65 protein-coding genes and 1 pseudogene are annotated in these 54118 nt (G+C 61.4%); 14 read left to right on the forward strand and 52 right to left on the reverse strand.

Features of this window, described 5'->3' with window-relative positions; all coding sequences use genetic code 11:
* Nucleotides 1-72 precede the first annotated feature (72 nt).
* From L3V18_RS04205 to L3V18_RS04255, 12 genes are all read right to left on the reverse strand, one after another.
* Nucleotides 73-768 (reverse strand): DUF6988 family protein, encoded by a 696-nt coding sequence (locus L3V18_RS04205; RefSeq protein WP_237053338.1) that lies wholly within the window; start codon nucleotides 766-768, stop codon nucleotides 73-75.
* Between the two features lie 101 nt (nucleotides 769-869).
* Nucleotides 870-1355 (reverse strand): hypothetical protein, encoded by a 486-nt coding sequence (locus L3V18_RS04210; RefSeq protein WP_237053339.1) that lies wholly within the window; start codon nucleotides 1353-1355, stop codon nucleotides 870-872.
* Between the two features lie 72 nt (nucleotides 1356-1427).
* A complete protein-coding gene (locus L3V18_RS04215) occupies nucleotides 1428-2165 on the reverse strand; it encodes a hypothetical protein (RefSeq protein WP_237053340.1) in 738 nt (245 codons plus the stop codon).
* 16 nt (nucleotides 2166-2181) lie between these two features.
* The gene (locus L3V18_RS04220) at nucleotides 2182-2439 is read right to left on the reverse strand and encodes a hypothetical protein (protein ID WP_237053341.1); all 258 of its coding nucleotides are present in this window, start codon (nucleotides 2437-2439) and stop codon (nucleotides 2182-2184) included.
* A gap of 160 nt (nucleotides 2440-2599) precedes the next feature.
* Nucleotides 2600-3196, reverse strand: coding sequence for a hypothetical protein (locus tag L3V18_RS04225; protein ID WP_237053342.1), 597 nt, complete (start codon nucleotides 3194-3196; stop codon nucleotides 2600-2602).
* Nucleotides 3197-3453: 257 nt separating this feature from the next.
* Nucleotides 3454-3951 (reverse strand): ankyrin repeat domain-containing protein, encoded by a 498-nt coding sequence (locus L3V18_RS04230; protein ID WP_237053343.1) that lies wholly within the window; start codon nucleotides 3949-3951, stop codon nucleotides 3454-3456.
* Nucleotides 3938-4282, reverse strand: coding sequence for a ribbon-helix-helix domain-containing protein (locus L3V18_RS19390; protein ID WP_425493458.1), 345 nt, complete (start codon nucleotides 4280-4282; stop codon nucleotides 3938-3940). The genes L3V18_RS04230 and L3V18_RS19390 overlap by 14 nt, the downstream gene beginning before the upstream one ends.
* A 10-nt stretch (nucleotides 4283-4292) precedes the next feature.
* The gene (locus tag L3V18_RS04235) at nucleotides 4293-4496 is read right to left on the reverse strand and encodes a hypothetical protein (protein WP_237053344.1); all 204 of its coding nucleotides are present in this window, start codon (nucleotides 4494-4496) and stop codon (nucleotides 4293-4295) included.
* A 28-nt stretch (nucleotides 4497-4524) separates the two neighbouring features.
* Nucleotides 4525-4938 carry a hypothetical protein gene (locus L3V18_RS04240; RefSeq protein ID WP_237053345.1) on the reverse strand — a complete coding sequence of 138 codons (414 nt, stop codon included), beginning with the start codon at nucleotides 4936-4938 and terminating at the stop codon, nucleotides 4525-4527.
* A 266-nt stretch (nucleotides 4939-5204) separates the two neighbouring features.
* On the reverse strand, nucleotides 5205-5672 hold the full coding sequence (locus L3V18_RS04245; protein WP_237053346.1) for a hypothetical protein: 468 nt from the start codon (nucleotides 5670-5672) through the stop codon (nucleotides 5205-5207).
* A gap of 60 nt (nucleotides 5673-5732) precedes the next feature.
* A complete protein-coding gene (locus tag L3V18_RS04250) occupies nucleotides 5733-6095 on the reverse strand; it encodes a hypothetical protein (protein WP_237053347.1) in 363 nt (120 codons plus the stop codon).
* Nucleotides 6092-6952, reverse strand: coding sequence for a hypothetical protein (locus L3V18_RS04255; RefSeq protein ID WP_237053348.1), 861 nt, complete (start codon nucleotides 6950-6952; stop codon nucleotides 6092-6094). Before L3V18_RS04255 ends, L3V18_RS04250 begins: the two co-directional genes overlap by 4 nt.
* A gap of 116 nt (nucleotides 6953-7068) precedes the next feature.
* On the opposite strand from L3V18_RS04255, the gene L3V18_RS04260 reads away from it, so the two are divergent.
* Together L3V18_RS04260 and L3V18_RS04265 are read left to right on the forward strand one after the other, a co-directional pair.
* Nucleotides 7069-7410, forward strand: coding sequence for a helix-turn-helix domain-containing protein (locus L3V18_RS04260; protein ID WP_237053349.1), 342 nt, complete (start codon nucleotides 7069-7071; stop codon nucleotides 7408-7410).
* Nucleotides 7411-7436: 26 nt separating this feature from the next.
* Entirely contained in the window at nucleotides 7437-7811 is a 375-nt protein-coding gene (locus L3V18_RS04265; protein ID WP_237053350.1) for a hypothetical protein, read from the forward strand.
* A gap of 21 nt (nucleotides 7812-7832) precedes the next feature.
* Here L3V18_RS04265 and L3V18_RS04270 read toward each other — a convergent pair whose 3' ends face one another.
* Both L3V18_RS04270 and L3V18_RS04275 read right to left on the reverse strand, forming a co-directional pair.
* Nucleotides 7833-8618 (reverse strand): DUF6988 family protein, encoded by a 786-nt coding sequence (locus tag L3V18_RS04270; RefSeq protein WP_237053351.1) that lies wholly within the window; start codon nucleotides 8616-8618, stop codon nucleotides 7833-7835.
* A 694-nt stretch (nucleotides 8619-9312) separates the two neighbouring features.
* Nucleotides 9313-10728 (reverse strand): DUF6035 family protein, encoded by a 1416-nt coding sequence (locus tag L3V18_RS04275; RefSeq protein WP_237053352.1) that lies wholly within the window; start codon nucleotides 10726-10728, stop codon nucleotides 9313-9315.
* Nucleotides 10729-10962: 234 nt separating this feature from the next.
* Here L3V18_RS04275 and L3V18_RS04280 point away from each other — a divergent pair, with 234 nt between their 5' ends.
* Nucleotides 10963-12093, forward strand: a complete 1131-nt coding sequence (locus tag L3V18_RS04280) for a hypothetical protein (RefSeq protein WP_237053353.1) — start codon at nucleotides 10963-10965, stop codon at nucleotides 12091-12093.
* On the opposite strand, the gene L3V18_RS04285 is transcribed toward L3V18_RS04280, so the two are convergent.
* The 8 genes from L3V18_RS04285 to L3V18_RS04320 all read right to left on the reverse strand — a co-directional run bounded on the left by L3V18_RS04285 (nucleotide 12059) and on the right by L3V18_RS04320 (nucleotide 15402).
* Nucleotides 12059-12244, reverse strand: a complete 186-nt coding sequence (locus tag L3V18_RS04285; protein ID WP_237053354.1) for a hypothetical protein — start codon at nucleotides 12242-12244, stop codon at nucleotides 12059-12061. The two genes, L3V18_RS04280 and L3V18_RS04285, sit on opposite strands and share 35 nt — an antisense overlap.
* Nucleotides 12241-12432: a hypothetical protein gene (locus L3V18_RS04290; protein WP_133320383.1), complete on the reverse strand. Its 192-nt coding sequence runs from the start codon at nucleotides 12430-12432 to the stop codon at nucleotides 12241-12243. Before L3V18_RS04290 ends, L3V18_RS04285 begins: the two co-directional genes overlap by 4 nt.
* Nucleotides 12429-12653 (reverse strand): hypothetical protein, encoded by a 225-nt coding sequence (locus tag L3V18_RS04295; protein ID WP_237053355.1) that lies wholly within the window; start codon nucleotides 12651-12653, stop codon nucleotides 12429-12431. Before L3V18_RS04295 ends, L3V18_RS04290 begins: the two co-directional genes overlap by 4 nt.
* The gene (locus tag L3V18_RS04300) at nucleotides 12634-13008 is read right to left on the reverse strand and encodes a hypothetical protein (RefSeq protein WP_237053356.1); all 375 of its coding nucleotides are present in this window, start codon (nucleotides 13006-13008) and stop codon (nucleotides 12634-12636) included. Before L3V18_RS04300 ends, L3V18_RS04295 begins: the two co-directional genes overlap by 20 nt.
* A 188-nt stretch (nucleotides 13009-13196) precedes the next feature.
* Nucleotides 13197-13388: a hypothetical protein gene (locus tag L3V18_RS04305; protein ID WP_237053357.1), complete on the reverse strand. Its 192-nt coding sequence runs from the start codon at nucleotides 13386-13388 to the stop codon at nucleotides 13197-13199.
* A 50-nt stretch (nucleotides 13389-13438) separates the two neighbouring features.
* Nucleotides 13439-13645 carry a hypothetical protein gene (locus L3V18_RS04310; protein WP_049408821.1) on the reverse strand — a complete coding sequence of 69 codons (207 nt, stop codon included), beginning with the start codon at nucleotides 13643-13645 and terminating at the stop codon, nucleotides 13439-13441.
* A 411-nt stretch (nucleotides 13646-14056) separates the two neighbouring features.
* Nucleotides 14057-14518 carry a hypothetical protein gene (locus tag L3V18_RS04315; protein ID WP_237053358.1) on the reverse strand — a complete coding sequence of 154 codons (462 nt, stop codon included), beginning with the start codon at nucleotides 14516-14518 and terminating at the stop codon, nucleotides 14057-14059.
* Between the two features lie 2 nt (nucleotides 14519-14520).
* Nucleotides 14521-15402 (reverse strand): PDZ domain-containing protein, encoded by an 882-nt coding sequence (locus L3V18_RS04320; protein ID WP_237053359.1) that lies wholly within the window; start codon nucleotides 15400-15402, stop codon nucleotides 14521-14523.
* A gap of 204 nt (nucleotides 15403-15606) precedes the next feature.
* Between L3V18_RS04320 and L3V18_RS04325 the strand changes: the two are divergent.
* The 3 genes and pseudogenes from L3V18_RS04325 to L3V18_RS04335 form a co-directional block, all read left to right on the forward strand.
* A pseudogene (locus tag L3V18_RS04325) lies at nucleotides 15607-18357 on the forward strand (UvrD-helicase domain-containing protein); the annotation flags it as partial.
* A gap of 651 nt (nucleotides 18358-19008) precedes the next feature.
* Entirely contained in the window at nucleotides 19009-19860 is an 852-nt protein-coding gene (locus tag L3V18_RS04330) for an HNH endonuclease (RefSeq protein ID WP_237053360.1), read from the forward strand.
* Nucleotides 19857-20678 carry a GIY-YIG nuclease family protein gene (locus tag L3V18_RS04335; protein WP_237053361.1) on the forward strand — a complete coding sequence of 274 codons (822 nt, stop codon included), beginning with the start codon at nucleotides 19857-19859 and terminating at the stop codon, nucleotides 20676-20678. The genes L3V18_RS04330 and L3V18_RS04335 overlap by 4 nt, the downstream gene beginning before the upstream one ends.
* Nucleotides 20679-20829: 151 nt before the next feature.
* Here the strand turns inward: L3V18_RS04335 and L3V18_RS04340 are convergent, their stop codons facing one another.
* The 7 genes from L3V18_RS04340 to L3V18_RS04370 all read right to left on the reverse strand — a co-directional run bounded on the left by L3V18_RS04340 (nucleotide 20830) and on the right by L3V18_RS04370 (nucleotide 25268).
* Nucleotides 20830-21228, reverse strand: coding sequence for a hypothetical protein (locus L3V18_RS04340; RefSeq protein ID WP_237053362.1), 399 nt, complete (start codon nucleotides 21226-21228; stop codon nucleotides 20830-20832).
* Between the two features lie 26 nt (nucleotides 21229-21254).
* Nucleotides 21255-22094, reverse strand: a complete 840-nt coding sequence (locus tag L3V18_RS04345; RefSeq protein WP_237053363.1) for a hypothetical protein — start codon at nucleotides 22092-22094, stop codon at nucleotides 21255-21257.
* Nucleotides 22095-22114: 20 nt separating this feature from the next.
* Nucleotides 22115-22636 carry an H-NS family nucleoid-associated regulatory protein gene (locus L3V18_RS04350; RefSeq protein ID WP_237053364.1) on the reverse strand — a complete coding sequence of 174 codons (522 nt, stop codon included), beginning with the start codon at nucleotides 22634-22636 and terminating at the stop codon, nucleotides 22115-22117.
* 77 nt (nucleotides 22637-22713) lie between these two features.
* Nucleotides 22714-23256, reverse strand: coding sequence for a WYL domain-containing transcriptional regulator (locus L3V18_RS04355; protein ID WP_237053365.1), 543 nt, complete (start codon nucleotides 23254-23256; stop codon nucleotides 22714-22716).
* Nucleotides 23256-24230 (reverse strand): SOS response-associated peptidase family protein, encoded by a 975-nt coding sequence (locus tag L3V18_RS04360; RefSeq protein WP_237053366.1) that lies wholly within the window; start codon nucleotides 24228-24230, stop codon nucleotides 23256-23258. Before L3V18_RS04360 ends, L3V18_RS04355 begins: the two co-directional genes overlap by 1 nt.
* Nucleotides 24231-24242: 12 nt before the next feature.
* A complete protein-coding gene (locus tag L3V18_RS04365) occupies nucleotides 24243-25043 on the reverse strand; it encodes a competence protein CoiA (RefSeq protein ID WP_237053367.1) in 801 nt (266 codons plus the stop codon).
* Nucleotides 25044-25268: a hypothetical protein gene (locus L3V18_RS04370; protein ID WP_237053368.1), complete on the reverse strand. Its 225-nt coding sequence runs from the start codon at nucleotides 25266-25268 to the stop codon at nucleotides 25044-25046.
* 162 nt (nucleotides 25269-25430) lie between these two features.
* On the opposite strand from L3V18_RS04370, the gene L3V18_RS04375 reads away from it, so the two are divergent.
* Nucleotides 25431-25805, forward strand: coding sequence for an HNH endonuclease (locus tag L3V18_RS04375; protein ID WP_237053369.1), 375 nt, complete (start codon nucleotides 25431-25433; stop codon nucleotides 25803-25805).
* Nucleotides 25806-26081: 276 nt separating this feature from the next.
* Here L3V18_RS04375 and L3V18_RS04380 read toward each other — a convergent pair whose 3' ends face one another.
* The gene (locus tag L3V18_RS04380; RefSeq protein WP_237053370.1) at nucleotides 26082-26684 is read right to left on the reverse strand and encodes a relaxase domain-containing protein; all 603 of its coding nucleotides are present in this window, start codon (nucleotides 26682-26684) and stop codon (nucleotides 26082-26084) included.
* Nucleotides 26685-26694: 10 nt separating this feature from the next.
* Nucleotides 26695-27414 (reverse strand): ankyrin repeat domain-containing protein, encoded by a 720-nt coding sequence (locus L3V18_RS04385; protein WP_237053371.1) that lies wholly within the window; start codon nucleotides 27412-27414, stop codon nucleotides 26695-26697.
* Between the two features lie 186 nt (nucleotides 27415-27600).
* Here L3V18_RS04385 and L3V18_RS04390 point away from each other — a divergent pair, with 186 nt between their 5' ends.
* The 7 genes from L3V18_RS04390 to L3V18_RS04420 all read left to right on the forward strand — a co-directional run bounded on the left by L3V18_RS04390 (nucleotide 27601) and on the right by L3V18_RS04420 (nucleotide 31776).
* Nucleotides 27601-27792, forward strand: a complete 192-nt coding sequence (locus L3V18_RS04390) for a hypothetical protein (RefSeq protein WP_237053372.1) — start codon at nucleotides 27601-27603, stop codon at nucleotides 27790-27792.
* Nucleotides 27789-28085: a hypothetical protein gene (locus L3V18_RS04395; RefSeq protein ID WP_237053373.1), complete on the forward strand. Its 297-nt coding sequence runs from the start codon at nucleotides 27789-27791 to the stop codon at nucleotides 28083-28085. The genes L3V18_RS04390 and L3V18_RS04395 overlap by 4 nt, the downstream gene beginning before the upstream one ends.
* Nucleotides 28072-28575 (forward strand): hypothetical protein, encoded by a 504-nt coding sequence (locus L3V18_RS04400; protein ID WP_237053374.1) that lies wholly within the window; start codon nucleotides 28072-28074, stop codon nucleotides 28573-28575. The genes L3V18_RS04395 and L3V18_RS04400 overlap by 14 nt, the downstream gene beginning before the upstream one ends.
* Before the next feature lie 183 nt (nucleotides 28576-28758).
* The gene (locus L3V18_RS04405) at nucleotides 28759-29220 is read left to right on the forward strand and encodes a LexA family protein (protein WP_237053375.1); all 462 of its coding nucleotides are present in this window, start codon (nucleotides 28759-28761) and stop codon (nucleotides 29218-29220) included.
* A 3-nt stretch (nucleotides 29221-29223) separates the two neighbouring features.
* A complete protein-coding gene (locus L3V18_RS04410; RefSeq protein ID WP_237053376.1) occupies nucleotides 29224-29625 on the forward strand; it encodes a hypothetical protein in 402 nt (133 codons plus the stop codon).
* A complete protein-coding gene (locus L3V18_RS04415; protein ID WP_237053377.1) occupies nucleotides 29625-30512 on the forward strand; it encodes a hypothetical protein in 888 nt (295 codons plus the stop codon). The genes L3V18_RS04410 and L3V18_RS04415 overlap by 1 nt, the downstream gene beginning before the upstream one ends.
* A 1-nt stretch (nucleotide 30513) precedes the next feature.
* Nucleotides 30514-31776: a Y-family DNA polymerase gene (locus L3V18_RS04420; RefSeq protein ID WP_237053378.1), complete on the forward strand. Its 1263-nt coding sequence runs from the start codon at nucleotides 30514-30516 to the stop codon at nucleotides 31774-31776.
* 15 nt (nucleotides 31777-31791) lie between these two features.
* Here the strand turns inward: L3V18_RS04420 and L3V18_RS04425 are convergent, their stop codons facing one another.
* From L3V18_RS04425 to L3V18_RS04525, 21 genes are all read right to left on the reverse strand, one after another.
* On the reverse strand, nucleotides 31792-32601 hold the full coding sequence (locus L3V18_RS04425; protein WP_237053379.1) for an abortive infection family protein: 810 nt from the start codon (nucleotides 32599-32601) through the stop codon (nucleotides 31792-31794).
* A 49-nt stretch (nucleotides 32602-32650) separates the two neighbouring features.
* Nucleotides 32651-33718 (reverse strand): Shedu anti-phage system protein SduA domain-containing protein, encoded by a 1068-nt coding sequence (locus L3V18_RS04430; RefSeq protein WP_237053380.1) that lies wholly within the window; start codon nucleotides 33716-33718, stop codon nucleotides 32651-32653.
* Nucleotides 33719-33731: 13 nt separating this feature from the next.
* Nucleotides 33732-36374 (reverse strand): DEAD/DEAH box helicase, encoded by a 2643-nt coding sequence (locus L3V18_RS04435; protein ID WP_237053381.1) that lies wholly within the window; start codon nucleotides 36372-36374, stop codon nucleotides 33732-33734.
* A gap of 2 nt (nucleotides 36375-36376) precedes the next feature.
* A complete protein-coding gene (locus L3V18_RS04440; RefSeq protein WP_237053382.1) occupies nucleotides 36377-37897 on the reverse strand; it encodes a site-specific DNA-methyltransferase in 1521 nt (506 codons plus the stop codon).
* 108 nt (nucleotides 37898-38005) lie between these two features.
* Nucleotides 38006-40120, reverse strand: a complete 2115-nt coding sequence (locus tag L3V18_RS04445) for a fimbria/pilus outer membrane usher protein (protein ID WP_237053383.1) — start codon at nucleotides 40118-40120, stop codon at nucleotides 38006-38008.
* A 91-nt stretch (nucleotides 40121-40211) separates the two neighbouring features.
* On the reverse strand, nucleotides 40212-40889 hold the full coding sequence (locus L3V18_RS04450; protein ID WP_237053384.1) for a fimbrial biogenesis chaperone: 678 nt from the start codon (nucleotides 40887-40889) through the stop codon (nucleotides 40212-40214).
* A gap of 125 nt (nucleotides 40890-41014) precedes the next feature.
* Nucleotides 41015-41518: a Csu type fimbrial protein gene (locus tag L3V18_RS04455; RefSeq protein ID WP_237053385.1), complete on the reverse strand. Its 504-nt coding sequence runs from the start codon at nucleotides 41516-41518 to the stop codon at nucleotides 41015-41017.
* Between the two features lie 120 nt (nucleotides 41519-41638).
* Complete coding sequence (locus tag L3V18_RS04460) at nucleotides 41639-41935, reverse strand: hypothetical protein (RefSeq protein ID WP_237053386.1); 297 nt, start codon at nucleotides 41933-41935, stop codon at nucleotides 41639-41641.
* Between the two features lie 257 nt (nucleotides 41936-42192).
* Nucleotides 42193-42672, reverse strand: a complete 480-nt coding sequence (locus L3V18_RS04465; RefSeq protein ID WP_237053387.1) for a JAB domain-containing protein — start codon at nucleotides 42670-42672, stop codon at nucleotides 42193-42195.
* A 294-nt stretch (nucleotides 42673-42966) separates the two neighbouring features.
* Entirely contained in the window at nucleotides 42967-43419 is a 453-nt protein-coding gene (locus L3V18_RS04470) for a hypothetical protein (RefSeq protein WP_237053388.1), read from the reverse strand.
* Between the two features lie 23 nt (nucleotides 43420-43442).
* Entirely contained in the window at nucleotides 43443-43817 is a 375-nt protein-coding gene (locus tag L3V18_RS04475; RefSeq protein ID WP_237053389.1) for a hypothetical protein, read from the reverse strand.
* Nucleotides 43818-43828: 11 nt separating this feature from the next.
* Nucleotides 43829-44176 (reverse strand): hypothetical protein, encoded by a 348-nt coding sequence (locus L3V18_RS04480; protein WP_237053390.1) that lies wholly within the window; start codon nucleotides 44174-44176, stop codon nucleotides 43829-43831.
* The gene (locus tag L3V18_RS04485) at nucleotides 44173-44931 is read right to left on the reverse strand and encodes an outer membrane lipoprotein (RefSeq protein ID WP_237053391.1); all 759 of its coding nucleotides are present in this window, start codon (nucleotides 44929-44931) and stop codon (nucleotides 44173-44175) included. The genes L3V18_RS04480 and L3V18_RS04485 overlap by 4 nt, the downstream gene beginning before the upstream one ends.
* Nucleotides 44932-44996: 65 nt before the next feature.
* Nucleotides 44997-45554 carry an NYN domain-containing protein gene (locus tag L3V18_RS04490; RefSeq protein WP_237053392.1) on the reverse strand — a complete coding sequence of 186 codons (558 nt, stop codon included), beginning with the start codon at nucleotides 45552-45554 and terminating at the stop codon, nucleotides 44997-44999.
* Between the two features lie 62 nt (nucleotides 45555-45616).
* Nucleotides 45617-46639: an ArdC family protein gene (locus L3V18_RS19315; RefSeq protein ID WP_237053393.1), complete on the reverse strand. Its 1023-nt coding sequence runs from the start codon at nucleotides 46637-46639 to the stop codon at nucleotides 45617-45619.
* 60 nt (nucleotides 46640-46699) lie between these two features.
* The gene (locus tag L3V18_RS04500) at nucleotides 46700-46915 is read right to left on the reverse strand and encodes a hypothetical protein (RefSeq protein ID WP_237053394.1); all 216 of its coding nucleotides are present in this window, start codon (nucleotides 46913-46915) and stop codon (nucleotides 46700-46702) included.
* Between the two features lie 156 nt (nucleotides 46916-47071).
* Complete coding sequence (locus L3V18_RS04505) at nucleotides 47072-48763, reverse strand: SEC-C domain-containing protein (protein WP_237053395.1); 1692 nt, start codon at nucleotides 48761-48763, stop codon at nucleotides 47072-47074.
* A gap of 141 nt (nucleotides 48764-48904) precedes the next feature.
* Nucleotides 48905-50611 carry an ankyrin repeat domain-containing protein gene (locus tag L3V18_RS04510; RefSeq protein ID WP_237053396.1) on the reverse strand — a complete coding sequence of 569 codons (1707 nt, stop codon included), beginning with the start codon at nucleotides 50609-50611 and terminating at the stop codon, nucleotides 48905-48907.
* Between the two features lie 180 nt (nucleotides 50612-50791).
* Entirely contained in the window at nucleotides 50792-51799 is a 1008-nt protein-coding gene (locus tag L3V18_RS04515) for an ankyrin repeat domain-containing protein (protein WP_237053397.1), read from the reverse strand.
* A complete protein-coding gene (locus L3V18_RS04520) occupies nucleotides 51796-53478 on the reverse strand; it encodes a DNA primase family protein (protein WP_237053398.1) in 1683 nt (560 codons plus the stop codon). The genes L3V18_RS04515 and L3V18_RS04520 overlap by 4 nt, the downstream gene beginning before the upstream one ends.
* A 50-nt stretch (nucleotides 53479-53528) precedes the next feature.
* Nucleotides 53529-53711, reverse strand: a complete 183-nt coding sequence (locus L3V18_RS04525; RefSeq protein WP_161613945.1) for a hypothetical protein — start codon at nucleotides 53709-53711, stop codon at nucleotides 53529-53531.
* Between the last annotated feature and the right edge of the window lie 407 nt (nucleotides 53712-54118).

Raw genomic sequence — 54118 nt, forward strand, 5'->3', positions numbered from 1 at the left:
TGTGACTCTTCAAGATTGTTGCGGAATCAATATAGCTCCACAACATAACGCGCGAATGATGAAGCCTCGTTCTCATACCTCCTCCAAAAGGGGAGCCCTCGGTAACTCGTGAGGTTGTGAGGGAATCGGTGGTTGGTCAAACGTCAAACGAAACTCTTCTCCCAACTCGTCTCGCTTTGGGAATGCGTATGCTGTCAGGGGAGAATTCGGTGATAACACTGTCTCAAGGCAACCGGCAAGAACACAGAAGAGATCAGCTCTTATAAGACCAAGTATGACGTCATCCTTTACCCAGCCGGGACCAACCCGGCGATTGAGTTGGGGTGTTCCACCATGCGCATATTTGTGCAGCCACTTTGCGGCCCCACCCTTCTTGAATCCATCCACCATTGCCTGGATAGGCGGGAAGAACGGGACTAGAGCTTGCGCTATATCCCGCAACATCGGCACGTCGTCGACTGGATTGTCCTGACGATCTACAGCCAGACCTTGGATTGTTTTCAATGGCGCCACATAGACGAACCAGTAGCCGATTGCTGACGCTTCTAGAATGGGGCGTAGCAGCGCCGCCGCGGACCCGTATTCCTCGGCCTCAACGAGTCGAATGAAGGCGGAGTGGTGCTCCAAGGCCAGGTCGATAGCGCAACGTGCGAACTCCAATCGCAGGGCGGTTTCCCCTGTAGCTGGCAATAGGGTCCGAAGGCGATTGTTCTGTTCGCGCGACTTAACACATCGATAGAGAATGACACGCCGAGATTCTTCGTCCATGGCGACTATCCATCATCAGTTACCCATAGTCTGCCACCACCCAGCTTGTCAGTTCTCGCTTTCAGTCACCCTCAAGGAAGCGGATAGCTAGCTCATGTCCTTTATACGTGGCCGCAAACCTCCTGCACCTTATCCATCCAGGCACTCTGCCCCGCGGAAGCCTGAGCCGTGAGCGGGCCCAGCCCGCGGATGAAGCGAAGAGACGCCAGCTGGGTGTCGTCCTGGGGCCAATACGGGCCGTCGGGGGAGAAGACGAAATGATCGCCCTGGAGCGCCCCGCAGGTGGTGCAGTGGTGGGCCAGGTAGACCTGCCCCGAGGAGCGGGTGGACGCGTAGCGAAGCCAGGGTGCGTGGCCAGTTACGAAAGCGGTGGCGCTCTCATCCAGTTGCTCGATGTAGCGCAGCAAGGCGCCCCCGCCCTGGTCAGTCACGCCTTCTTCGTCGCGCTCCTCGAAGGACGGCACCCACACCGCCGCCGTGGGCGTTTGGGCGTGGCAGAAATGGCAGGAGGTCTGACCGAGCAGCAGACCGTAGGCCGGGGCGTGGAGGAAAACGTCGTCGTGGTCGGAGGCAGCGTCGATACTCATACATCCATTGTGCCCGCAGTCGCATCAGATGTTGAGGGGAGAAATCTCCCCTCTAGGCCATCTGGCACTGAGTCAATCGCTCTTGAACTTTGCTTCCATGAAAGCCATGGTTTCAACGACATCCTTCTCAGATACTGCTGTGAGGAGACGATCCTTGACAGCATCGCTTTCGCTTTCTGTCATCCCCAGCTCCGCGGCGTAAGAAACAATTGACGAACTGATCTTGGAATTGTTCCCCTTGTTGTCTCCAACAATTCTTATCAACTTATCAAGCGCTGCCTTTGAATCTCCCTGCCCCCCTAACGCGAGGTAGAGCCCAGCCACATATTCCAGATACTTCTTGGGAAAGTTGCCGATCTTGTCTGGCTTATGACCGTGCCCTGCATGCCCATGTGGGGGACGGTAAGAGTGCTCTTTCCCCATCTTGATAAAGGTGTGGGCATAGGAATCACCATAGGCATGTATCATCAGCCCAACCCGCCAGTCCGGCTCACCTCGCTGGATTGCTTCGGCAACAAGCTGCTTAAGGTCCCCACGCCTTCTCAGGACCTGCTCTTCCTTTCCACCATGAATGGAATGGAGGATTTTCATGATGTCAGCGGAATACTTTTCCCATAGCGAGTTCCATGCGGCGCTTACAGCCGTGAACCTCCTATTGGCGTCGGGCACCTGACAACCCCATGCAAGCTCCAGCGCACGGGACACGGGCAGACCAGCCAGCCTTGCGACAACAAACGTTGTATACAAATGCCCGTCGATCTCGTAAAGCATGTGCGCAGCACCTGCTGGCGACAAGATATTCTTCTGCATAGACTTTCCCCGGTTGTCAGCTCGCCCCCATGGCAATGAGCCGATGCGCATTTATATCGGAAGTTCGCTCAACTTTCTCTGCCCCTCGCTTCATCCAGCCCACGGCCCTGTATTGCTCGGGCGTCAGTAGCTTCCTGACGCCCAGCCATTGGGTCAGGTGGTAATGGCCGATAGTGTGCGGGTATCTCTGGATGCCTTCGTGCAGAAGCTTTGGCAGGTAGCACACCTCGCCGTCGGTGCGCTCGTAAGCGAAATAGTAGTGCCGCGTTGCCATGGCGGCCTCAGGACGCCCAGGTGGCGTTTTCGATGGCGTCCGAAATGCGAGCACCGAGTAAAATGCCTAGGGGAAGCACGATGGGAGCAAGCATGGCGAGGATGGAAAGGCTCATGACTGTCGGTCCTGGTGGTGGTGGCATTGTCGTGAGAGTTCCAGACTAGGCTGCGAAGAGCTCGCCTTGGGTGGCCGGCATCAGCTTTTCGATCTCAGCCAGGCGAGTCAGCAGGCGATCGCGTTCGGCTTCGAGTGCAGCGCGGTCAATACTTACAGCCTCCTTCTCGATGCTGATCCAGTCCTTGCCTTCGCCCACCAGGCGGCGTGCGGTGACGCCCGGGAAGTCGCGAATGAGGACCACCGCGTGGCCGTCCTTCACCTTAGTCGTCCAGTTCTTCATTGAACCGCCCGAAGTGAATCCACCTTCTACGATGACGATGCCGGGGGAAAGGGTGGCGCCGCTGTCGCGACCGGTGGCCCGGGCAATTGGGCGGCCCCAGATGGTGATCGGTCCTTGCCCGGCATCGTCGTCCCCGTCCAGAGTTACGCGAACGGTGCAGGTGTCGGTCGTGATGCCGTCGCAGCCGTAGATCGCCATTAACGTCTTACGAACCCGCTGCTCATTGAATACGTCGAACACCCACTCTCCACCAGTATATTTTCCGCTCAGTTTCTCGCGAGCATCTTTCACAAAGGCCTCGTTCCAGGGGGAGCGCACGTAGACACTGCCATTTTCGACGCGGACGGTAACGTTACTCATAGTATTTCCCTTGTTTTATTGATCGGCGTTATTGCCTTCCTACAACTCCAAGGTAGATCGCCATGCAATTTTGTCCAGATCGTTTATGGATCTTTTTTTGACTAAACTGAAAAACTGCGGCCTAACGAAGCAAATATTCCTAACAACAATGTCGCGCCGATGACGTTGCTTCTCCCCGGCTCTTTTCCCCATCGATGCTTTATCAGATCACCGGCTGCGAAGCAGTCGGTGTCGGCGCTGCGCTGTTGCTTCTGTTTTTACAGACGCGGCCGTGTTACCGACGGCGTTTCGTCCGCCTCCACCAGTGCGTGGTGCAGCATGTTTGCTCGCTTTTCTGCTTCGATTTCTGCAACTACGTCTGGCATTGCTTCACGAAGCGTGCCCGTGGCCCAAAACGGACTGCCACGATGCGGGTTTCCACCGAGCCGCAGCAGGATCCGAGCGGTCTGCTCCATCCGTTGGCGTTCCGCTTGGTCTTCGCTGGCCTGGTAGTCAGCAGCCAATTTCTCCAAGGGCCGTTCGCTCCAGTAGTTCCGCGCGTGCGGTTCCGCGCCTGCCTCAATCAGGGCTTCGACGATGCGCGGCCAGGTCAATGCCGAGTGGATGGCCGCGCCTTCGTTCTCGCGCCACGCGTTGGGATTCGCCCCCTCCCGGAGGGCCTGCAGCACGACAACCAGGTTTCCATCGACGCAGGCGTGGATGAGCTCAGCGCTGGGACTGCCGGGTGGCGGTGGTGTGCGATCAATGGAGGGCATGGTGCTTTTTCAGAGTTCCCCTGACGATCTGGCGCATGACTTCGCCCCGGGTTAGGCCTAAGGCCTTAGCTAGCGTGTCGATTCCCTCAACGATGTGCTGGGGTGCCTTTGTCTGGGGCAACCGATCGCCGCCCGCGTGAGCCATTCGCTTTGGTGACAACAGGAAAGGTTGGCGAAAGTAGAGCGCCAGGATTTGTCGGAGGGCCTCAGGCATGGAAATTCCCGCCTGGTCGGCGAGTTGCCGGAGCTGTTCGGCATCGCGCGCGTCCACGTGGGCCGTCGGGAGGCGGCCCGTGGGTTGGTCCAGGCGGGGGTTGCGCAAGGGCAGCATTGACAGCCCCTTAGACCGCCGCGGCTTCGCGAACGGTGGCGATGGCTTTCCACCGGTTGAAGGCGGCGCCCGCGAAATAGAGCGCGTCCACCAGTTCTTCCGCGGCACCCCTTGCGCGCAGTTCGGCGTTGCCGCGGGCAAAGCCGGCCAGGATGGCGTAGCGCTCCTGATCATTCGTGGCGTTGTTCATAGATTGGGCGATCTGGACGTTCATGAGTTGGTTCTCCGTTGTGGGTGGTGAGTTAGAGGCGCGAAGGTTGGTGATTGAAGGTGGCAACAGGCAGCTTTTCGTCGAGCACGGCATCCAAGCCCAGTCCGTGGATCAGTGCTTCAGCTTCCTCACTGTCGAAGTCCTCAATTCCGGCCTTCTTGAGCTCACGCTTGATGAGCAAGACCACCTGATGATCCGCATCCTCGAGACGCTCGCAATGGGCCAAGGAACGGCAAGCGAGGTTGTAAGAATTAGGGAACGAACGGGATGGCGAGCGGACGGCGCCCATCACCTCCTCGTCCTTTCCCTCGGGATACCAACGTCCGCCCTTGTCGAACTTACCTTCGGGGTGCTCCAGACGAGCCTGGCGACGCTGGTAACGCCGCAGAGCAGAGGTTGCCTTCAACAACTCGTGGGGTTTGATGGCGATGATCTTCTTTTTCATGACGATTACCTGGATAGTTCGGAGGGCGTGATTTCCTCTCCACAATTTCAAGGTAGATCGCCATGCACGTTTGTCCAGATCTTCTATGGATATTTTTTTGACTAAAGTGCAAAACTGCGGCCTGGCGAAGCAAATATTCCTAACAACAATGCGGCGCCGAAGGCGAAGTGCCTTCCACCGCCAGGTGGTGCTTTTCAGATGCTTTTCGCTGGGCACAAAAAAGCCCCCTTTCGGGGGCTTGAAGTAGCTCACTTGCTCTTATGCACTCAGATGCGCGTGGCCCGCACGAAGCGCGTCAGGTAGCCGGTCACGAGTGGCACGACGGTGTAAAGGACCGCAAACGGTAGCAGGGCGATGGACGCAATGGCCTTCACCGCTTCTGGTGCTGCAGGCGTGAACGCTGCGAAGAACAACACCACATGGACCACGAAGACACCCAGCAGCCCCAACAGGAGGCCCTTGAGAAAGCCCCCCTTCTGCCCGGTCTGGTCATACAGTCCCCAGCGCGAGGCGCGGAAGCGCGCCGCCCGCCAGTTCATCCAGGTCAGAACGGCCAGCACACCGAAAAGGGCAGCGCTCGCGAGCAGCGCAAGAGCCACGCCGAAGGGGTGCCCATTGTTTTGGCTGATCTCCTGCGCCCCGCCCAAAGCCAGCAGGGCAGCACCGCCCAGGATGACGTAGGCGGGCAGCAAAGCGCCCCAGTTCATGTGCTGCGACGTCGATTTCATGTTCATGTGGACCTCCGTAATGGGTTGCTTCCCCTACTCATACCGCGTTCTGGCGAACTGGCAAGGTCAGCTCTTCTTCTGCGCGCTGATCGGCACCCACGTGTTGTTCTGCTTGGCGAACGTGATGTCGAACTCCGCCGGCACCGGAACCGGCTCGGGCTTCATCTGCACGCCGCCGTGGAACCCCACCAGGTCCAGCGTGCCACCGGTCACGCAGGTGACCCGTTCGGGGCCAATGGACGTGCAATCCACCTTCAGGTCGTCCCAGCCACGGACCTCCATCCGCTGCCCCAGCTGGGCGACCAGATTCGCATTCAGGTGGGTTTCGTAGGCCTTGGCTACCTGCTCTGCCGAGGGCATGTCTGCCTTGCTCCCGCACGCTGCCAGCGACAACGTCAGTAGTGCCACTGCGATTGCTGCGTTCTTCATGCGCCTGCTCCCTGCTTCTTGGTGAGATCCACTTCGATCGTTTCGTTGCGGTAACCGACGCGCACCCGCTCCACGGTCACGTCCATCTTCGGCACGGTGTTCTCGACCCACACGCGGTTGACGGAGAAGACCACCAGGTCATCGCGGGCGTCGCGGCCTTGCCGAGCGAGGTTGGCCGCCTCGGTTGCGTCCATGCGGATCAGCAGCTCGTAACGCCCGGCGTGGGGTGGACTGGAGACACCCGTGTGGGTGACCCGATGCCAGGGCACGAAGCCTTTGCCCGTCACCGACAACCCCGAGGCGGAGATCTGCGGCATGGGGACGTAGACCTCCATGACACCTCGGTCAGCGTTGTATTCGATGCCTCCCAGCGACACGAACTGCGGGCGCACGGCGAACCGGCGCGTGGTCTTGAACTTTTCCAGTCGCGCGTCGAACGCTGGCCCATAGCGGCGTTCGATGGCGTCCGCTTGCGTCTTCTCAATCCCGTTGGGGCCGTTGATCTTCGTGTCGGCCACCCACCACTGGTAGAGGCACCACTGGCGACGCTTGGCGTCCTGGCGGTAGTCCGAGTGCGCCATCGCGAGCAGGTCCGTGTCGCACATGTCCGAACCCGCCCCACCGGTTGCTGTCTGGCCCACCCGGAGGTGCTGCGCCCCCTCCAGCGTCTCTTGGTCCAGATCCCAATACGTTCCTGCTGGATCCAGGTAGGGACTGCGAGCCTTCTCTGCAGCCACCCGGGGTGTGTTGCCCAGGGCTCGCCCTATCGTGTCTAACAAGCCTTTTCCGTCACCGGCCTGCGCATGGCATGCAAAGGCCAGCGCTGCTGCGCCAGCCACGAACGTCCACTTCTTCACTGGAACCCCCTGTCGGTCCAATTGGCCTTGTTGGCCTATTTGCCATATTGGCAAATGCGATGCACACTTGGAAAGGTCAAACTGGCGGGCCGAGTCAGCCACCGTTCTGCCAGCCTATGCCCGCCCCTTTGCCTGCCGCAACAACCCTGGGCCGCCGCCTTCGACAGGCGCGCTTGGCCAGAGGCTGGACCCAGGCGGAGCTCGGCGAGCGGCTTGGGCTGGAAGACGGCAACTCGGGCGCGCCGCGGGTTTCGCGATACGAGCGCGGAGAAAGGATGCCAGACGAACAGACGATGGAAGCCCTGGCGCAGGCCTTGGACCTGCCGGTGGCGTATTTCCATGCGGCGTCTGACCCTCTGGCGGAAGCCATCTTGCTCATGTCCAAGCTCCCGCTGGAGAAGCAGGAAGAACTGCTGGTCCGGATTCGCGCGTTCACTGCGAAGCTATCGGTGAAGTAGCCCCTCCCACGGAAAGGATTCCGACGATGTGGAAATGGATTTCCCGCCTGCTCTCTCCCAAGAACCCACCCGCCGCCCACCCACTGCCTCCGGCCGAACTGGCCGCGCTGGTGGACTTGAACATGCTCGACCTCAACCTCGCAGAGGCCCGGGCCTTGCTGCAGCAAGATGATCCACTGCCTGCGGCGATCAGGCAGCGCCTCGAAACCTTCTCGCTTGCCGCCAACGCCTTGGCCTCCCAGGTGCCATCGCCCGGAAGAAGGTCTTCCCACTGGTGCACCCTCCGCCGCTCGGCCCGCCAACTCAACGCCGAGTTCGAGTGCTTGAGGGCCGATCTTCATCGCGAGCTCAGGCGTTCTACAACTACCGCCGAAGAAGGAATGAAGACCACACCGGGTTAGCGACCCCGTGCTCGCGCGCAGCTATAGCGCCAGCTCGCCCACCCTTGCTGTTCGCTGCTCCATGTAGCGACCCATGTGGCCGGCTACCCGCGAGACCACCTCATTGATATCGTAAGCACCCACCCCAGTGGCCGTCAGCGCCGCGATGATGCAGAGGTTGGTCGTGGCCACCGTGTTGACCGTCGTCTGAAACAGGATGGCCGCGGGGACGTGCGCCCCTATCTGCCCGTTGGGGTCCTCATACATCACCCGGATGGCCTTGCCCCCGTGGACCAGTCCGCAGAGGGGATCCCAGGCGTTGGTCACCATGCGGGCCAGCTTTTGCGGCCCATCGTCTTGCCCGAGTCGAGCTACCGTGGCTTCGACTTCCGCCGCTAAGTCCTTCAGACGGATGGGCACCCACTTTCCCTTCTCGTTCTTCCGCCGGGGACCGCTGTCCTCATCGAGGAAGTCCCGCAACTGCTCGTCGTCAGCGATGAACTGGACGAATACCGCACGCAGAAACTGTTCGATCTGCGATCGATGCAAACCCAACGCAACCGCGGGCAAGTCGATGGGGTGGGTTTCCAGTAGGAACAGCAGAGCCCGGCCGTAGTCCATGGAAGCGCGAAGCAGCTGGAACGTCACGCGGTGGCGCTCACTGTTCGGTGGAATGTGAAGCTGCTCCATGCCCGCCATGTTGGCTTCCAAGGCGGCTCGGGCCTCACTGGCTTCGCGGGAGATGTCTTGATCAGTGGGTTGCCGTCGGCGATGGCGCATTGCGCCCAGCGCTGCCTGGATGCCCTGATTCAACGCGTCATTGCTCATGCCACTGACCTGCCAAGAGGACAATTCAACAGATGCGTAAGCGCAGCCGCCCTATCCTCCCAGCGGTCCACGTTCCAGGATGGGTGGTAGACCCAGGTCATCCACGCCGCCCCACCATCGTAACCAAGGGACCACACCTGCCGCATTTCCAAGTATCGGCGCCGCCGTCCTTCGGAATTCACGTGGCGGGCATGGAAGGTGGGCAGGTCTGACTGTTCTCCGTAGTCAAGCATGCGCCACGTGGTGCGCCCGAGCACTAAGACAACGTCAGGACAGAGAATGGGGAGGATGTTCTCGACCAGCACCCGCCCTCCATGCCTGAAGTCAGCGCTTAACGGGCGGTGCCCCGAAGCAGTGCCCGCGAAACGCTGCGATAGGTTGCAAAAGGCGACACGCTGCCAGGCCTCAGCGGCCTCCATTAGCGATGGTGCTCTCTTGCCCGTCAGTAAGCGATCCAATTCATCGAAGAACTTCCCACCTCCCTTCCGCTCGGGAGTCTCCATGTCGCTGAATGTCTCGCGAGTGAAAGAACGTGTTATGCCCTCATCAACCGTTGAGCCTTCCTTTCGGTAGTGGGACTCCCCCAGCAAAAGCAATCGGCGCCCAGCGAATCCCTTCAGATAGCGACGTCCCACGTAGGGCAGAAAGGAGATCTCCTCAGGCCAGTCTTTCACGCCCAGCAGTGCCGGATCGATCACGGGAGCACCCTCTCACGTTCATTGGCTGCAGTCGAAGGCCTCAAGACACTCTTCGCCAATTGCCTTGGGTCGGCAGCCCACATATCCGCCACTTCGGGGAACAGGCGCATCAATAACCCGTCCCATGTGCGATCGGGCTGAAAGCTGCTCTCGCCCTTGGCCAGGCTGGACAACACGTCCTTCATCTTGCCCTGGAGTTTTCTGGTTCGGTCCTGCTCCAACACGGTCTTCAACTGGCCGTGCGCGCGGAGCATGCAGCGGTAGAACCAGAGCGTCTTGGGCCACACCTTGTGGATGTGATGACCGAGTTCGGCCAAGGTCTCGAACCCGATCCCGATGGGGTTCCCCTGGCCATGCTTGGCCGAGTAGCCGGCCACCAACAGCCGGTCCAGCTCTCCTTGCCCCTTGGCGTATTGAGGCAGGGTGATTCCCACCTGCGCGAACGAGCGGCGCAGTTCATCCCACCGCCGATCACGCTCCTTGTAGTCCTCGATCTCCCCGCGCAGCAGTGCCACATAGAACGTCTCGAAGGCCTCCCGTCGCTTGGCCCAGACCTGATCCTCCCGCCAAGCCTCACGGGCTTGCTCGGCAAGCGCCTTCTGCGTTTCGTAGTCGAAGGCGTAGGCCCTGGGAACGCCGCGGCTGCAGGTGTCGAATGTCAGCTCGTCGAAGGCCACCTCTCGGCGCACCTCCACATCCTCCACCACCCCGTTTGTGAGGCGGGGCTCCAGCCAGGCGCCCTCCAAGTAGAAGCGCCCCTCCCGCTGGGACCGGGCCACCGTTTGCGGGGTGACACGAAAGGCATTGCGGTTGTTCGAGAAGAACAGATCGTCTTCGGCCAACCGGAACTTAGACAAGTCCAGATCCTTGAACAGCCAGAGCATGTGCCCGGTGTTCTCGCGGTAGAACTTCATGCGTTCGGCGATGACGTGCACGAAGGTGGTGGAGAGCTGGATCTCGATGGCCCACCGCTGACCGTTCCGTTGGGTCTGGATGTCGGGCTGGCGCCACTTCGCACCGTCCACGTCCCACCACCGCCGCTCCACTTCGGTGTTGAAGAACGACGGGTCGGCATCCAGGCTGTCCTTCACCCACTGCTTGAAGGCTTTGTGGAGGGCGCCTTCCTTGTGCAGCCCGAACTTGCGGGCCAAGATGGCCTTGGGGGAGTGGCCCTTGCGCCCGGTGCAAGTTTCTCGGAAGCGCGCCGTGAGGTGATCGAAATAGAACCGGATTTCCGTGCGCGCCCGAATCGCCTTGGACCTGACCCCCATCGCATCCTTGCAGTGAGGGCAGACGTAGCGCGGCATTCCGTCCAGCAATTCGAGCTCCGCAGCCAGACGACCGTCCCGGACCACTTCCCCATAGTCCCGGCCTTGCATGAAGTCGTCGAGGGTGAGGGTGTCACCGCTCACCCGGTCCCAGACAAGGTCATGGGAACGCTTCGAGGCAGGAACGTATCGGACGGGACTTTCCATTCCACAACGCTACCGTGCATCCGTCGCAAAAGATGAGACATGCTCGCGCCCACTTCGCCAGCTTGTCGAGACCCGTTCTCATCGCCTAAAAACTGCCTAAAGAAAACGGTTGCCGCCGCCCATTCCGTGGTCTAACTATAGGGCCCTTCGAAATACCAAACGGGGGCGATCATGACGACACAACACGGCTGGCAGCCATGCAGGGCGTGCCACCACCCAGGGCAGGACATTCGCATTGAAGGGGATTGGCACCTGCGGGCCAACCCCGGCTATTGGGGTGCTCAAGCCCCCCGGGTTCTCGTGCTGGGTTTCTCCAAGGGTGCCACGCAGATCGCTGCCGCCGCGGGAGGGCAGTTCGATGCGGTGGCTTTCGCGGGGATGCGCCCCCGCTTGAAGGCGGTGCTGGACGGGCTCGGCCTCGATCTCGATGGGCAGAGTATCGACGAAGCCTTGTCAGCGGGCGGGCGCGCCTTGGGCGCGGCATCGCTGATCCGTTGCGGGCTGTCGGTGATGGAGAACGGGCAGCTCAAAAGCAGTGGCACGATCATGCCCAAGGCAGCCAAGGCACCTTTTCCACTCCAGGCCATGAAGACGTGCATCGGCCGCCACTTGGCCCCTCTTCCGGAGAGCGTGGAAACGGTGGTCATGCTGGGCACCACCGATGCTTACGTGAAGGGGGTGAAAGGCCTGCTGCGCGAGCAGTTCTCTGACTACCAGGACGTCAACGACGTGGCCTTTCGAGCGCAGGGCCGCACTTGGGTGTTCGCATCGCACCCCAGCGGGGCCAACGGCACGTTCGGGGAATGGGTGGCCGGCGATGGGTCGACCGAGTCGGGCCGCAAGCGCTTGTTGGCGCTCGCCGCGCTCGGCAAACCGTCTGACGCCGTCCCATCCCGTGCGTCAGCTCCTGCGCGCGTTTCAGCGACAGAGACTCGGCCTGTCACCACTCCACCACCAGTTCGCCCCACACCTCCTAAGCCCACCTCGCCTGTATCCCAGGCATCGGCTCCCACCCGCCTGGATGCGCGCTTCGCCCAGACCTTTCATCTGGTCAGCAACGAGGGCCGGAAGGTTGTGCCGGTGCGCATGAAGAATCAGGACACCGGCCTGGTCGCCTTTCGCCTGGCGAAGATGGGCAACACCAAGGATGGCCAGCGGGAAGTCACCGACGAAGCCGAACTGCTGCGATTGTGCGAGACCGGGCAATACCAGGTCAGGGCGCAGCCGTTGGACAAGTCGGGTCCCGCGAACTTCGTTCGCCCCCTGCTCAACCACCGGATCGTGAAGTCACCGGCGGCTTGATGGGGGCTCCCCTGTCCTTCATGCCCTCCGTCAGCAGTTCGCGGACGAGTTCGCTGACGTGCTTGCCCTGCTCGGTCGCCAGAAGTTCCATCTGCGCCTTCAGCTCCCTGGGCACGCGCACGGCCATTTGAACGTAGGCCGGCCGGGTCATGGCAACGCCAAGGACAGCACCACCGCCACGGCCAGGCCCGCAATGATCGCGGCTTTCAGGAGTGAACGGCGGCGGGCAACACCCGTCTGTCGCTTCGCGCTCTTCCAGTGAATACCAGCGATGCAGAAGACGATGAAGAGGAACAGGACCACCCAGGCGGTGGTGACGATGGCACCGAAGGTGATCATGCAGCACCTGCCAGAATCATCGTGGGAAAGATAAGCCACGCGCTGATGACCGAATAACATCCGACAAGGCCAAGCGATGCGTCGCGACGCTGGGCAACGGTCGCATTCGTGTTGGCAACCATGTGACCGCAATAGGCGATCAGTGCCCACCCTTCCATAGGCAAGGAGTAACAGTCCCGCAGGGTGATGGGCTTCAAGGACTTAATCGGCGAAATGGTCATAAGGGCTCTCCTGGTTATCGATACTGCCGTAGGCTGGCGCAGAGTTCAGATGGGCGGCATCCGAATGAAGCATGTCAGCGATGCCTCTCAATACGTCCAGCAATGATTTGCTGTTGCTGGCGTTCGCTTCTGCACGAGCCAGAAATTCCTCCCCCTCGTCTGGTAGGCCTGAACGCACGTCACCGACCTTCTCGCGCATCAAGCTGGAGTCGGGCATGCTCGCGCCGGTCACACGATTCCAATCGCTGGAGAAGCGGTCCACTCCGTCCATGCCCATGAAGAACAGGCAGGCCAAGATGACAACGACGATGACGTTGACAACCCCTTCCCGCGTCACTCTGAAACCGATGAACATGTCTTTTCTCCCCTAGCGTTTCGTTTGTCGGTGTATGACGCTCGTATCCCGTTCGTCATACCTCTGGGATACATCTGCACGACAAACGCGCAAGAGGACCTTGCAGACTAAAGTTGAGAATCGCGAAGCGCCGCTCGCTTCTTTGTTAGGCAAGGACACGAAGAGGGCCCGAAGGCCCCTTGCGTGTATCAGCGCCAACCCCGGTCAACTCGGTCGAGGTCGTAGTCCTCGCCGAACTGAAGGGCCGCGGCTTTCGGCTCCAGATCCGCGTAGCGGGACAGCTCGGCGTCGGTTAGGCCAGCGTCGCCGATGGTGATGGCGAAGTGCGACTGAAGAGCGGCGTTGAAGGCGTCACGCCAGGTCGCGGTGATGGTCGTCATGGGTGTTCTCCTTGAGGAAGAGAAAGGGGCCCCGAAGGGCCCCGTGGCGGTCAGTCTTCCTTGGGTTCGGGCAGGCGCAGGACCACCACGCCGCTCACCGGCACCGCGTTGAGGACGAGGCGGTAGCCCTTGCCGTCCTGGTGCGGCCAGGCCGCGCCGATCTTCGACCAGTTGCTGCGCTTCTCGCCCTGGACTTCGTATTCCTCGACCAGGAAGGCGTCGAGGCGGTCGTTGGCGGGCTGGTTCTTCTTGGCCATGATCTTTCTCCGTTGGGTTCGAGCGGATTGCTCGCGAACCGGTGAAGGAAGCCGTCCAGGCCTTGCAGCACCCCGGCAGCAACGCAGCGGCAGCGCAGGAGCCCAGAGGGGCCGAAACGCAGAGGAGGAGTGCCACGCACTTGCGCAGGGACGAGGCGACCGATCCTGTCGCGATGAAGCAACCGCGCCCAACGGAGCCATGCAATGGCCCCTCCCACCCGCCCTCGCCTCGCTCAGCTGTCGAGGAAAGTCCTGGCGAATCAGCGTTCGAAATCGGGGTGGCTGAACCTGACAAGGGCCGCCTTGGCTTTGCGCTGCCGGCAATGGTGATTTTGGCCGTAGGCCAACCGATACCACCGGGACCAGTGAGGCCGACTTATTCTCTTAACTGGAACACGCGCCGTTCACGCGTCAACGCTGAATGCGGGCCGAGGCACCCTCGCGCGTCCACGCTTCAAAAAACGCCACGGCGGCATCGAAGCCGATTTCCTTGGCGTAGTTGTATCCAGTTATCCCGACCTTCCCATGGAAAGAGCCCGATTCGTATGGGCTCACATTATCAGTCAGCACTAAGCGCTCTACCTCAACTGAATTGCGCCGCTCCAGCGCAAATAGCAGCTCGCCTACTTTACGTAGACGTCGCTGCTGAGATTGATGCCACTTAGCTTCATGGGCTTGATTCACCCGCCCAGAAGCTGAGGCTTCAGGGGAACGCAACACCCCCATTTGTGCCAGGAGCTTGAGGACCTGAGCCAGCACGATCAGACCAACGACGATCCAGAACACGACAGTGAACCCTGTCTCACCGATGGTCTGGAGCAACCACCCCGCAACAAGCAACACGCCAATGACGCCCCAGCTCATGCCTTTCACAGTCAGTCACCCTGCTTCTGCTTCTGCCACCACCCCTGCCCTCCATCCTGCGTGGCCGGCGTCGTTTGAGACTGAGCAGATGGAGAAGCAACAGGCGTGGAAACAGGCGGTGTCACTACGGTGGTATTTTCGACCGGCGTGTTGCTTGGCGCAGGCCGCTTCCTCACGATGATCTCACCCTTGTTGAGCACCTGAAGCTTTGCCTCGCCGATCTGCAAGAAACCGAGCAACTGGATGGTCGCCGGGCTTTGCTCGGCGAGTGGGACGCCGCCAATGTGGGTGATGACGTCGCCGGGACGCAGTCCGGCTTGCTCAGCAGGCGCGCCCGGCACCAGCGCTTCGATGACAGCCCCGACCTTACGGGTCTTCCGGGTGGGCTTTTCGTAGGCCTGGATGCCTAACGCATTGTGCTCGCCGGGCACCATGCGCCCCTCGGCGAAGGCCGCCACGAGCTGCAGCCCCAAATGGTTCTCGTTGTAGACCACCGGGTTGGTGATCTCCACCGAATTACTGGCGTTGAACATGTTGGTGGCCACGGTTTCAAACTTGTTGCTCACCATCACGTCAGGGCCCATCTGGGCCATCGTGAAGGTCAGGCGCCCCTTAGGCTCCTGCCAGCCGCTGTTCCCCTGCGCCATTTGGACGCCAATGGACTGCCAGAAGGAGAGCGGGAACTCATAGACCATGACGTTCTGGTCCTGCCGGGTCGGGGTTTTCCCCGCCGGCAGCATCATCGCCACGATGGCGTTCTGGACGTCCTGGACGCTGCGCCCTTTAACTGTCACCACCGGTGCCGGCGTCGAACCCAGCTTGGCCGGATCGGCGTGGGCCTGCCCTGCAATCAACGCCATCGCCAACGCGCCGGCCCAGACAAAGTGCCTCATCCCCTTCCCCTATTTTTCGGACCTTGGGCCCGCCCCGGTCCAGTCTACGGGGGCCAGGATGCCTCCGGAAGCTCTCACGGGATGAGATGCGCCGTCGCGGCCCCCCGAGCGACATGACCTCGGCGGCTGCCCGGCTTACCATGGAGTAGCCGGAGGTTGGGGAAGTTTGCGCTGCGGCATACCAGGGGAAACATGGGACAAGGAATGGCAAAGGAATGGGACCCTTCATGGCTGGGCCAGCACCTGACCGGATCATCGGATTGGCGGTTGCGACTGGAGGGCATGGAACTCGTCCTGACGCTGGACGGCCGCACCCACCGGGTCAACGTTGAGGACGCGGCCACTTATCGCGTCCAAGCGGGAACGTTCTGGACGGACATCACCCTCCATCCCGGGCAAAGCAACGAAGCCAAAGCCGACGGATTGCCCAACACCCAAGGTGCATCTCTCGTCCATGCGCTGAAGGTGGCGTTGGCCGACAAGCGCATTCGTGAAAGCGTGGCATTGGTGAAGCGGGCCTTCCAGCAGATCACGAATTGGGAGAAGAACAACACCGAGCAGTTGAAGGCTGCCAACAGCGCACGCCGCTGGTTCACTCACGAAATGCTGGCTGCCCTGAAGGCCGCTCGTCCAGCGATCGACGTGTCTGCCATTCGAGCCTTGCTCTCCGACCCCCAAGTTAGGGCAGGACTGGGCCAGGACGCGGCGAGCCTAGAGTCATCGCTTAAGACGTGGGATAGAAGTCTCGCCGCCGCTGTCTGGTTCCACAACGAAGTCCTTACCGTCTCAGAGCTGGAGGCGTGTAGGGTTCTGTTCGACCGTGTCGAAAGTAAGCCGCTCACCCCGGAACAGGCAAGGGCCGTGGTGTGCTTCGACAACCGCGTGCAGGTGGTGGCCTCGGCCGGCTCGGGCAAGACCTCCACGATGGTGGCCAAGGCCGCTTACGCCATCCACCGCGGGTTCGTGGATCCCAAGCGGATCGTTCTGTTGGCCTTCAACAAGCAGGCCGCTGAGGAGCTCAAGGAGCGTGCCGCCAAAGCCTTCGAGCGGCTGGGCATGGCGGAAGTGACCGTGGAGGCCTCAACCTTCCATGCGTTGGGCCTGCGCCTCATCGGGAAGGCCACCAGAGAAAAACCCGATATACCCGAGTGGGCCACGGACGCAGCCGGGGGGGTGCGCAAACTCACCGAAATCGTGGACGAGTTGAAGGATCGCTCCTCCGAGTTTCGCAACCAATGGGACTTGTTCCGTTTTGTTTTCGGGAAAGACCTGCCGGCCTTTGGCACCCCGGAATCTGCCGACGTCTGGGATGCGCAGGGCAAGGGTGCGCTCGTCACCACTCGGGGTGAGCGTGTCAAAAGCCAGGAGGAAGTGATGATCGCCAACTTCCTGTTCTTGAACGGTGTCGACTACCAATACGAACCCCCCTACCAGCATCGCACAGCCGACGAATCTCACCGCCAATACAGACCCGATTTCTACTACCCCGAGCTGGACCTCTACCACGAGCATTTCGCACTCAACGCCCAAGGCCTTCCCCCACCCGACTTCGAAGGCTATCTGGAGGGCGTCCAGTGGAAGCGACAGCTGCACAAGGACATGGGAACGACGTTGTTCGAGACCACCTCCCACGGTCTTCGGTCCAAGGTTGATCTCCCTCGCCTCGAGGCCGAACTGACATCCCGTGGAGTGGTGATGGATCCCAACCCCGAGCGGGAGATTCCCCAGGGCGGGCAGAGACCCATGGATTCCGTGGAGCTTATCGGGCTCGTTCGCACGTTCATGAGCCATGCCAAAAGCAACTGCCTCACCATTCCCATGCTGCATCAGAAGCTGAGCTCACTTCCTGCAGATGCCTTCAAGCACCGCTATGAAATGTTCCTCGACATTGCCGCACCGATCATGGACGCCTGGGACAAGGCATTGGCCGCGGAGGGCGGAATCGATTTCGAGGACATGCTCAACCAGGCCGCCGAGCACCTGGAGAGCGGTTGCGTGGAATCGCCCTACGACTTGGTGATGGCCGATGAGTTTCAGGATGCATCACGGGCGCGGGCGCGATTGTGCCGCGCGTTGGTCCAGGCGCCGGGCCGGTTCTTGTTTGCCGTGGGAGACGACTGGCAGTCCATCAATCGGTTCGCCGGCGCCGACGTATCGGTGATGACGGGATTCCGGCAATGGTTTGGCCACGGCCAGGTGCTCAAGCTGGAGCAAACGTTCCGTTGCCCCCAGGCGTTGTGCGATGTGTCCAGCGCGTTTGTCTCCAAGAACCCCGCTCAGATTGCCAAACGCGTTCACTCGACGACGCCTCCCCAGGGTCCGGTTCTTCAAGCGTTTCAGGTGGACAGCAAGGAAAAGCTAGCCGATGCAATCGATCGGTTCGTGGTGAATCTGGGCGAACAGGTAAGGGACGGGACGATTCCACCTGGCCGAAACGGAAAGGTGTCGGTTTACGTGCTGGGCCGATACAACGCCGATCGGCAGTATGTGCCCACCAACCAGCACCGCTTCAACCGCTGGGTGGACGTGTCGTTCCTGACCATCCACCGCTCCAAGGGCAGCGAAGCGGACTACGTCATCTTGCCGGAGATGCTCACGGTCCTGAAGGGACGCAGCTTCCCCAACACCCGCGCTGATGATCCCGTGCTGGCCTTGGCCATGCCCGAGGGAGACACCTTCCCGCTGGGCGAAGAACGCCGGCTGTTCTACGTGGCCTTGACCCGTGCCCGGCGCAGCGTGGCAATGTTCACCGCTCGGGGCCAGTGTTCGACGTTCCTTCGGGAACTAGAGGAGGACGGGGCCGTGGTGGTCACCGACACCGAGGGCAAGGCCGTCGAAGAGGAGACTTGTCCAGCATGCAAGCAAGGCGTGCTGGTGCTCCGCACGGGGCCTTACGGAGAATTTCACTCCTGCTCCAACTTCCCCTCGTGCAGCTACAAGCCAAAGCGGCGTGGCGTGGAACCGTCTCCGCTCGCCCCACCACGCCCTGCCACGCGCAGTCGGGCCGTGCCTCGCCCCGCACCGCGTGTTGCAACCCCGCCCCGTCTGCCCCCTGTCTCCGAGGAACCTAAGAAGGGCTCGTTATCGTTCCTGGATAAGGTCAACCACGCGGTGGGAGAGATGTCGCATTCCTTCAATCGCTCCTTCGCGTTGCAGTCGGCAACGACCGAATTGTCACGTCACCTCCAAGCAGAGAGGAGAACGATAGAAACCGCGCTCAAATCTTCTCAACAAGCCTTGGACCTGGAGAACCAGCTGACGGCTAGAGGTCCGGAGTTTCGTGCGCGGTTTGAGCAATCGTATGCCGAACTCCTGAGGGTCCAAGCATCCGGACCGAAGGCGGCCGAAGCAGCGATCGAACGCCATCCCTTGCCGGATTTCAAACGCGTCGGTTCCCACGATCACCCCGAAATCCAGGAGGCGATCTCCGCCAGGGTGGACGGGCTGCGCGAGGATCGCAATGCCTTCTTGTCCACGGCCCACGCCCAACTGGCCCGCAACCCGGCACTGCTGGCGTCCTTCGCTGAAACACTGAGGCAACTGAACGGAGATCACTACTGGGCCACACTCGACCCCCACGGGACACTGAAACGAAAGGCGTAATCAATGCCGCAGACACGCACCAAGCGCGACGGGGTGAAGTATTGGCGGGCAGCCGATGCCATCGCCGAGTTGGGCAGTGCCACCTTGGCTGAGGTCGAGGCATGGGACCGCGCCCACTTCCCCCACGATCCATTGGGAAACGCCCGCGCCGACTTGGAGTTATTCACGGTGAACAGCCCCAGCCGTGCGCATTACAACTATTCGCGCACAAACTGGCGAAGCGACCAGGACCATCCCCACGATCGGTTGTTCAAGGTGGTGGATGTGGGGCCACCACGCCGCACCCGTTACGTGATGTTCAATCCAGCCGCGCATGGGCACTGGAATCTGCTCCAGGGTGACAACAAGAAGTGGCAAGCGGTGCCCTTGGCCCTGGACGACCAGGCGCGGGCAGAAGCTCAAGCGCAAGCCGAGGCTTTCGATGCGCCGCTGAACAACGACCACGACGCCCGTGTGTGGGCAATGCGCGCGGTAGCTCAGCGCCGTGGTCAACCGCTGTTCCGAGCCAAGCTACTGGATGCCTACGGAGGCCGCTGCGCGATCACCGGGTGTTCTGCGGTAGAGGTGTTAGAGGCGGCTCACGTGCTCCCTTACAGGGGCGAGCACACAAACCGTTTGGACAACGGCCTACTCTTGCGTGCTGACCTCCACACGCTCTTCGATTGCGGGCTGCTCTGGGTAACACCCGAGAATACCGTTGCTCTAGCACCATCGCTGCTCACCACCGAATACGCGACCTTGGTTGGCAAGGCCTTGGCCCTACCCTCCGAGTTAGCCTATCGGCCCAACCCAAGCCATCTTGCAGAGCACGCAGCGGCGTGCATGGCCCGTCAAGCCCAATGTTTGCTTCCATGAATCTATTCGACTTGCTCAAGGTATGGGAACCGACCTTCGAGGCTAAGAAGGCCAAGGTCCATCTGGCGCGCTACAACGGCAACGAGCGCCCACTGGACGTGTTCCTGGAGGGCCAGTTCGACGAATGGCAGCGCTGGCAGAACAAGCGAAACTTCCAACGCGAGTTCGTCGTGTCCTTGGTCAGCGCGGGCTCGCCCACGCGCTGGCTCTACGCCGGCCTTTTCCGCTCCCTCGACCACGTCGAGGAGTTCGATCCGAAGCCTCACTTCTATTACACGTTGGAACGGGTTCCCTCGTGCGAGGAATGGGTGGGGCGTCTCTACCTTCAAAGCCGATACACAGAACGCCACTCCTACCCCAAGGGCGAAACACTGGCCGATGACTTAACGGTTACAGAGCTGCTGGCCGAGCGGTTGTCCATTTCAGACTTCCCGGGCTTCAAGGCGGTGAATCTGACCAAGGCGCAATTGGACACCGTGGTGCGCCACCAAACAGCGGCCTGGCGTGCGGCTCTGTCGTCGGTGAAAGGGATCTACGTCATCACCGACACGGACACCGGCCGACTCTACGTCGGCAAGGCATCAGGCGCGGATGGCATCTGGGGCCGCTGGTGCGCCTATGCGGCCAATGGGCACGGCGGCAATGTGGCCTTGCGAAATGAGTTTGGCATCGAGGCCACGGAAGAACGCCGGCACGCTTTGCGCTTCGCCGTCCTGGAAATCGCCGACCTTTCCGCCACCGAGGAAGACCTCTGCGAGCGGGAGAGCCATTGGAAATCCGTCCTGCTGTCACGGGAGCACGGTTACAACCGAAATTAACAACAAGCCCCCTTGCGGGGGCTTCGGTCGTCGGCGCTTGAATGGGGATTCTCGCCCCCGTCCCCCATTGCCGGGTGAAGTGGCCAGGACGACGGGGCCATGGTCCAACAGCGCGTGACCACCTGCCATCAGCTGCCCAACCTAAGTGGGGTCAGACTTCTTCCCGCTCGGCTTCGGATTTTTCCGCCAGCCACTGCTCCACGGTCTTGCCCTTGAGTTCCTCCGCCATGTGACTGGCACACAACATCGGGCCCTCCGAGCGGAAGTTCGCCACCATGTGTGCCGCAAGGATGGCAGCAGTCAACACGTGACGCTTCTGCCGTCCTGCTTCGGACCAGTCGTTGGGCAACGCTTTGAGTGCCACCAGGGCTTCTTGCCCTGACAGGTATTGGATGCAGGTCAGGAACGACCACTGGAGGCCGATCGCTTCGCGAAGGCGAACACCGGCCATCTTCTCGTCGATCTTCCCTTCCACGGCATCGAGAAGCACGTTGGCCGCCACCACGGCTTTTCCCTGCGCGGAGAGCCGACTTTTCTTCTTCGGAAACATCCCCCTCACACTCATCCCCTGTCGCCTTACTCCGGCCATTGTTCCAGTGCTTCGAGGAACCGTTCAATCCCACCCTTGCTCTTCGAGTAGCACCTGGCCACCGGCATGGTGATTTCGGCGTCGGCGATTCGTTGGTGAAGCGCGTTGACCCGACGCTCCCACGCCTTATCAAGCAACACGAGGTCGCAGTAGTCGACCGCGTCCAACGCATGCATCACGTCCAAGGCTTCGTTGTTTGAGATGGGCGCGTTGGGGTCGAGCACCAACTCGCGCAGAAGATCGCCCCCAATGATTTGCTTGCGGGTCCGCATGCCATCGGGACGGGCAGCCTTGGCGTTGCTGCGAAAGACGTCTTGTTCGCGAAGGCGCATCAGGGTGGCCGCCAGCTCGGGAGCCATGTCGTCCAAGACCGCGTTCGTCTGATTCGGGTGCTCATGGACGAGCTGGAACATGCCCCGGAACGTTTCCGGCAAGGATTGCTGCTTGGCCCAGCGCCGAGAAAAGTAGTCGATGTTCCGCTCGTCAGCACGAGGCAGCGAGCGCGTGGCCAAGTCCGTCTCGCCGCGCTTGATCCGCTCTTCGTCCGACTCGGAAAGGAACAGGTAGATTTGCGGAACCACCTGGGCGAGCAATCGCTCGGCGCGCTCACCATGCCGAGCGTCCGTGAGGCGCGCGAATTCGCCCATGCACAACGCAGCAATGAGCCAAGTCCCCTTACGGTCCTTCAACACCTTGGCGAAACGCGCCGACAACTCGTCGCTGTCGGCGATCTCGCGGATGGCAAAGGTGTCCAGGTAAACGGCAGGCCGTTCAAGCCGCTGCGTCCACACCACGTCATCACCGTCGAAAGCGAAGGAGATGGCCACCCCACCTGTCCTCTATCGAGCTACTTGGCGGCCTTTGTCGCCGCCTTCTTGCCAGCCTTCTTCGCGACCTTTTTTGCAGGCTTCTTCACCGTCTTCTTCGCCGCCTTCGCGGCCTTCTTAACGGCCTTGGCCGGTGCTTTCTTCACCGCCCCACTGGCTGGCGGGAACTTCGCGCCAGGGTTGGCCTGGGCCCAGGCCTTGCCCTCGGCGGACTTCGCCCACGCGGCAAACGCCTTGGGGGTCAGCCCGCGGCCCGCCCAGGTTTCCCCGGTCGGCAGTCGATACTTCGGGGCCACCATGCCGAGCTTGCGGCCCTTGCGGGAGGCAGGAGCGGCCTTGGGCGCGCGCGCCGGCTTGTTGTCGAGCGTCTCCCCAATGATCTTAGCCACTTGGCGACGCTGGGCGGGGCTGAGGACTTTCGCGAACTTCTGAAGCACGGCCAGCGCCTTGGGCACTTCACCGTCGCGCTTTTCCACCAGCTTTCGCTGGGCTTCCAGATTCTTGATCTCGGCGTTGATCGACTGCAGGGTGGTCAGGGCCAAGGGGCACCTCCGTTCAAGGGAACCATGGGTTATAGCCCATAGGTTGGATAACGGCCAAATAGTGGCCGAAAGTTAGATTACGAGCGCATAGCCGCCACGCGGCTTATCTGCTCTATGCGGGACAGAACGAAGTGGCGCTTGGCTTGCCTCAGATGGCAGTAGGCCAATACGCACCTCGAGGCATGGCTGGCCCGATGGAGGTGGGTCAACTCCAGGGGTGTGACGGTGCGCCATTCCGGCGTCTGATCTTCTTTCGTGTAGAGGAAGCGAACATCGCTGCCCTCCTCCATTGCCTGGCGAATCACCATCGACACCGGATCGGTGAACGCGGCCATGGGGTCATGCGCTTGGCGTCGAAACGCCCCGTTGCGCCAAGCCGGCACCAGGAAAATCACCAAGCCAGCTCCGATGGGGAGCGCGCGTTTCCACCAGGGGGTGGGATCGCGTCCGGGCACCACGCCTCCGTGATGGGAACACGCGCCGGTTTCCCCGATCGAGGGCGAGTGCCAACCGTCAGCGCACCGAGATGGAAGATTGGGCTCATCGAGCAACGCGAACAGCAGACCACCCACGGCAAGTGCCAGCACCAGCGCGCCGATTTCGCGCTCGCCGAATCGCATCAAGCTGCGGCCTTGACCAGCTCGTAATACGGGTGGCGCTTGTCGTCGAAAATCGCGAACAACGCGTCCAGGTTGTTGGGATCCGGGTTCAACCAGGCATCCAAGTGTTCGGGCTTGATGTTGATGATCGTGCGGTCGTGACCGGCCGCGGCCACTTCGGGCTCGGGCTCGTCGGTGATCGCAGCGAATGACCACAAGTCGGGCTCTTCGCCCTTCGGGTCCACCCAATGGGAATAAAGGCAGGCGATATACATGGTCTCCCCGGTGCGGGGGCGGAACTGGATTTCTTTCGATCCACCCTTCCCGTCGTCCACGTTCTCGTAGAACGTTTCAGCCAGCATCAGGCCGTGGGTGTATCCGAACTGGTTCCGCCAGAAACGCTGGAGGTTGTCGCGCCTGGCGTTGTAGGTGCCCGACACGCGCCCGTCCTTGGTCCAGTCGATCGAGGGATCCATGCCGGCGGGGCGGCAGTGGTAGCGCATGGGCCGGACGACCTTGCGCCCGTTCTCCGAGATCAGGACAGGGACATACCAGTCGGGGAAGATCCGGTTGTCCTTGGCTGGCTCCAACTTGGTGCGCTTCGCGTCAGCGATCCAGCGCTCCATCTGTTTGATCTTGTTCCCGGCGATGCGCTGATCGTTGAGCGCAGCCTTGGTCTCCTTCTTCGCCAGCTTCGCCTCAGCAGCAGCCAGGCGCGCCTTCTGCGTATCCAGCTCGGCCTCGCTTTCAGCGAGCTTGCGCCCGTTCCACTCGGAAATGAGCTCCTGGATCTGCCGCTCCAGGTCGGACTTCGGGGGCAGGAAATTCAGGTCCATCCCCTTGGGAATCTTGGGGGTGAACTTCGCCGGTTTGCGAATGCGGTAGGCCTCGTCCCGCTTGAGGTAGACCTCCCAGAATTCGCGGATGTCGATGTCGGCTCCGAACTCCTTCACGTAATTATCGTAGAGGGTCCAGGCTTCAGCGGAATAACACATGGGAAACCCTCCTCAATCGGGAAACAGATCGACCGCTCGGGAGGCGGTCATCGTGGCTTGAATGAACGCGTCCCGGCGGACCATGCGCACGCAACGCAGACCCGTTTCATCGTAAGACTGCAGGCGAGCCATGAAGGGCTCGCCGAAGTCGATGTAAACCGGGCACCCGGCTTCCAGCCACGCTTCATGCGGGCGTGTCCATGCAAACTGGTGGTGGCCGGAATAGTTGGCTTGCACCTCCGCTGCGATGCTTCGCAACGAATGGATCTCACCGCCCCGCAGTGTCGTCTTTGTGTGCGGTGGATTTTCTGACAGGCGAAGGAACATGCCGTTGTTTGCCCCGTGATATCCGCGTTTGGCCTGAAACCACACCAGGTCCGCGGCCATGGGCGAGCGCGGATTTGGCAGCGCATGGCAAACGTCGAAGTTCTTCCGCCAGCTGCGGCCGTCCAGGATCCAGATCAAGTTGCCGTAGAAGGTTTCCCTGGAGCGCAGCTCGGGCTCCGGCATATGTGAATGCTGGACTTCAATGTAGATCCCGCCCGGCGCCCTGATGTCTGAACGGTGCACCTCGCCATCCGGCGCGACGTGAACCACCTCCCGACATTCCTCGGGATAGTGGGCTTTCCAGGCCCGGTGCCAGTCGGTTTCGTTCTCCCACCACGGGTCGCAGTCTTTCAGCGAACGATGGGCCCAGTGGTGAAGTTTTCGCTCACCACACTTGGCCAGCGTGGCGTTGCCGCAGGTCGCACAGGTGCCCTTGCCCTTCGGGAACGCCTCACTGCGCGCACCATCAACCAGGGCATATTGCATTCAATCCACCTCGATCCCGGCGATGTAACGCCCGTGCTGAGCAAGCATCGCGTTGATCCGCTGGTTCACAACGCCAACGTGCTCTCCGGCCTGGTCTTCGATCGCGTCGGCCTCGCCGGCAAACGCCATCCAGAAGTCGCCATCGGCGGGGTAGGCCGCGAGCAGGTCCGGAAGCTTGGCTTCCAGGGCGTCGAGCAAGGTCGTGAGCTGGTCGAGGGAGGTCATGGCGCTATCTTGACACCGGCCACCCTACGGCGCGATAAATCCCCTGCCGCGTGGGAACTTACCCCCGGTGTATTGCCTGCTTAGCTCAAGGCAACAGGTGCCCGAAGCGTTCTCGCCTAGAGACGTCGGGAGAGTTTTTCCTGTCATTTCCTGAGATTAAGCATGCCCAAACTCCAACGCCTAAGAACCGATGCATTCCACGCCCAGAAGGGCCGCTGCTGCTACTGCAGCTTGCCGATGTGGAACGCCTCACCCGATGAACTGAAACCCTTCGGCCTGCCTTCCCGCACGGCCAATCCGTTGCGCTGCACCGCCGAACACCTGGTGGCCCAACAGGACGGCGGCAAGGACGTGGCCGGCAACATCGCCGCGGCCTGCTGGCTCTGCAACTCACGCCGGCACAAACGGAAGTCCCCGCCCTCACCCGAGGCCTACCGCGCCTTCGTGCAGAAGCGCCTGGCGAAGGGGAAATGGCACCTACCGGGGGTGGCCAAGCTGCGCGTCAAACCGCGTGCATCGCCACGACCCGCCGGATGAGCTCCGCGACGCTCACGTGCTGCCTTTGTGCTTCCTGGCGGACGCGGTCGACGAGGTCTTGGGAAGCCCGGATGGGCGGCAAGCGGTCTTCTCTGGGGCCGGCGACGGGAGAGCGCAGCAGTTGGGGGCGCGCCAGGTGGGCGGTGAGCCATTGGCGCACGGCTTCGCTCTCACCCACCCCAGCGGCCCTGGCATGTGCGATCAGCGAGGCACGCAGCGTTGCTGGGAGTGGCACCTTCGGAAGGACCGCCGAGAGGGGTGGCTTTGCGGCCAGGGTCATAGCCGCAGCCTGGGTTGACCGAAGGGCACTCGGCGGAAGAAGCGCTCCAGCCTTTCGCTTTCCACCACGGCGTCCATGGCTTCGGCGTAGGCCTCTTCGCTCACCGGCTGCCGCAAGCTCTGCGTCAACCGCTCCCACGTTCCGTCTGGTGCGCAAGCCATCGCGAACAACCAGTGGTGCGTCCAGTCGTCCTCCAACCGATCGGATGCAACGAAGAGCACCCGGTGATCACGCTGGAACGGCAGGGATGACAGCGCATGGTCAACGGCGTGACGGTGGGCAGCCTGTAGCCGTGCCCTCTCCTCGCCATCGGTATCCAGCAGCGCTGCAAACCCTTCGGGCAGGCGCAGCGAGACGCGGTAGCCCGCCGCACAGGTGTGGTGGCCCTCGCCTTCCCACAACCGCTGCTGCCCATCGAAATCCTGGCCCATAGCGAGGCGCCGCATGGCCTCCTCGGTCACTGGCCCATCGGGCTTCAACTGGGTCAGCCACGCACCACCCCAGCGCAGCGCGGCCAAGGGCGAGCCCAGCAGTTCTGCGAAGGAAAACCCATCGGCGAACATGTCCTCCCGGCAGATGCAGGTGAGTTGCAGGTTCATGGGGTCCTCCTCAGAGCCGTGCCCTGCTATTCGGAACGGCTCCCGTTGCTTCCGTTGCACCATCGAGCGTTGCATCCAAACGCTTGGCCTCTTGTTCCGCTTTCCACTTGCGCAAACGATCTTGTATTTCCGGACGCTGGTATTCAATCCACGCATCGGGATGCGGCTTCGCATTGACTAAACGCAACCACGCCTCGGAACGAGGATTTGCACCAGCCTTTAGCAAAAGGTCAAGCAGATCCACGTTGCCACTCATATAGGCAAAATAGATGGGTGACGGCCTTATCGCACGATCATCGTAACAACCTCCACAGTCTGCGTTCGGATCTGCGCCAGCCTCGAGGAGCACACGACAGACGTCGAGCGCCCCCCTGCAGTTTGGATCCCATGGACGGTCCACGCGCGCCGCATAAATAAGTGGCGTCTCACCGCTGCCCTCCTGCCGAGCGTTAACATCGACACCACTCGCAATCAACTTCTCAAGCTCGCTTAGTTGAAAGCCACCTTCACACTCAAAAAGCCGAAAGATGGGTGGCTGCCTGCGATTTCGCCGCCATTCTCGAACGCGCTCACTGAGGGCAAGGCATGGGATCAATATCGGAGACAGGAGCGTGAAGACAAGGAACTCCACTCGAAGCTTCCAGATCGGCTCTTGAAATAGATTTAGTGGGTCACGCAAATCCTTTAACCATCCCTGCACACCTTTCTTGATACTTGCAACGAAATTCATGCCAGCCCCCACGGAATACGTTTGTATTCCTTCACCCCCATGCAAGCAGAGGTCAGCGACTTGTCCAGAGGGCTTTACTGACTAAAGCGAAAAACTGCTGGGGTGGGCCGACAGTTTTTCAACGTGCCTCTCGCTGTCCCTTGCGCATTTCCGCTGCCGCGGTAAATCAGTGGGAAAGGAGGACACATGACCAACACCGACTTGCTCGCTGCAATCCAGCAGTGCAACCCCGCCCTGGTGGCCGCGGCGATCGGACGCGGGGCCCAACCCAACGCGCACGACGCGCCCGTGGCTACTCGCCGTTCCACGTCGCCCTGCTCACCGCTGACGCACCGACCGTTCGGGCGTTGCTGGACAACGGAGCTGATCCGTTGGTGAGCACGAACCTGGCCCAAAGCCGGAACATGGGCGCCAAGACCCTGGTCGCATATCGCCACGGTCGGGCGCACGCGCACCCACCGGGCAGCCGAGAGCGGGACGCGGAGTTCGCCGTGTGCGAAGCACTGGACCGCCTGCTGGATGAGCGCGGCGCGCTGCCACACCTGGACGACACCCACTGGTGGATGAAAGGGGTCGAGGACGCGGCGGATATAGCTGCCCGCCAGGGGCGTCCGTGGAAGGCTGCGGGGTTGCAGGAGGCTGGGCTACGATGTGGTCATGCCCGTCTCTGACAACCTCGCCATCCCATTGTTTCGCGCATTCGCCTTGCTCGAATACCAGCTCAAGCGCCGTCATGCGTTTCTGAAAGCGGATCGGTTCGGCAATGCGATGGTGGACTGGTCCGAAGTGAAGGCGCAGGTGGACAGGTTTCCACCTGCCGACTTCGTCCTTCGGGTGGGGCCAGTTACTCGTCAGAAGATGCTTGGGGGAGCCCGTGATCGACCGAAAGTTCAGGTGGTCGTCAATGCGGGTGGCCGGCGCGAGGCAACCTTCGAGCCTCGCCCTCTTCAGCCACCCAACGAAGTTCAATCCGACGCCCGCGCCTTAGTGGAAGCGACCAAGCGCGTGCGCAACAACCTCTTCCATGGCGGCAAAGAAGATCCGGGCGAGCAACCTTTCGATGGCGACGACGACGAATGGGGTCGTGCCGCCCTCGACGTGGCGCAGACATTGCTCGACCTCCTGGACCAAAGAGCATTCGGACCACCCGATCGTCCCTGAGCGTTTGCGCGTGGAACCGACGCTGCGCACCGCACCCTCGGTTTCACGGCCTCGCCCACCCTCGCAGTGACAAGGGCTTGCGCCCGTTCAGCGAAATACTAATTGGCGGCTCCTTTGGGGCCGGTCTAGCCTGTCTCCCCGGTGCGTCTCACCGGGTGATTCTGACTTGTAGAGACTTCCGCCATGCTCGACACCACGCTCCCGCCCGGTTACCTGGGCGCCGCCCATCTCCATCCCCTGCCGCTGCACCTGCCGTTGCTGCCGGTGCGGGCCACGTGCGGCTTCCCCTCGCCTGCTGAAGACTTCTATGGCTCGCAGGACGTGCTGGACATCAACCAGCGGGTCGTTCGAAACCCGGTGGCCACGTTCTACGTCGAAGCGGACACGGGCACCTCGATGGTCGAGTTCGGCATCTTCCCGGGCGACACCCTGGTGGTCGACCGCTCCCTCACCGCCCGCCACGGGGACATCGTCATGGTGTGCTGGGAAGGCGGCTTCACGATCAAGCAATTGCGGCTGCGCGCGGGCCGCTACGAGCTCCATTCGGGCAATCCTGCCAACGCCCCCATCGTCGTGCCGGAGGACGTGGAGCTCGACGTGTGGGGCGTGGTGACTTGGTCCTTCCGAAAGCAACTGAGGCGCTGACACATGGACGACGCAAGCCGCTGGAGCAAGCTCAAACCGCTGGAAGGTCCCCGCTGGCCCATCCGGTGTGGCCATGTCTTCTCCGCCGAGGATCTGGTGCGCCTGCGCGAGGGCCTCTGGCCGCGCGACATGGACGACCGGTGGGCGGTGCATCTGGACGGGGATACGTTGCGCTGCTGGCGTTCGTGGACCGGCACGTGCATCTATGAAAGCCAGGTGACCCTGGCCGAGGACGGCACGGGCGTGGCCGTGGTGGTGGACGTGCTCGACGACGGGGACACCTACCGGCGGGCCGCCACCGACGAAGGCGAGCTGGAACGGTTCGAGGGCGTGCTGTCCCAGGTGCGGCGCCGCGACAGCGAGGGCGATGCACTGGCTGGGGTGTCGATCGTCCAGGAGGCGTAATGCGTCAGCGCATCGAGCTCTGGAAACGCGTCTTCGACACCGACGACAACGCCATTTCCAAGGCGTTGTCCAAGCTGACGTGGGATCTGGCCGCGTTCTCCTGCGTCGTGGAAATGGTCCGCCAGGCGCCCGATGCCGATGGAGGCAAGCGGCTCAATGGCATGGTGCTGGAAATGCTCGTATCGGGCTTCTGGAGCACCACCATGCAAGGCGTTCGGCGACTGGCCGAGCGAGAAACCATCCACGGCCGATATGGGGTGTGCTCCATTGGTGGCCTGCTCAAGGATGCGAGGGAGGTTCGGCACCGAATCACCCGTCAGGTGTTTGTGGAAGACATTGCGGGTCTGGAATACAACCACGCGGCCATCGAAGCACGGTATGGGCGGTTCCTGCGCGCCCAAGCGCCTGGGCAAACCCACTGGGTGCCTCGCGAGTATCCCTTCGAACCGTCCGTCCAACGGCATGCCGTGTTCGACTGGCTGAGCGGAACCACTCCCGCAACGTCAACCCCAGACGATCTGATTCGGGAAGAGGTGTTCGATACGTTGGATCGCCGTCTGGCACGCCTGGACGGTGTGGTGGAACACGTCAACGTCGAGATCGCACATGCGGCCACAGAGTTCAGCCGCACCGGCCGCGTGCTCCAGCAATGGAACCTGGACGATGCCAAGGGCGCCATCAAGGAACTCGCTCAGATTGCCCAGTTGGTGGGCGAGTGGTTCTGCTTCAGCGGCATCGGCACCGTTCTGCCCCACCCGCAGTTCGACCAGTTCGCGCACTTGGACCAGCCACTCTTCACTGGTGACAGGCGGCAACTCCAGGCGACATGGGATGGCCTGGAACGAGAAATCAGTCAGTGGCACAACGTGGATCCGAGGACCCTTTGACATGTTCGGCTTGGTGGATGGGAACAACTTCTACGCAAGTTGCGAGCGGGTTTTCAATCCCTCCCTGCGCGGCCAGCCGGTGTGCATCTTGTCCTCCAATGACGGCTGCGCGATCGCGAGGTCCGACGAGTGCAAGCGGCTGGGCGTGAAGATGGGCCAGCCCATCCACGAGGTGCCGCCCCACATCCGCCGCCAGCTGCGAATCTTCTCGGCGAACTTCGGCCTCTACGGGGACCTGTCAGGCCGCGTAGTGTCTGTGCTGCGGGAATGGTTTCCGCGCGTGGAGGTCTATTCAATCGATGAGTCGTTCGTGACGTTCGACGGGGTGCCGGCGGAGCAACGCGAGGCGATGGCCCGCCAGGCGCGTTCCCAGATCCTCCAGTGGGTGGGCATCCCGTGTTGCGTGGGCATCGGTCCCACGAAGACCTTGGCCAAGCTCGCGAACAAGCTGGCCAAGAAGACGCCGCACGGGGTGGTCACCGCCCTGCCCGGCTCGCCCGAGCTGGAAACCTATCCGGTGGAAGACGTGTGGGGCGTGGGGCGCAAGCTCACCGCCAAGCTGGGCGCCGAAGGCATCCTCACCGCGGCGGACCTGGCCAGAGCCGATCCCGACACCCTGCGCGCTCGCTACGGGGTGACCTTGGCGCGCACCCAACGGGAACTCCAGGGCGTGGTGTGCAACGACCTGGAGGAAGTGGAACCGGAGCGGCAGCAGATCGTCGTGTCGCGCTCTTTCGGCCAAGAAGTAACGTCGCTGGAGGACCTCCAGCAAGCCGTCTCCACGTTCGCCCAGCGGGCGTGCGAAAAGCTACGGTCGCGCTCGCTGCAGGCCAGTGGGGTGTGGGTGTGGCTCAACACCAACCCCTTCAAGCCCGGTGCGGCGCAGTATCACCCCAGCAAGGCGTTCAACTTCATCGGCCCCACGAGTGACACGCGCGAAGTGCTGCTGGTCGCCCAAGGGTTGGCCAAGGCCATGTGGAAGACCGGCTACCGCTACAAGAAAGCCGGCGTGGGCCTGCTGGATCTGACGCACGGCGATGTCCACCAGGGCGACCTCTTCGCGGGCATCGACCCCCGCTCGCAAGCGCTCATGAAGGTCATGGACCAGGCGAATGCGAAGTTCGGCCGGGGCACCATGGGCATGGCGTCGTCGGCTTGGCGGTCGAAGGGGCCGGCGTTGGCCAAGCCCGTGTGGGCGATGAACCAGAAGAACTTGTCGCCGGCTTACACCACCCGGTGGGATCAGCTTGTTCGGGTGCGATAGCAACCTACCAGGCGACTAAAACGGAATGTCCATGCCCTCGGCAGAAGCCTCTTCTTGCTGCCGTGCGAGCTTCCATCGCTCCTCACAGGCCTTGATGAAGCGCACCGTGCTGGCAACGTTGCTGGCGATCAGAAGTGCCTCGTCGTATGCCAGCACCGGATTGTCATGGGCCATCGTGTGGTTGTTCCGGACGTAATCGTATTGACCGAAGATCGTGGTCGCGCCTTTCAAGATGTGCTCTGCCATCTGGGAAGTCAGAAGACCTTCTTCCTTGACGCGCTTCACATAGGCGCCCATAAGGCCACCCAACGGCACCGAACGGTCTCTGGGTATGCCGTGCTCCTCGCAAAGCTTGCGAAGGAACTTGACGAGGAACGTATGTAGCCGATCCAAGCCTTGCTCTGGCTCGTTACGCTCGAAGCACTCCCGGGCGGCTTTAGCCACTTTCTGGAAGTCTTCAGTGTCGCCGTCGATGGCCTCAATGTCCTCCACAGGCTTGGCTTGCGCCAGTCGCGCTGCAATGGCTTCGCAATCCCTGAAGAGTGCCTGCCGCTCCAATGCCGAATGCCCGGTGTCCCGGCAGTGCTCTAGCAGTCCGTGGATGACCCGCCCCACCAACGAGTCATCTTCTTTGGTCCAGAAGCTGCGTAGGTGGTTGGCTTTGGACGAGCCATTGCCACTGTATGCCCCGCCATAGATGTCTCGATTGACCTCCTCTTCGAAGAACCGAGCAAACGAATTGTTCGAAAAATCGAGGACGTAACCACTGCTCATGCCGAACAGATCTTCAAGTTTCCGTTTCTCGCGAGGACTCAAGCTGGACATGGGTGGCTTCGCGAGGCTCTAGGACAGGTCCCGACGATTCGGCGAATGATCACCATGGGATATCGTCCTCCTCAACCGCCGACTCCGCATCAGCACCCGCTGCGGGGCTCATCATTTCGACAAGGCGTTCGCCTTGAGCAAGCAGATGGTCGTAGGTCATTACGGAGATCCCGTGGAGACGGCGATTGAGCCCATGAAGTGCACGCTGCTGCTCGTCGGTCCAGTCGTGGGATCGGCCGATGACAATGCTAGCCCGTGGATGGTAGGCCACCACTTCTTTATGGTCCTGAAGGCCTTCCTTCGCAGCCTGGTGGAGGATGTCCAGATACCGGTGGCATTGGCCGATGGCCCGCGAAACGTCTGCCGAAAAGTAGTAGTTCTTGTGGGCAGCGTCGTAGAGCAGCACCTCTTTGTCGGGCCGCTTCAACTCAACGATGTCCCGATAGCCCGCAATAACATTTGGCAACAACAGATCGAGGTTGTCGCCCGTGGAAATGGCCCTGACTTCGTCACGGACAACATAAGCGTTTCCGAACGCCCAACAGTGCTTCTCACACCAGGCCTGATACGTTTGTTCCCCCGCCTCACCGCTACTCAGATTCGAGTGCAATTCGGCTACTGCTGATCTCATCTCGCTTAAACGAATAGAGCCGCGCAAAGCCACACTCAATTCGTGGGTAAGTTCCGTGCTTGAAAGATGGTCCAGCAACTCCGCTTGTGAAAGCACGTTGGTCAGTGCGCCAACCAACGCTTGCGGATCGTGGCCACTCAACACGGCCTCGCCGTTGGACACTCGAATGAGGATGAACTCACCTGCCTCAGATTGCTCAGCAACAGGAAAATGACTTTGGAGATACTTAAGCAATTGAAGCGAAGAAGCGTGAGTGAGAGTGAGGGTCTTCGTCCTATCTTCGATCCAAGGCTGGTTCTTGTCCTTCTTGAATCCCTCAAGCTTGAGCGAGAGATCGGTGCTGCCGTCGTTGTGCGTGATGAACCATGCTGTCGCTTTTAGCCGACTCTTGCTTGTCTCGTTCAGCACGACCGGCGGTGCGTAGTCCAGCTTGCCACTGCTGGCTGTCTTCCTGACAACTTTCTGCACTTCCCCTGGCTTTTCCATGTCGCCTCCGCGCTTATGCTCCGATCGCTGCCTTCAACTGCTCAGTGACGCTGTTGCCCTTCTCGTCCTTCAGCTGGGCCATGAGGTAGATCCCCTTGCCCTTGCTCTTGGTCGCCCAGAGCTCGCCCACCATCCGCTTTTCCTTCTCGGTGTCGGATGAGTAACGGTCCCCGCCCTTGTATTCCACGACCAGCAAGCGCCCGTCCTTGAGACGAGCGACGAAATCCGGATAGGTGCGCTGCTTGGCCGTGGGCATCCAGAACTGGCTGCGATCCACCAGGTTGCGCACCCAGAACTCGACCTCGTCCAGCTGGTCGATGGCTTGGGCGCAGAGGAACTCCTCGCCCACCTTGCCGCCGGCGGTCTTCCACTGAAGGTCGCCCACGAAGGGGTAGTAGTGCTTGCGGAACCGGTAGGTGCCACCCTGATAGTAGGAGTGGGCCGGATACAACGTCATGTCCGCCGGGTAGGTGAACATCGCGTCGGGCTCGTCGCTGACCACGACCTCGGCGGCATCGCCGAACAGGGCCTGCTGGAAGCCGTCCTTCAGTGCCTCGACCTTGGCGAGCTGGAGCTGCTCACTCAGCTTGCGCCGGAGGACGAACTGGCCGTTGAGCAGCTGGGACAGGGAGAAGCCCCGATCCTGGGACAGACCGCTGATGGCCCGGCGCACCCACTCCCGCAATACGGGTTGCTTCACGGCCGGGTCGCGGATCTTCTGGTCCAGCCACCCCACCAGGTCTGCCTCGGTCCGGTCCTTGGCAAAGCCCGGAAGGTAGGTGTTCACGTCGTCGTCGATCTTGGTGTAGGTGACCTTTTCATCCACCAGATCGACTTCGAAGGTCTGGCTGTCGGCGTTGAACTTGAGGCTGGACAGATCCGGTGGATACGCCAGCAGATCCCACGTGAACCCGGGGGGCACCGCGCCGCTTTCGATGAACTCCAGCTCGCCCTGCTCCATGACGCAGAGCCGGGGCACACTGAAAACGGCCCCGTTTTGGCTGGGAGCCTTGACGGCCTTGGAAGCGATCTGGTGACGCTCAATGGTGGCGGCAACGTCCTCGCGTTCCTTTGCGGGTGCGGCAAGGGTGATCGCCTCCACCGTGGAATCGTCCACCTCCCCCGTGATCTCGACCGTGCCGCCCTTGCCTTCCTCGTTGGGCACGAACACCACGTTGCCCTGGTCGCGCTCGGGGACGTTGGTCAGGTCCGGTGGCTTGCTGACCGCCACGGTGGTCTTGGGCGGTGCGGGGACAGGATTCGATCCGCCTTGCAGGCCCAGGCCAGGCCCGGGCGTCGGTTCACGCTGGACGGCGCCCACGGCTTCCAACGGATTGAATCCAATGTCGATGAGCGACTTGGTGAGCTCCGCCGCCGCCAGGTTGAAGTGGGTTGTGGTGACGTGGGCATAGGCCTTGTTCATGGCCTCTTGCTTGCGGCGCGTGGCATACGGCATCCGCAGCACACGGCCCAGCAACTGCTGGATGTCCTTGTCGCTTTTGACCTGGGCCACAGAGCAGAAGACGTAGGCGAACGAACAGTCCCAGCCCTCCTTGAGGGCCTGCTTGGTGATGATGACCTCGATCGGGCAATCCTTGGCAAACAGATCGACGCCGTCGATTTCCCGTTGGTCACCGGTGGCAATGGCGATGGCCCTCTCTGGGACCTTCTCGTTGTCGATGAGGTGGCGTTTGACCTCCTCCACCGTGGCCGTGCCCTTGGCGTTCTCCGCCTGGATCAGCAGGATGGGACGGATGTAGTCCGGTTCGCCCAGCGCGGTTTTGCCCAGCTCGTTGCGACGGGCCACAGCGCTGCCCACCGCCGCCTCCCATTGCCCCACGTGCTCCTTGAGCACGACGGGGAACTTGATCATGTTTGCCACCTTTAGCTCGAAGGCGCTGACGCTGACCAGCACGTTGCTCTTGCTGGCTTCCGGCGTGGCGGTCAATTCCACCACCACCTTTGCACCTAAGCGTTGGTAGACCTCGTATGACAGCGGCGTGTTGGCGTTGTGCGCCTCGTCGGTGATGACCAGCGGCCCGTGGAGTTTGAGAAGGTTGGCGAACGAGGCGATGGCCTTGCCCGCTGCGTTCTGCTCCAGATAAGGCAGATCGGACACGCTTCCGGCGAAGTGTGCCTCCAAGTCCTCGTGGTGCTCGTAGACTTTGCGGCCGTCCTGGTTCTCCACGCGAAGCGCTGCCATCGTGGAAATCACCACGCACACCTTCGTGCCCAGATCGGCGGGGCGAATGTGAGTGAAGTCTTCGACGTCGAACACCGCCACCTTGCCACCGAAGGCCTCATCCAACTCCTGACGGTAGGGGTGGCGAGGATCCTTGAACGCTTCCAGAGTCTGGGTCTTGATCTGGGTGGTGGGCACCATCCACATGACCAGCGGATATGTGCGCTCCAGATAAGCATCGCCGGCAGCCTGGATGATGTGCGCGCCCATGACGGTCTTGCCGCCGCCCGTGGGGATGCGCAGGCACACGTAAGGAGTGGCCCCCATGCCCGGCATGGGCTTGTAGTTCGTGACCAGGCCCGGATCCACGTTCTTCTCAAATGCAGATACGGGACCTGTCAGCCGCGCGTCTTCGAGGAACTGGGCCAAGCTGGACAGGGCCCGTTGCTGATACACCTTCAAGGAGAGAGCCATGATCAACGCGCCTTGATGTCGTAGGGGGTCTGCTTGAACGTGATCTGGAGCTCTTCCAGCCGCTCCTTCGGCAAGTCGCAGGACTCACCGTAAATCACCTTGGGTCCGTCGAACGGCTCCAGTCCTCGCAACACCCTTTTGGTCAGCACGTTGCCGCCGGTCTTACTCTCGTCGCCAAGGATCCCGTTGAACAGCAAGTAGTAGCCCACACCGTGATGCTCACCCAGAAAGGGTTTCTTTGGTGCCCGTGTAGATCGCGCGGTGCCGGTCTCGGCGAACCACACGTGCGCGGCCAGGTGCTCGAAGCGAATGCCTTCCCGAATGTGACCGTCCTCGTCGAAGACGGGCACTCCCAGCTTGTAGAAGCGGAAGCCGCCGCCCCCTTTCCAGTTGAGATCCTTCGACACTCCGCCTTGTTCGCCGTCCACTACCTTCACAAGCCTCGGCTGGCAGTGAGTGCGTGCATGCTCACCCATCTCAATGCCGATCCACTGCCGGCCCATTTTGTGGGCCACCGCGGCCGTGGTGCCCGATCCCAAGAAGCTATCTAGCACCAGTTCTCCCGGTGCAGAACCAATCTCCAGGACCCGCTGCATCAGCTTCTCTGGTTTGGGGGTGCCGAAAACATCACCGCCGAACAGACTCACGATTTCCTTCTTCGCGTCCTGCGTGTGTCCCGCTTCGTCGTAGTGCCAGTAGGTCTGCGGCACCCTGCCCTGCTTCACGTCGGTGAGGAACCGCTTCAAAGAAGGGGCGCTGTTCCCGTCCTTGCCCCACCAAATGCGATTGTCGGCATCGAGCTCTTCCAGCTTGGCCTTGGAGATGGACCAGTAACGACCCGGAGGGGGGCCGGGGATCTCCCGGCCGCTAGGAGTGGTGACCGGGTAGATGCCCAAGCTGTAGGAATTGCGCGCTGAAAGATCGCTGGCCTTCCAAGGTCCACGGGGATCGCTGTCCTGGTTCTTGTAGGCCTTGTCCTGAGCCGCTGTTCGCGGCACCAGATTGGGGACCCACTTTTCAGCGTTCTTGGCGTAGACAAACAGGTGATCGTGGTCTACGGAAAAGTGGCGAGCGGAAGACTTGGGCGAGTAGTTCTTTCGCCAGATGACATTTGCAATGAAGTTCTTTCGCTGAAAAATCTCGTCGGCGATAACCTTGAAGTAATGGGCTTCGTTGTCGTCCAGCGTGATCCAAATGGAGCCATCATCGGCCAAGAGTTCCTTCAATAGCTCAAGGCGGGGATACATCATCGACAACCATTGAGAGTGTTCAATGTTGTCGTCGTAGTGCTCACTGACCGCCGACTGGGTGTTGTAGGGCGGATCGATGAAAATGCATTTGACCTGCCCACCGTAATACGGGAGCAAGGCCTTGAGCGCCTCCAGGTTGTCCCCCTCGATGAGCATGTTCGGGGAGTCCTCCTCCCCATGGGACAGCTTGGCGACTGGCTCCAACAATCGGTAAGGAGCCAGGGCGGCGCGCGTGAGATCCGCGTCGCGGTTGAACCAAGAAAGCAGTGGCATCCAGTGATCCCCTAAGACAGGCCCCCAGTATCGTTCAGCCAAAGGATGCAGGGCCAGTTTCGCAAGGCCTGAGACGGTTCAACCCTTTGTTTTCCAAGGATTGGCGGATCACTGGCAGGCCAGCGACACCACCGTTTGCGCAGAGCCAAGGTCTTTCGGCAGCTGGGCCCTGCAGACCCCCGTCACCTCGACCACCTGCCCCGGCTCCGGGTGCTGCAGGTAGAGCGCCCCATCGAAGCCCACCTGGGTGGTCTCCCGCGGGGTGGTGGCGACCGTGCCGGGCGGGATGTTGGAACCGGTCAGGGTGTAGGAGCGCGCGGTTTCGGTGAGCACCGGAAACGCCACGTGCATCCCGGCTTGGCGTCCCGCCATGGCGTTCTTCTCGGTCTCTCCCACCTGGGTGCCCAGGGGCAGTGCCTTGTCGTCGATGCGCACGGTGGTGGGAACCAGGGCGGCCACGTCGCCGGTCACCAGGCGGCCCTTGGCATCGGTCTGGCCCACCACCCGGCCGCCCACGCGCACGGGCACGTTGGGCTGGCCAGGCACGTCCACCACCGCGAAGCCTTGGGGCGCCGGGCGCAGGAACGTCACGCCCTTCCCGTCGATGTGGACCGCTCCGCTGTAGCCCCCGCTGACGTAAGGCATGCCGTGCCCGGTGCCGGCGTCGAGGCGGGCCATGCCGGTGTCGGTGTTCCAGGAGGCGGCGGCCCTCACCTGATTGCCGCGCTCGCCCCGCTCCACTTCCGCCGCCACGCTGACCGGGGTGTCGCCGAGGGTGGGCCGGCCGGAGTAGCGAAGCGCCCAGGCGTCAGCGTTGGGGGCCGCGCGTGCCCTGACGCCCATACGGTTGGCCCCGAAGGCGTAGGTATAGCCGGCTTCCACGCGGGTGTCGCCGCGCCCGATGTCGCGCAGCACGCTGGCGCCGACCTGGTGAGGCCCCTTGCGCCAGTTCACGCCCACGTCGGCAAAGGTTACGCGGGCCCGGTCGGTCGTCAGGTCGGTGTAGCCGGCGCGCAGGGACAGGTCGCGGCTGGGTCGCCAGAACAAGGACGCGCGGGTGCGCTCCAGCACGTCGGCGGCCCGTTCCGGTCGCAGGCGCCAGTAGTCCTCGTTGCGCTCGTGCTCGAGGCGCGCACCGAAGGTCGGGCCACGGTAATCGTAGGCGGCGGCCACGCGCCGGCCGCCCCCACTGGAGCGCCCGACTTCCAGATCGAGCGTGCCCAGGGTGCCCAACGTGGTGGTGGCGCCCAGGGCCAAGTTTGACTTCCCTTCCCCATCGGCTTGCGCGTTCGTGCGCAGGGTCCAGCGATCGGAGGCGCCCCAAGCCAGTGAGGCGCTGGCACCGGTCTTCTCATAGCGGTTCTCGTCCTCGCGCACTTGGCCCACGGCCACGTCCCAGGTGGTGAGGCCTGGGCGAAGCAAAGTGGGCGCGATGTAGTAGCGCTGATCGCTCACCACCGCCTCGCGGCCGAATCGGTCGCGCACCACCACTTGGGCCTGGTTTGCACCGGCCGACAGCGGACTGCCTTCGACGATGAAGGGGCCGCGCTCCACGTCCCGCTGGAGCACGCGGGCCTGGTTGGCCATGACCTCCACGGTGCCCGGATCCAACGCCAAGCCACCCAATGTGGGGATGGGATAGGTGGGCGTCATCGGGTCGAGGGCCTTGGGGTCCTTGGCGATGCGCACGCCGCCCAGGTTCACGACCGCCGACGGTGGCCCGGTGAACACGTCACCGGCTTCGTAAGTCACCAGCCGTGGCAGATCGTCCTTCTGCCACCGCGTGATGCCGCGGCGATACTCCCCGCCCCGCGTTGAATCCACGTTGAGCTGCCCGGTGGTGGAGAGCACGCCCCACCGTCCGGCGGTGCGCACCTCGTGGGACAGGGACGCGCCCTGGGCTTCCTGCGTCGCGCGCCCTGAAAGCGAATAATTGATCAGCACGCCGGGCGCCGCGGGCGAGAGTGAACCGGTGGTTTCGTGGCGCTTGACCGATTGAACCGGTGCGCGATCGGGGGGAATGGTGATGGCCACGGTGGCGTCCTCTTCCTTCACCGCCAGGACCACGCCCAACGCTTGAGCAGACAGCGGACCGCTCTCGCCTTCCATCAACACCACGCCCAAGGCAGACCAGGTGGTGGCATCGGCGAACCACTGGCCCTGCTGCTCCCAGAAGATGGTCGGTTCCTTCGCAGGTTTGCCGCCAACGGTGGGGAGCAGCACGCTGGGCTCCACGCCCTGGGGAACAGCAGCGCCGGCCGCGTGCGCAGCCAGGCAAAGCGCGAGCAGAACTCCCCAACGGCGCATGGATGGCTCAAGGGGCGACGGCGAGCGAGACCGTCTGACCGTTGACGGTCAGGGTCAACGCCGAGGCGCGGTGCTCCGGCTTGAGCGGGATGTCCTTGCTCAGCCCGGGCAGCACCCACCCCAGCGCGCCTTCGCGCCACGACTGGCCGGAGGAAGGCCCAATGGTGGTCACGCGCGCGGCGGTGGTGCCGGTGTTGGTCAGGCGGTAGCCCGAACCGTCCGGCGACAGCGCCGCGGTCAAGCGAACGTCAGGCGTCGAATCTTCAAACGCCAGCGGCAGGGAATGATTCACGAGCAGCGAGACGTTCGACCGCCCACCATTCTCGACGGGAGGGGACGGCAGCTGCTTGAAGATGACGCGGTAGTAGCCCACCGCCCCACTTCCACTGATCCTCACCACCCGAACCACCCGCCGCCCTTTCGGAGGAATGGAGATGATCGATGGCGAAGCCAGCACATCACCGGTATTCACCAGCTGGTCGACTCCATCCTTCTGCAGCCACTGGTAGGCAGTGACCTGAAAGCTCACCGGCATGTCGTCTGAATTGATCAGCGTGACCGCGTGCGCTTTCGTGGAGGGTTCGCCCAGAAGCGCCGTCGGGGTCAAGGACACTTGGGAAGCGCCTGCGGAGAACGGGAGCAAACTGAAAACCAAAAGAGTGAAGAAAAACACTAGCGATCGCATGGAGGCATCTCCTGTCGGGGGATACCTTTCAAGCTAGAGACGATCCACGTTTCGTCAACCCATACCCACTCACAATGAAAAGCCCCGCAGGTGCGGGGCTTCTCGTCGTGCAGATCGAGTGTCGATCAGTTGTAGGTCAGGGTGACCTGGACGGTGTCGCTGTAAAACCCGTTGGGCGCCTTGTTCGCTCCCAGAAAGGCGATGGAGTAAGGCATGAACTGCCACTCGCCATTGCCGACCCCGGAAATCTGATCTGCGCCCGTGCCCCACGTTTCACCACCCACCATATCCCGGTGGAGAGAGTAAGCCAGGAAAAAACCAGGGCCCGACAGACTGCGGTGATTCGGGAAATCGGCGTTCAAACCGTAGTTCAGGCCATCACCGGGGGCAATCTCGTAAGCGGTGCCGGTATTGCAGCGAGCGCCGATGCCCGTCGGCGACGAAGCCACCTGCGAGAGCGATAGCGAGTTGATGTCCAGGTTGTCCAGCGGAGAGATCTGCAACTGACACCCTGGAAGAACTTGGCCGTTGATGATCAGGTTTTCCGACACCTCGTCGGCGAACACGGGCGCAGCCATTGCGACCAGGGCGATGGGAAGGATGGAACGGAGGATGGACTTGCGATTCATGGGTATCGGCTCCTTGTTAGGAATGTGAGTAGGGGTGAGTGGCCCGACGTGGACCATCCCTCTACCGATACCTGGAATCGGCGAGTTGGCAAGGGGTGCCGAAAGAACGGCGAGAGAACCTCATAGCCGGGGGCGAGGTTTCGCGGGCGCTTCGATCATCGGCGTGGCATTGAGTGTATTTGCCAGGCTGCGCGCACGCTTGCGGGCGTCCCACTTGGCTTGAACATAGGGGCGAGAGGATCGACCACGTATCGATCTTAGAATTCTTCGATGCTCGTCCAGTATCTGACGGCTCCGTTTCTCATCCGACCAATCAATGGTTGGACAACCTTGGCTCAGGCTAACGTCGAGCAAGCCGCGTTGAATGGCTTCCTTGATGGTGATGGTGCCGTTGGTGATGAGCTTCGTGTTGTTCATGGCGAGGTCCTTGGTTGTCGGCTGGCTGTATTGCCTTCCATACATCCAAAGTAGATCGCCACTGGAATATGTCCATGGCTGCAATGGATCTTTTCAAGACTAAAATCAAAATCTGCTGAATTTCACGCAAATATTCCTAGCATCGAATCCGCGCCGAAGGCGTCGCTGCCTTTTCTTCCATCGAGGGCTTTTCAGATCGCCGGTCGCGCAGCGGCCGGTGGCGGCGAAAGGCCTTTCCTGAGTGATAAAGGGGGTGGTCACACCCACCCCCGTGCAGCCATCGACACGTGCGAGGTTCCCGCGACCACCAGGTGGTCCAGCACTCGAACGTCCAGCAGTGCCAGCGACTGCTTCAGACGGGCCGTCAGGGCACGGTCGGCCGCCGACGGTTCGGGCTCCCCGGAGGGATGGTTGTGAAAGAAGATGACCGCCGCGGCGTTGTGGTCCAAGGCCTGCTTGGCCACGATGCGGGGGTGAACTTCGCAGCCGTCGATGGTGCCCTGGAAGAGGTGCTCGGTGGCGATGATGCGGTGGCGGGTATCGAGGAAGACCACGCCGAACACCTCGTGCGGCAGGCCAGCGCAGCGGGCCTTGAGGAAGTCGGCGGCGCCGCTGGGGTCGGTGATGGCGCCTTGGCGCTGCAGGCGGCGCTCCAGGATTTGCGAGGCGGCCAGGAGGATGCCCTCCTCGTCCATCGTCAGTTGGTATTGGGCCCGGATGTCGTTCGCTCGCTTCATCTGCTTTCTCCACCGGCGCGGGATGCGCCTCTGGGAACCGATGGGCGACGCGATCAGCCCTTCCCGCACCCGGGAGCGAGCACCGCCAGGCGCGCAGCGTAGGGCCAGAACACCGTGGAGGAGGCCCGCCCTTGCGGGAGGGGCAAGCGGAGCCAGGATTCCCAATGAAGAGGCCACTGCCCGGTGGATGCCGAAGCGACCCGTCGGCTTGAGGGCCTGGCTTGAGAGGAGTGGGTAGCGAAAGCAGCTTGTGAGAGGACGCCCTGAAGATGGCGGCTGTTCGAGCATCGCGGCTCAGTGAGAGAAGACGGCCCGACGTAGCTTTTCGTAGGCCGCCTGAGCATCGGGACCGAGAGCCGGTATGTAGCGGGCCAACGCATCGATCTGACGCATCGCAAATGCTCGGGCGATCATCTCCTCGGGGAGTTCACCTTCGGCGACGAGAGCTTGAATGTCGGCTTTGACCCTGTCCACGGCCGCGTGAAGTTGCTGGGCAATGGCCCGGGGAGATTCACCTGCAAGCACACGCGCCCTGACCTCCTCGCGCCTGGACTTGGTGGCCACCCGTCGCCGCTCCGTTCCGTTGGCGGGTGTGAGTCCCAGCTCCAGCAGATCATTTCGAACGGTGGCGATGGAGAAGGATGTCCCGAGTGCCATGGCCAGCGCATCGGCCGCCTCACTCACCGTCATGCCGGGCATGAATACTTCCGCCAAGACGGCCCGACGATTGGCCTGCCAGTGCTTCACCGCAGCAGCGTATTCCGCTGACCTCATGCGCTGGTCAACTTGAGCTGGCCACGAAGCTCGCGCTCCCGCTGAGCGACCGGATTCCAGGCGCGGTGTTCCTCCAAGTAGCGCTGGAGGTCAGCATCCTCAGCGCACCAATCGCTGCTCACCAAGGGCAATGGCCGGTCATGTAGGACATCCCGCTGCTGAGCGTAGGCCACCTGCTCGGGCTCGCCGTAGGCCAGTCGGTGGGCGTCCAGCAGACGGTCGATGGCGTCCACGTCCCGGCGGTTGACCAGCGATTCCGTGTAGAGGGCCTGGAGCAGTGGGTCGCGCTGCCCGTTGGCTTCGAACAGGAGATCGGATGGGTCACGCAGGTCGACCGGGTCGGGGCTGGGGAGGCCGTGTGAGATCAGCATGGACCCACCTTTCATGGAACAACCGTATCAGCAGCCTTCTTGGTCTTGTCCATGTGGGTCATAACCATCAACGTGATTTGAACCAGAACAAGCACCGCTGCATAAAACAGGTAGAGAGAAGATTGGTTCTCAAGCGCGATGTGAATAGCCTTCGACCAGATCCCCACCATCAGCATCAGACCTGCCATCAGAGAGACCGTGCTGAGTGAAAGGGAGACATGATGTCGCCAGTTATCACTCTCGCGACTTGCGAACCCACGCAAGCAAAGAATGATCTTCGCCAAGTCGCCACCAACCCAGAAAGGGAGCCACAGGTAGAGAACGATAAGAAGGCCATCAAAAATTGAAATACCCATCATTGCTGCCCCCTGGTCAGCGGCGAAATGCGGGTGCAGAGGCAGCCAGGCGCTACCTCATAGCCATCTGGGCACATGAGGCCGCAGGAGTCTTGACCGAGGCTGCTTCGCGTCGTTCCGTTCCACGGACCATCCTCTGCATTGCTGTTCGAGCACCCACCCCACCCACAAGCCACCTTAGGTAGTCCTTCCCCACCAGAAACCGAAGTCATGGTTGACCGCGGGATCGGCACCACCCGGGTCTTGCTGCCCTTCCCCACCAGGAACACCTGATCCCCCTGGCGCACGTCCGAGTCGGCGTCTTGGACGATCGCGATGACACGTTGGCGGTTGTCGTTCAGGTCGCGCACGTAGATCTCGATGGCGCGGCGTCCGGAGAAGCCGTTCTGGATGGCCGTGCCGGCCAACCCACCGATGACCCCACCGGCCACACGGGCGGCATTGCGGTAGTCCCCGTCCACCTTGCGGGCCGCGCCGTAGCCCACGGCGGCTCCGATGGCCGAACCGGCGTTGACCTTCTTGTCGCTCTTGATCTGGATTGCGCGAACCATCAGGACTTCGCCCAATCGCACCTCGCCCAATCGCACTTCGCCCAACCAAGTGTATGGATCGCTGTTCAAGCACGCTCCGTTACCGCAAGCCACCTGCGGGACGGATGGGGCTTTGGAGGTGCTGTAGCGGCGCGAGGAGGTGTTGTCGGCGGCGAAGGCCGAGGGAACGAGTGAGGCCAGTGCGACGGCGAGAACGATGGGTTTCAAGGGACAGCTCCAATTCGTGAGTAGGTATCCCTATGCATAACTCGAATTGGCGGATGCGCAAGGGGTCAGGCGATTGGAAATTCCTGACGATGCTCGGCAGCTGCAGCCGGTGCCACCCTGCGTCGCGCAGGCCGCATCAGTGTCCTGAGATGGCCGTCCAAGCACACCACTTTGGTTGCCACCTTTGCGAGCTTTATGGCCAAGCCGCTGGACCAGAACGCCACATAGACTTCGATGCCTCGCTTACGCAGGTTCTGAACAGCGGGGACGTAGTCCAGGTCGCCGGCCACCAGAATGACCAGATCACCTGGCTGGTGAAGTTCGTAGCTGTCGCTCAACAAGGCGATGGCCAGTGAAGCATCCACACCTTTCTCCCGACCCATGACTCGTTCGGCCAAGACAACTTCAAACCCCGCTTGGCGCGCTCGCTCGTGATCGAATTCGTTTCCACCTGGGCGGCGGGCCGAGTAGATGCGGGCACACCGGGGCGCTTCACCGAACGTCAGCATGTCGTAGAGCGCCTTGTAGTCGGAGCCGACAAGATGGGGGTTACCGCTCTCCTTGGCTTGGTCTAGGCCACACAGGTAGTAGTTGCTGTTATCCACATAAATCTTGCTTGGCATTGGTCCTCCTTCATGAGTGGGATACTCCACTCCTAACAAAGAACCGACAGCTGGCAAGGGGATCAGGCCACCATCGTGTGCTCTCGCAGCTTCACACGACTGTTCGCATTGGTGCGACTCTTGGTGTTAGCTTTTTCAAGCTCCTGCTGGTTGGCCGCCACCTGCTGCCGTTCCTTCTCCACCTTCGGCAGCGGTTCGTGGACGAGCTCGGGGACTTTCAGGAACTCCACCACCCGTTCGGCCGCAGCGGCTGCTCGGAAGAGCTCACGGGGGTCGTTCCGGAGGATCTGGATCCAGTGTTGAATGTAGGCTGCGTGCTGGGTGGGGTCATGGCCGATGCCCAGGCGCTCGCCCATCAGCATGGATGACACTTCGGCCACCAACTCCTCCTTGGCGTAGTCCGCGGAGCCGAAGCCGCCCTTCATCGGGCGATTCAAGCGGGTGGGGAACCCACTCCAATGTGCCAATTCGTGCAATACCGTGCAGTAGTAACCCGCTGAATGGATAAAGGTGTTGCGCTCGGGCAAGTGGATGCTGTCGGTCATCGGGCGGTAGAACGCCTGGTTGCCCCCGTCGTGGTGGATCTTGGCCCCACTGTCCTGGATGACCTTCTCGCACGCCTGGTGAATCTCTAGTTCCGGCCGCGGCGCCGCCAGCACCAGTTCCGGCAAGCCATCGATCTGCGTGGCGTTGAATACGCGGGGGAAGAACACCTTGGGGTGCGCTTTGGCGATGAGCTCGGGGTCGCCGCTCTTCTTCGCCTCTTCGACCGGTGACCAATCCCAGAATTCGATGACGCTGGCCTTCTCGCCCTTGCGGACCTGCGCACCGACGGCCGCGGCCTGCTTGTAGGTCATCCACCGGTTGTCCTTCACGTCCCAGGCGTTCTGAAGGGCCCAGAGGTGGAGCAGGTTGCCGCCCTTGTAGGTCTTGCCGGTCGTGGGGTTCATGGGTAGCCCCAAATCCATGCGGGCGTCCCAGGGCTGGACGAAGGGGCCGGTGCCCTCCTCCATTTGCCGGATCAGGCGTTCGACGACGTCGCGCGAGTGGCGCTGAAGGAAGCTCTCGTTGGTTGAATCGGACACGACAGGGATCTCCGGGGAGGAAGAGGCACCCTGTCGGCGGTGCGGATATTGGTGGATGGGTTAATCGTGGAGGGTGACGGCGCGGCCTTGCTCTAACGCGGTCTCCAGCAGTGCCATTACTCGGTCGATGGTCAGCCGGGTGTCGGGGTCCCCGTCGTCGTCCTGAAGCTGGAGGCGGATGCCGCCGGGGGTCTTCAGGACCACGAAACGGGGAGACGCTGCCAAGGCATCCTGGCGATCGAGGGCGGCTTCGTGGAGGGTGTCGGAATGGTCCATGGCTTCAGCATGCGACGGCGTCGGGATTTGGCAAGCCCCGGTGAATGCTAAGCGCCAATCGGTTGGCCGCAGAAACCCAGACAACCTAGACGCTCTCGCCAGCCCAGACGCATCGGATCAACATACACGTTGACTCTGCGCCCCGGACTACCTGCGCTACTTCTTTACAGGAGGTCTCCGCAGCCGCTTTTGCCAAGTGGGCTTAGTTGGTTCCGGGCCGCGCTCGGCGACGGTAGCAGCCAACATGTAGGCGTAGCGCTTGGCGAGTTCCGGCTGGGTAAGCTTGCGCAGCTCTGCGATGCTTTGATTATGCGCCATGAACTCAAGCAGTTTTTCCTTCGGAGTATTTGAATAGCTGGAGTGGAAGAACTCGTAGAGATCCATCGCGTTCTTTGCCGGCGGGTGGTGGGGCCGAAGCTCGCCAAAGAACGTGTCGGGGTGGCGTTTCCAGGCGTCCAGTTCATCCTCACTCAAGTCGATGTTGATCATGACGCGCGTTCCGTCGGCACGGCGCATGAAACACGCAGCCTGTTTCCACTCTTCTACAACCGTGGCTTCCTCCAGCACGCCGACTTGGCCGTCGGGCAGGTGGTAAGAACCACCCACAACCAGCTGCTTGTCGGGATCAATGCCCGGTAACGAGCCATCGAATGTGATTGGAGCGCGCGAGTGCTTTTGAAGCGAGGACCACAAGAACTCTATCTCGCGGTTACGCTCCTTAGCTTCGATCGCGGCCAACAGTTCCTCTTCCTGGCCCATTCGATATCGCTCCGTTCGAAACCCTTCCATAACTACGCCCGTGCCTTCCATGGGTTGATCCAGCTGCCAATGCTCCGGAAAGTTAGTCAACACGATCAGGGCCGGGGGAAGAGTCGCAGACGTAGGCTGCTGCTCGAGCGTCCGCAACTGGTTTACGGCGATGCCTGCCCACCCGCCCGTTTCCTCATTCAAGGGTGCGCCGGTGTAGGCCAGCTCCACAAAGACCAACCTTTCCAGCCCAGTGGCTTTCTGGAGGGCGTCGCTTACCAGGTGCGTGTAGTGAAAGCGGGCATCTTCACGCTCGGGCTGGCGCATCTTGCACTCGACCCAGAACGATCGGCCCGTCTCGGGGAACGTGGCCACGAATTCGCCGTGTCCGCCGCTCTGGCGCACCTGCTCATCTTCCCAGGCCAACTTGAACCCGGCGCGCAGCAACATACCGGCCGCCCGGGCTTCGTGCCTGGCGCCCATAAACTGATCGGCGATGCGCAGCCGGGCCAGCATTCGCTGAAATGAGAGGGCGTCTTGCTCGCTTTCGACATTGTGTTCGACGGTGTAGAGATCGTAAGCGAGACCGAGCACGGCGCTAGCCGCGCCATACATGGGCATGCTGTTGATGCCTTCGGCCGACGTAGTGTGACGCACTCGCTGGGCACCGAAAACTTCCCACCAACGGACGAACGGGTGGCGCTCCAGTTCGGGCTTGGATTTCTCGGCTTCGCCCCAAGCGAAACCGAGTCGTGCTCGCACGTAATGAAGCAGGAATTCAGGGAAGATTTTCCAAGGACCGTAGGCAACCTCCTTACCGACGGCAACAAACCGTGTCCCGTCGATCACGTTGGAGATAATGGGTCGGCCATGACCCTGTTGACGAACAGTCTGCACCTGCTTTGCCTTGGTGCGACGCATCAACGCTTCAAACACAGCCTGAGATGGACCAGGCGGAAGCTTCGTCGCAGGCACGTTGTGCGCGCCGTGGCACTTCTTGAACTTTGTCCCGCTGCCGCACGGGCAGGGGTCATTCCGTCCGACATTGGCCATCCGCTGCTCCAGCATCCCCTGCTCACCACGGTCGATTCGATTAAACATGGAGACTTTCCAGCTGAACCCAAGCCCGCTCGGAGAGGGGGGTGCTAGCCGCCCATCTGTCTGGCGCTTCCATCCAATTCTTCCCGCACCGCGGTCCAAATCATTAACGGCAAATCCCGAATTCTCTGGCCGTTCGCACAGTCACAAGCGCAGCCTCTGGCGAGGCGCTTGCTGGGCAGCGACTGTCTGGGCTTGGACGTCGTCACGCGGATTCCAAACCTCACCCCCGATCACCATGCGGGGACCGTCGCTCGATTGCCGCTTCGGGGGTGCCCATTCGCTAACTGTTGGAAGCTTCGCTTCGAGCAATTGCTGGCGAGCTTGGGCCTCGGCGGTCATCAGGAATGTGTGGACTTCTTGATGGAAAGCACGGAATGAGGCGGTCTTCCCGTTGCCATCCTTAGCCAGGATGTCAGCGCCCTTCATAACCAGGTTTTCTATCAAGTCAATACTCAACCCTACGGCTTCCCCATACTCATCTGCAGCTGCGGCTGCCTTAAACAGCGGAGTTTCGCCCCGGTTGTCGCGCGCGTTGGGGTCCGCACCTGCCTCCAAAAGCATCCTTGCTGTATCGCTCAGATTCGTCGGATCGACTTTTTCTGCATCGTATGAACAAACCGCATGAAGAGCGGTTCTCCCTTTCTGATTGGCGTGGTGGGGATCAGCGCCTGCGGTCAGTAATGCTTCAACCACTTCGGTGTGGGCCCTCCGCGCGGCATATTGCAAGGGCGTATTGCCATTGTTGTCGACTACGTCAGGATGGAGTCCTGCGTCTAACAGCTTGGCCACGATGGCCTCATCACCGACGAAGGCCGCTCGATGGAGTGCGGTCGCTCCATCCACACCTCCCCTGTTCGAATCAGCTCCAGCTGCCATCAAAGTTGACAACACATCCGCCCTACCCATCACCGCAGCACCGTGCAATGGCCCATCACCGTTGAGGCTGGCTTGGTTTGGATCAGCTCCTGCCTCCAATAGCTTGGCAATGAAGGCGTCCTCGCTAACCATAGCAGCGTGATGCAGGATACTGAGACCAGACGCGTCCGACTTATGGTTCGGGTCAACACCGGCTTTCAGTAAGACCTCCAACGTGCCAACCGATGAATTTGAATAGATGAGATCGATGGGGGCGTCCCCTGCATAGTAGGCAGGGGAAGGCCAACTCTTGCTGGAATGGTTGGCAACGCATTTGGCATTGGGATCAGCACCGGCTGCTAGCAACTGTCCTACGGCTTCCGTGTTCCCCATAAAGCAAGCCCAGTGAAGTGGAAACGTTCCCTCGCCCTCCATGTTGGGGTCAGCCCCTGCTTCCAGAAGACAATTCAGCGTTGCCGTATTACCACGGACGGCGGCGATATGAAGGGGCCGAGCCCCCTTCTCTCCGCCATTGGGATCTCCACCTGCTGCCAACAATTGGCGGAGGATGCTGGGGTCCGCGAGCGTTGAAGCCTCGAACATCGCACTCGAGCTCGGTGTTGCACCGGCGTCCAGTAACATGGACACCTTCGCCGTGCTTTTCTGCTCAACTGCAAATATAAGAGGCGACAGGTGCCACTCTCGGGCATTCGGATCTCCACCCGCCGACAAAAGCTGGGCGAGGATGCCCTCCTGAGCAAACTGAGCGGCGCGGAGCATGGCGGAACTATCGGGCTGCGCACCTGCATCCAAGAGCACCGTAACTTTCTCGAAGTCGTCCGCGTGAATGGCGGCTCTAAACGTTCTTTGAAGCGCTTCAAGATCAGACAGATCAGCTGTCGCCACCATGGCGCGTAGATCTTCAACGTCGCCGCGCTCAACACACTCAAACAAGCTGCCGAACTTCTCTTTGTTTGTTGCCTCGATGTTCATAGTCTCTCCGGTTGATGTGGTCAGAAGCACCCTCCATCTGCTTTCGCGGAAGGTGGGGCAGTTCGACCTCAACAGGAGAACCTTCCCTACCTTTGTTCTACCGCTTGGCGGGAAACGCGCAAGGGGTGCAGAAGGAAGAGTTTTCAGAAGAACTCATCATCTCGACCGCCGTCGTTTTAGTCATAAGCGCATCCTCTGGCGAGGCGCTTGCTGGACGTCGGCCGGTTGTGGCTGAACAGCATCGCGGGCGTTCCAGACCGCACCGCCGATCACCATGGAAGGCGTGGAGGGGCTGCTTGCATGGGGAGCCGCAGGTAGGGTCGTCAAATGGCTAGCCAGAGCTTCATCCTTTACGAAAGGTTGCGTAATCCCAGCGGTTTCAGAGTGCACAAAGCGATCCGTGGCTTCTACTGGCACTTGCGCCAGGCGCTCCTGCAACTGGACGCTGCGGTGGTGGGCGAACACACCCAACAAGGCGTCATCGCAAAATTCGCGCGCGTAGTCGTGCGCGGTTTTGCCTTCAAAGCTGTAAAGCTCGGGATCCGCACCGGCAGCCAGCAAGACGGCGGCCAAGTCCGCGTTGCGGTAATAGACGGCCTCCAGCAACGCGCTAAACGTGTTGGGTGGTGGACAGTGAACGCGAGCTTCCACGTTTGGGTCGGCTCCGGCGTTCAACAGCAGGGAAGCAATGTCCGCGCGGTTGGTGGAGAGAAGCGGCGGCACAGGAAATTTGTCATCGCTGAATTCGTCACCGGGATCCGACAAGGCACCGCTGCGCAAGTTCGGATCAGCACCAGCGTCCAACAACGCCGAAACAATCGCGGGCTTCGGTGACTTCGCTGTCACAGCGTAATGAAGCGGTGTGTGACCGTTGCCGTCGAGCGCGTTGGGATCCGCACCGGCGTTTAAGAGCGTGGCCGTCATGCGGACATGGCCACGCGCAAGGGCGTGGTGCAACGGCGTTTGCTTTTCGTGCGCGTCGCGTAGGTTGGGGATTGCCCCACCCTTCAGCAGAGCCGACACCACCGCAGGGCTGCCGTGTTCCGCGGCGACGTTCAGGGGAAGCGGAAACGAAGGCCCGCCCTCGTTCGGGTCCGCACCCTGGGCCAGCAGGCGGCGGCATTCCTTGAGGTCACCCCGGTATGCGGCCTGGGCCAGGCAAGTTTGGAGGTTAGGATCGGGATTCATACGGGCGTCTCCAAATCGGCCATGTCCCGCAGCGGCTTGATGCCTGCAATCCGAATCTCGGCCACACGCGGCTTCTTGCCACCATGGGAGATCTGGTAGATGCCTGCTTCTGGGAACTTCTCGCGAACGCGCTTCCAAAAGTCCTCCGCGTTGACGGGTTTCTTGCCCAGTTCCTCTAATACGTATTGGCGGTAGTCGGCGTAGATGGCGGTCTTGTCGGTGCAAACACCGCTGTCGTAGGAGGCATCGCGGTCCGCCATGTAGGCCATCGTGGTGTCCGACTCCATCCGGTTCTGCTCGGCCAGCGCCAGCACGGCGTCGGGCAGCTTTTCGGAGAAGCCGCCCCGCTCCATGAGGCGCAGCGCGCCTTCCAGCACCCAGTCCAGAACCTGAGCCATCTCTTCCTCGCTTTCGGTGATCTGCAGGTGGAAGTCGGGCTCACGCCTCTTTCCATCTCCACCCTTCGCACCCTCATGGGTCTTCTCACCCATCCGAACGTTGAAGGGGATGGCCAAGACCTTTCGCCAGAACCCGTGCTCATGCCCTGACACCGTGAACCAGGAGTTGACGCTGGCGAACAGGGTGCCGATCGGAAGCGTGGTGTAGGCGTCCTTGCGCTTGGCCTCCACCTGCATGGGGTCACGCGAAATGAGCGCTTTCAGCACTTCCTGGATAGAAGCGGCCAGGACCTTTGGCGTCTCCGTGACGATGTAGGCGCTTTTGCCCACCAACGGGGCCATGGCGAAGGTTCCGTCCAGCTTCTCCAGACGCAGCGACACGTTTCGAGGGTGAAGGGCGCGCAGGATGTGGAGGAACGTGGACTTGCCGTTGCTGCCAGACCCAACCAGGAAGAACGCCTTCTCAAAGCAGATCGACATCAGCGAGCTGGCCACCGCCTCCTGAAGGAGTGCACGCACCTCCAGATCAGGCTGGAAGAGATCCAGGTATTGACCGAATTTCGAATTGGGGTTCAACGGCTTGGGGGTGTAGTAGCCATCGCCGTCAACCTGATCCATCCGCAGCTTGGCCGGGACTTGGTAAGTGATGCCATGTTCCTTGCTCGGCGCCAACACCCGGATACGCGCCCTGGAAGTAGCCACGTCTTCCGGAAACAGGATGGCCTGCCTCAGTCCCAAGCTCTGACCGTAGGTGGGGGAGAAGACGTCTTGATCGACCACCTCTTCACCACCACCCGCCGCGGGAGCACGGCTCGGTTCGTCCGGTTTGACGATCTCAAGGTAGCCACCCTTGAGGGGAACGATGGCCCGGCGATCGGACTTCTTGGGCAGCCAGCATTGCCGATTCCCCATCAGCTCAAGCACGGCGGTGTTGATGCAGCTGGTGGCGTGACCTGCGTTCGCCTTGTCCTTACGCTCCAATCGAAGCCAGGAAAGCGCCTTGGCGGCCATGTCTTTCTCGGAGCACCGATCCCAGTAGCCTTGCTCGGGCAGCCAACGAAAGAAGCTGCAATCGTCGTCGCCATCCGGCAGCTTGCCGCCGATCGCATACTCTTCCGTGGCTTTCAGGTGGTCGGCGAAATCGGCCTCAAACGCTTGGTCACTCAAGGTTGCTTTGGGCGCTGGCGCGCCAAAGGCCGCCTTGGGCGCCGCATTTCCCCGGAAGGAAAGAATGTTGGTGGGGCGTCCATTGACACCCGAAGTTGGTGTTGTATCGTTCATGTGTGTGTTGTCCTTTTCGAACCCCGGTTGCCGCCGGGGTTTTTTATTGGTTACGCGGCCTGCTGGACGCGACTCATCCATTCCACCAGCGCTTGGCGCATGGCTTCTGATGGCGTTTTGCCCTGGGAATCAGCCGCCGCTTGTAGCCGCTGCTTGAACGCCCGGCTTACCCGAGCCTTCAACAATTCGTCTCGCGGTTGAGTCGCCTTCTTCGATGTCTGGATGTTCGTCATTGCTCGTGTCCTGGATGATGTGGCCTCGTTGTGGCCACAACTCCATCCAAACAGAGCTCACGAACTTGTCCAGACCGATCTTTTGACTAAAACCAATTTCTGCTGCCTCAACAGCATTTTTTTTCAAATGCGTGAGGTAGTTCGCGCTTTTAACCCATGGTGTAACAGGTGCTTGTTACATCCCCTGTTACCGCTGAAACCCTTGCCAGACAAGGCTTGTCACGGGTGTAACAGGTGTAACAAGTGGATCCATCAATCTGAAAAACTAGACGACATTTGACGCCAGTCTCTCCAATGCACTGGGAAGTAATACCCACCTACCCGTTACACCCGTTACAAGCACTGCCGCAATTGCAAAGCCATTGAATCAACTGGAGATTGCTCCGTAACAAGCGCCCGTGACGGGT

It is taken from the genome of Marilutibacter chinensis (assembly GCF_021725675.1).
In the GTDB taxonomy this organism is placed as follows: domain Bacteria; phylum Pseudomonadota; class Gammaproteobacteria; order Xanthomonadales; family Xanthomonadaceae; genus Marilutibacter; species Marilutibacter chinensis.

Bases quoted from the DNA above. Each gene is read 5' to 3' on its own strand.
- L3V18_RS04225 (WP_237053342.1), bottom strand. From the start codon at position 3,196: ATGAGTAACGTTACCGTCCGCGTCGAAAATGGCAGTGTCTACGTGCGC.
- L3V18_RS04205 (WP_237053338.1), bottom strand. From the start codon at position 768: ATGGACGAAGAATCTCGGCGTGTCATTCTCTATCGATGTGTTAAGTCG.
- L3V18_RS19390 (WP_425493458.1), bottom strand. From the start codon at position 4,282: ATGCTGCCCTTGCGCAACCCCCGCCTGGACCAACCCACGGGCCGCCTC.
- L3V18_RS04450 (WP_237053384.1), bottom strand. From the start codon at position 40,889: ATGCGATCGCTAGTGTTTTTCTTCACTCTTTTGGTTTTCAGTTTGCTC.
- L3V18_RS04435 (WP_237053381.1), bottom strand. From the start codon at position 36,374: ATGGCTCTCTCCTTGAAGGTGTATCAGCAACGGGCCCTGTCCAGCTTG.
- L3V18_RS04425 (WP_237053379.1), bottom strand. From the start codon at position 32,601: ATGTCCAGCTTGAGTCCTCGCGAGAAACGGAAACTTGAAGATCTGTTC.
- L3V18_RS04280 (WP_237053353.1), top strand. From the start codon at position 10,963: ATGACGACACAACACGGCTGGCAGCCATGCAGGGCGTGCCACCACCCA.
- L3V18_RS04215 (WP_237053340.1), bottom strand. From the start codon at position 2,165: ATGCAGAAGAATATCTTGTCGCCAGCAGGTGCTGCGCACATGCTTTAC.
- L3V18_RS04320 (WP_237053359.1), bottom strand. From the start codon at position 15,402: ATGAGGCACTTTGTCTGGGCCGGCGCGTTGGCGATGGCGTTGATTGCA.
- L3V18_RS04490 (WP_237053392.1), bottom strand. From the start codon at position 45,554: ATGCCAAGCAAGATTTATGTGGATAACAGCAACTACTACCTGTGTGGC.
- L3V18_RS04380 (WP_237053370.1), bottom strand. From the start codon at position 26,684: ATGAACCTGCAACTCACCTGCATCTGCCGGGAGGACATGTTCGCCGAT.
- L3V18_RS04235 (WP_237053344.1), bottom strand. From the start codon at position 4,496: ATGAACGTCCAGATCGCCCAATCTATGAACAACGCCACGAATGATCAG.
- L3V18_RS04400 (WP_237053374.1), top strand. From the start codon at position 28,072: ATGCCCGTCTCTGACAACCTCGCCATCCCATTGTTTCGCGCATTCGCC.
- L3V18_RS04505 (WP_237053395.1), bottom strand. From the start codon at position 48,763: ATGTTTAATCGAATCGACCGTGGTGAGCAGGGGATGCTGGAGCAGCGG.
- L3V18_RS04230 (WP_237053343.1), bottom strand. From the start codon at position 3,951: ATGCCCTCCATTGATCGCACACCACCGCCACCCGGCAGTCCCAGCGCT.
- L3V18_RS04525 (WP_161613945.1), bottom strand. From the start codon at position 53,711: ATGACGAACATCCAGACATCGAAGAAGGCGACTCAACCGCGAGACGAA.
- L3V18_RS04355 (WP_237053365.1), bottom strand. From the start codon at position 23,256: ATGCGATTCGGCGAGCGCGAAATCGGCGCGCTGGTGCTGGCACTTGCC.
- L3V18_RS04385 (WP_237053371.1), bottom strand. From the start codon at position 27,414: ATGAATTTCGTTGCAAGTATCAAGAAAGGTGTGCAGGGATGGTTAAAG.
- L3V18_RS04515 (WP_237053397.1), bottom strand. From the start codon at position 51,799: ATGAATCCCGATCCTAACCTCCAAACTTGCCTGGCCCAGGCCGCATAC.
- L3V18_RS04210 (WP_237053339.1), bottom strand. From the start codon at position 1,355: ATGAGTATCGACGCTGCCTCCGACCACGACGACGTTTTCCTCCACGCC.
- L3V18_RS04455 (WP_237053385.1), bottom strand. From the start codon at position 41,518: ATGAATCGCAAGTCCATCCTCCGTTCCATCCTTCCCATCGCCCTGGTC.
- L3V18_RS04475 (WP_237053389.1), bottom strand. From the start codon at position 43,817: ATGCTGATCTCACACGGCCTCCCCAGCCCCGACCCGGTCGACCTGCGT.
- L3V18_RS04340 (WP_237053362.1), bottom strand. From the start codon at position 21,228: ATGTTTCCGAAGAAGAAAAGTCGGCTCTCCGCGCAGGGAAAAGCCGTG.
- L3V18_RS04365 (WP_237053367.1), bottom strand. From the start codon at position 25,043: ATGCAATATGCCCTGGTTGATGGTGCGCGCAGTGAGGCGTTCCCGAAG.
- L3V18_RS04460 (WP_237053386.1), bottom strand. From the start codon at position 41,935: ATGAACAACACGAAGCTCATCACCAACGGCACCATCACCATCAAGGAA.
- L3V18_RS04270 (WP_237053351.1), bottom strand. From the start codon at position 8,618: ATGAGCAATGACGCGTTGAATCAGGGCATCCAGGCAGCGCTGGGCGCA.
- L3V18_RS04520 (WP_237053398.1), bottom strand. From the start codon at position 53,478: ATGAACGATACAACACCAACTTCGGGTGTCAATGGACGCCCCACCAAC.
- L3V18_RS04405 (WP_237053375.1), top strand. From the start codon at position 28,759: ATGCTCGACACCACGCTCCCGCCCGGTTACCTGGGCGCCGCCCATCTC.
- L3V18_RS04420 (WP_237053378.1), top strand. From the start codon at position 30,514: ATGTTCGGCTTGGTGGATGGGAACAACTTCTACGCAAGTTGCGAGCGG.
- L3V18_RS04370 (WP_237053368.1), bottom strand. From the start codon at position 25,268: ATGACCTCCCTCGACCAGCTCACGACCTTGCTCGACGCCCTGGAAGCC.
- L3V18_RS04465 (WP_237053387.1), bottom strand. From the start codon at position 42,672: ATGAAGCGAGCGAACGACATCCGGGCCCAATACCAACTGACGATGGAC.
- L3V18_RS04360 (WP_237053366.1), bottom strand. From the start codon at position 24,230: ATGTGTTATTCCGCTGAAGCCTGGACCCTCTACGATAATTACGTGAAG.
- L3V18_RS04480 (WP_237053390.1), bottom strand. From the start codon at position 44,176: ATGATGGGTATTTCAATTTTTGATGGCCTTCTTATCGTTCTCTACCTG.
- L3V18_RS04250 (WP_237053347.1), bottom strand. From the start codon at position 6,095: ATGAAGAACGCAGCAATCGCAGTGGCACTACTGACGTTGTCGCTGGCA.
- L3V18_RS04260 (WP_237053349.1), top strand. From the start codon at position 7,069: ATGCCCGCCCCTTTGCCTGCCGCAACAACCCTGGGCCGCCGCCTTCGA.
- L3V18_RS04285 (WP_237053354.1), bottom strand. From the start codon at position 12,244: ATGACCCGGCCGGCCTACGTTCAAATGGCCGTGCGCGTGCCCAGGGAG.
- L3V18_RS04330 (WP_237053360.1), top strand. From the start codon at position 19,009: ATGCCGCAGACACGCACCAAGCGCGACGGGGTGAAGTATTGGCGGGCA.
- L3V18_RS04245 (WP_237053346.1), bottom strand. From the start codon at position 5,672: ATGAACATGAAATCGACGTCGCAGCACATGAACTGGGGCGCTTTGCTG.
- L3V18_RS04415 (WP_237053377.1), top strand. From the start codon at position 29,625: ATGCGTCAGCGCATCGAGCTCTGGAAACGCGTCTTCGACACCGACGAC.
- L3V18_RS04240 (WP_237053345.1), bottom strand. From the start codon at position 4,938: ATGAAAAAGAAGATCATCGCCATCAAACCCCACGAGTTGTTGAAGGCA.
- L3V18_RS04335 (WP_237053361.1), top strand. From the start codon at position 19,857: ATGAATCTATTCGACTTGCTCAAGGTATGGGAACCGACCTTCGAGGCT.
- L3V18_RS04265 (WP_237053350.1), top strand. From the start codon at position 7,437: ATGTGGAAATGGATTTCCCGCCTGCTCTCTCCCAAGAACCCACCCGCC.
- L3V18_RS04510 (WP_237053396.1), bottom strand. From the start codon at position 50,611: ATGAACATCGAGGCAACAAACAAAGAGAAGTTCGGCAGCTTGTTTGAG.
- L3V18_RS04290 (WP_133320383.1), bottom strand. From the start codon at position 12,432: ATGATCACCTTCGGTGCCATCGTCACCACCGCCTGGGTGGTCCTGTTC.
- L3V18_RS04390 (WP_237053372.1), top strand. From the start codon at position 27,601: ATGACCAACACCGACTTGCTCGCTGCAATCCAGCAGTGCAACCCCGCC.
- L3V18_RS04310 (WP_049408821.1), bottom strand. From the start codon at position 13,645: ATGGCCAAGAAGAACCAGCCCGCCAACGACCGCCTCGACGCCTTCCTG.
- L3V18_RS04500 (WP_237053394.1), bottom strand. From the start codon at position 46,915: ATGGACCATTCCGACACCCTCCACGAAGCCGCCCTCGATCGCCAGGAT.
- L3V18_RS04220 (WP_237053341.1), bottom strand. From the start codon at position 2,439: ATGGCAACGCGGCACTACTATTTCGCTTACGAGCGCACCGACGGCGAG.
- L3V18_RS04430 (WP_237053380.1), bottom strand. From the start codon at position 33,718: ATGGAAAAGCCAGGGGAAGTGCAGAAAGTTGTCAGGAAGACAGCCAGC.
- L3V18_RS04305 (WP_237053357.1), bottom strand. From the start codon at position 13,388: ATGACGACCATCACCGCGACCTGGCGTGACGCCTTCAACGCCGCTCTT.
- L3V18_RS04375 (WP_237053369.1), top strand. From the start codon at position 25,431: ATGCCCAAACTCCAACGCCTAAGAACCGATGCATTCCACGCCCAGAAG.
- L3V18_RS04300 (WP_237053356.1), bottom strand. From the start codon at position 13,008: ATGTTCATCGGTTTCAGAGTGACGCGGGAAGGGGTTGTCAACGTCATC.
- L3V18_RS04410 (WP_237053376.1), top strand. From the start codon at position 29,224: ATGGACGACGCAAGCCGCTGGAGCAAGCTCAAACCGCTGGAAGGTCCC.
- L3V18_RS04295 (WP_237053355.1), bottom strand. From the start codon at position 12,653: ATGACCATTTCGCCGATTAAGTCCTTGAAGCCCATCACCCTGCGGGAC.
- L3V18_RS04440 (WP_237053382.1), bottom strand. From the start codon at position 37,897: ATGCCACTGCTTTCTTGGTTCAACCGCGACGCGGATCTCACGCGCGCC.